Annotated in this window: 50 protein-coding genes and 1 pseudogene; 28 read left to right on the top strand and 23 right to left on the bottom strand. The window is 72.4% G+C overall.

The features are described from left to right. Nucleotides 1-64 precede the first annotated feature (64 nt). A complete protein-coding gene (locus ACFE7W_RS18960) occupies nucleotides 65-349 on the bottom strand; it encodes a hypothetical protein (protein ID WP_375426389.1) in 285 nt (94 codons plus the stop codon). 347 nt (nucleotides 350-696) lie between these two features. Here ACFE7W_RS18960 and ACFE7W_RS18955 point away from each other — a divergent pair, with 347 nt between their 5' ends. The 3 genes from ACFE7W_RS18955 to ACFE7W_RS18945 all read left to right on the top strand — a co-directional run bounded on the left by ACFE7W_RS18955 (nucleotide 697) and on the right by ACFE7W_RS18945 (nucleotide 3,835). Next, nucleotides 697-1,350, top strand: coding sequence for a GntR family transcriptional regulator (locus ACFE7W_RS18955; RefSeq protein ID WP_375426388.1), 654 nt, complete (start codon nucleotides 697-699; stop codon nucleotides 1,348-1,350). A gap of 86 nt (nucleotides 1,351-1,436) precedes the next feature. Then, nucleotides 1,437-2,318 (top strand): dihydrodipicolinate synthase family protein, encoded by an 882-nt coding sequence (locus tag ACFE7W_RS18950; RefSeq protein ID WP_375426387.1) that lies wholly within the window; start codon nucleotides 1,437-1,439, stop codon nucleotides 2,316-2,318. Next, nucleotides 2,315-3,835 (top strand): aldehyde dehydrogenase (NADP(+)), encoded by a 1,521-nt coding sequence (locus tag ACFE7W_RS18945; RefSeq protein ID WP_375426386.1) that lies wholly within the window; start codon nucleotides 2,315-2,317, stop codon nucleotides 3,833-3,835. The genes ACFE7W_RS18950 and ACFE7W_RS18945 overlap by 4 nt, the downstream gene beginning before the upstream one ends. 20 nt (nucleotides 3,836-3,855) lie before the next feature. On the opposite strand, the gene ACFE7W_RS18940 is transcribed toward ACFE7W_RS18945, so the two are convergent. Beyond that, nucleotides 3,856-4,824, bottom strand: coding sequence for a hypothetical protein (locus ACFE7W_RS18940; protein WP_375426385.1), 969 nt, complete (start codon nucleotides 4,822-4,824; stop codon nucleotides 3,856-3,858). A gap of 164 nt (nucleotides 4,825-4,988) precedes the next feature. On the opposite strand from ACFE7W_RS18940, the gene ACFE7W_RS18935 reads away from it, so the two are divergent. Then, entirely contained in the window at nucleotides 4,989-5,510 is a 522-nt protein-coding gene (locus tag ACFE7W_RS18935) for an AAA family ATPase (protein ID WP_375426384.1), read from the top strand. A gap of 67 nt (nucleotides 5,511-5,577) precedes the next feature. Here ACFE7W_RS18935 and ACFE7W_RS18930 read toward each other — a convergent pair whose 3' ends face one another. Next, nucleotides 5,578-6,321: a PadR family transcriptional regulator gene (locus tag ACFE7W_RS18930; protein WP_375426383.1), complete on the bottom strand. Its 744-nt coding sequence runs from the start codon at nucleotides 6,319-6,321 to the stop codon at nucleotides 5,578-5,580. 127 nt (nucleotides 6,322-6,448) lie between these two features. On the opposite strand from ACFE7W_RS18930, the gene ACFE7W_RS18925 reads away from it, so the two are divergent. Next, the gene (locus ACFE7W_RS18925; protein WP_375426382.1) at nucleotides 6,449-6,673 is read left to right on the top strand and encodes a hypothetical protein; all 225 of its coding nucleotides are present in this window, start codon (nucleotides 6,449-6,451) and stop codon (nucleotides 6,671-6,673) included. 28 nt (nucleotides 6,674-6,701) lie between these two features. Here the strand turns inward: ACFE7W_RS18925 and ACFE7W_RS18920 are convergent, their stop codons facing one another. Further along, nucleotides 6,702-7,181: a MarR family winged helix-turn-helix transcriptional regulator gene (locus ACFE7W_RS18920; protein WP_375426381.1), complete on the bottom strand. Its 480-nt coding sequence runs from the start codon at nucleotides 7,179-7,181 to the stop codon at nucleotides 6,702-6,704. Nucleotides 7,182-7,198: 17 nt separating this feature from the next. Between ACFE7W_RS18920 and ACFE7W_RS18915 the strand changes: the two genes are divergently transcribed. Beyond that, the gene (locus ACFE7W_RS18915) at nucleotides 7,199-8,059 is read left to right on the top strand and encodes an NmrA family NAD(P)-binding protein (RefSeq protein WP_375426380.1); all 861 of its coding nucleotides are present in this window, start codon (nucleotides 7,199-7,201) and stop codon (nucleotides 8,057-8,059) included. Further along, nucleotides 8,059-8,685 (top strand): NAD(P)-dependent oxidoreductase, encoded by a 627-nt coding sequence (locus ACFE7W_RS18910; RefSeq protein WP_375426379.1) that lies wholly within the window; start codon nucleotides 8,059-8,061, stop codon nucleotides 8,683-8,685. Before ACFE7W_RS18915 ends, ACFE7W_RS18910 begins: the two co-directional genes overlap by 1 nt. An 11-nt stretch (nucleotides 8,686-8,696) precedes the next feature. Here the strand turns inward: ACFE7W_RS18910 and ACFE7W_RS18905 are convergent, their stop codons facing one another. Further along, nucleotides 8,697-9,407, bottom strand: a complete 711-nt coding sequence (locus tag ACFE7W_RS18905) for a TetR/AcrR family transcriptional regulator (protein WP_375426378.1) — start codon at nucleotides 9,405-9,407, stop codon at nucleotides 8,697-8,699. Nucleotides 9,408-9,508: 101 nt separating this feature from the next. Here ACFE7W_RS18905 and ACFE7W_RS18900 point away from each other — a divergent pair, with 101 nt between their 5' ends. The 3 genes from ACFE7W_RS18900 to ACFE7W_RS18890 all read left to right on the top strand — a co-directional run bounded on the left by ACFE7W_RS18900 (nucleotide 9,509) and on the right by ACFE7W_RS18890 (nucleotide 12,037). Beyond that, nucleotides 9,509-10,453, top strand: coding sequence for a hypothetical protein (locus ACFE7W_RS18900; protein ID WP_375426377.1), 945 nt, complete (start codon nucleotides 9,509-9,511; stop codon nucleotides 10,451-10,453). Beyond that, nucleotides 10,450-10,818: a DUF2834 domain-containing protein gene (locus tag ACFE7W_RS18895; protein ID WP_375426376.1), complete on the top strand. Its 369-nt coding sequence runs from the start codon at nucleotides 10,450-10,452 to the stop codon at nucleotides 10,816-10,818. The genes ACFE7W_RS18900 and ACFE7W_RS18895 overlap by 4 nt, the downstream gene beginning before the upstream one ends. A gap of 172 nt (nucleotides 10,819-10,990) precedes the next feature. Then, complete coding sequence (locus ACFE7W_RS18890) at nucleotides 10,991-12,037, top strand: NAD(P)-dependent alcohol dehydrogenase (RefSeq protein ID WP_375426375.1); 1,047 nt, start codon at nucleotides 10,991-10,993, stop codon at nucleotides 12,035-12,037. An 82-nt stretch (nucleotides 12,038-12,119) separates the two neighbouring features. Here ACFE7W_RS18890 and ACFE7W_RS18885 read toward each other — a convergent pair whose 3' ends face one another. Next, entirely contained in the window at nucleotides 12,120-13,487 is a 1,368-nt protein-coding gene (locus ACFE7W_RS18885) for a GntP family permease (RefSeq protein ID WP_375426374.1), read from the bottom strand. A 263-nt stretch (nucleotides 13,488-13,750) separates the two neighbouring features. Between ACFE7W_RS18885 and ACFE7W_RS18880 the strand changes: the two genes are divergently transcribed. Beyond that, nucleotides 13,751-15,424, top strand: coding sequence for a hypothetical protein (locus tag ACFE7W_RS18880; protein WP_375426373.1), 1,674 nt, complete (start codon nucleotides 13,751-13,753; stop codon nucleotides 15,422-15,424). Nucleotides 15,425-15,479: 55 nt separating this feature from the next. On the opposite strand, the gene ACFE7W_RS18875 is transcribed toward ACFE7W_RS18880, so the two are convergent. The 3 genes and pseudogenes from ACFE7W_RS18875 to ACFE7W_RS18865 all read right to left on the bottom strand — a co-directional run. Beyond that, nucleotides 15,480-16,508 (bottom strand): aldo/keto reductase, encoded by a 1,029-nt coding sequence (locus ACFE7W_RS18875; RefSeq protein ID WP_375426372.1) that lies wholly within the window; start codon nucleotides 16,506-16,508, stop codon nucleotides 15,480-15,482. A 17-nt stretch (nucleotides 16,509-16,525) separates the two neighbouring features. Next, complete coding sequence (locus ACFE7W_RS18870) at nucleotides 16,526-17,128, bottom strand: hypothetical protein (protein WP_375426392.1); 603 nt, start codon at nucleotides 17,126-17,128, stop codon at nucleotides 16,526-16,528. Nucleotides 17,129-17,585: 457 nt separating this feature from the next. After that, nucleotides 17,586-17,987: pseudogene (locus ACFE7W_RS18865) on the bottom strand (DUF58 domain-containing protein); the annotation flags it as partial. Between the two features lie 159 nt (nucleotides 17,988-18,146). Between ACFE7W_RS18865 and ACFE7W_RS18860 the strand changes: the two are divergent. Further along, the gene (locus tag ACFE7W_RS18860) at nucleotides 18,147-18,443 is read left to right on the top strand and encodes a hypothetical protein (protein WP_375426391.1); all 297 of its coding nucleotides are present in this window, start codon (nucleotides 18,147-18,149) and stop codon (nucleotides 18,441-18,443) included. A gap of 22 nt (nucleotides 18,444-18,465) precedes the next feature. On the opposite strand, the gene ACFE7W_RS18855 is transcribed toward ACFE7W_RS18860, so the two are convergent. The 3 genes from ACFE7W_RS18855 to ACFE7W_RS18845 are packed head-to-tail and all read right to left on the bottom strand — an operon-like array spanning nucleotide 18,466 to nucleotide 20,764. Further along, nucleotides 18,466-19,452: an AAA family ATPase gene (locus ACFE7W_RS18855; protein ID WP_375426371.1), complete on the bottom strand. Its 987-nt coding sequence runs from the start codon at nucleotides 19,450-19,452 to the stop codon at nucleotides 18,466-18,468. A gap of 47 nt (nucleotides 19,453-19,499) precedes the next feature. Continuing rightward, nucleotides 19,500-20,000, bottom strand: a complete 501-nt coding sequence (locus tag ACFE7W_RS18850) for a hypothetical protein (protein WP_375426370.1) — start codon at nucleotides 19,998-20,000, stop codon at nucleotides 19,500-19,502. After that, the gene (locus ACFE7W_RS18845; RefSeq protein WP_375426369.1) at nucleotides 19,997-20,764 is read right to left on the bottom strand and encodes a DUF4129 domain-containing protein; all 768 of its coding nucleotides are present in this window, start codon (nucleotides 20,762-20,764) and stop codon (nucleotides 19,997-19,999) included. Before ACFE7W_RS18845 ends, ACFE7W_RS18850 begins: the two co-directional genes overlap by 4 nt. Before the next feature lie 85 nt (nucleotides 20,765-20,849). On the opposite strand from ACFE7W_RS18845, the gene ACFE7W_RS18840 reads away from it, so the two are divergent. Continuing rightward, nucleotides 20,850-21,290, top strand: a complete 441-nt coding sequence (locus ACFE7W_RS18840) for a YdeI/OmpD-associated family protein (protein WP_375426368.1) — start codon at nucleotides 20,850-20,852, stop codon at nucleotides 21,288-21,290. Nucleotides 21,291-21,387: 97 nt separating this feature from the next. Next, nucleotides 21,388-22,680 carry a glycoside hydrolase family 15 protein gene (locus ACFE7W_RS18835; protein ID WP_375426367.1) on the top strand — a complete coding sequence of 431 codons (1,293 nt, stop codon included), beginning with the start codon at nucleotides 21,388-21,390 and terminating at the stop codon, nucleotides 22,678-22,680. Between the two features lie 25 nt (nucleotides 22,681-22,705). Here the strand turns inward: ACFE7W_RS18835 and ACFE7W_RS18830 are convergent, their stop codons facing one another. The 4 genes from ACFE7W_RS18830 to ACFE7W_RS18815 form a co-directional block, all read right to left on the bottom strand. Next, the gene (locus ACFE7W_RS18830; protein WP_375426366.1) at nucleotides 22,706-22,840 is read right to left on the bottom strand and encodes a hypothetical protein; all 135 of its coding nucleotides are present in this window, start codon (nucleotides 22,838-22,840) and stop codon (nucleotides 22,706-22,708) included. A 245-nt stretch (nucleotides 22,841-23,085) separates the two neighbouring features. Then, a complete protein-coding gene (locus ACFE7W_RS18825) occupies nucleotides 23,086-24,366 on the bottom strand; it encodes an ROK family protein (protein WP_375426365.1) in 1,281 nt (426 codons plus the stop codon). A gap of 74 nt (nucleotides 24,367-24,440) precedes the next feature. Continuing rightward, nucleotides 24,441-25,994 carry a hypothetical protein gene (locus ACFE7W_RS18820; protein ID WP_375426364.1) on the bottom strand — a complete coding sequence of 518 codons (1,554 nt, stop codon included), beginning with the start codon at nucleotides 25,992-25,994 and terminating at the stop codon, nucleotides 24,441-24,443. Continuing rightward, nucleotides 25,991-27,544: an FG-GAP repeat protein gene (locus ACFE7W_RS18815; protein ID WP_375426363.1), complete on the bottom strand. Its 1,554-nt coding sequence runs from the start codon at nucleotides 27,542-27,544 to the stop codon at nucleotides 25,991-25,993. The genes ACFE7W_RS18820 and ACFE7W_RS18815 overlap by 4 nt, the downstream gene beginning before the upstream one ends. Before the next feature lie 195 nt (nucleotides 27,545-27,739). Between ACFE7W_RS18815 and ACFE7W_RS18810 the strand changes: the two genes are divergently transcribed. The 5 genes from ACFE7W_RS18810 to ACFE7W_RS18790 all read left to right on the top strand — a co-directional run bounded on the left by ACFE7W_RS18810 (nucleotide 27,740) and on the right by ACFE7W_RS18790 (nucleotide 32,060). Then, nucleotides 27,740-28,771: a hypothetical protein gene (locus ACFE7W_RS18810; RefSeq protein ID WP_375426362.1), complete on the top strand. Its 1,032-nt coding sequence runs from the start codon at nucleotides 27,740-27,742 to the stop codon at nucleotides 28,769-28,771. 218 nt (nucleotides 28,772-28,989) lie between these two features. Continuing rightward, on the top strand, nucleotides 28,990-29,367 hold the full coding sequence (locus ACFE7W_RS18805) for a lycopene cyclase domain-containing protein (protein WP_375426361.1): 378 nt from the start codon (nucleotides 28,990-28,992) through the stop codon (nucleotides 29,365-29,367). Continuing rightward, the gene (locus tag ACFE7W_RS18800; RefSeq protein ID WP_375426360.1) at nucleotides 29,360-29,782 is read left to right on the top strand and encodes a lycopene cyclase domain-containing protein; all 423 of its coding nucleotides are present in this window, start codon (nucleotides 29,360-29,362) and stop codon (nucleotides 29,780-29,782) included. Before ACFE7W_RS18805 ends, ACFE7W_RS18800 begins: the two co-directional genes overlap by 8 nt. After that, nucleotides 29,779-30,516, top strand: a complete 738-nt coding sequence (locus ACFE7W_RS18795; RefSeq protein WP_375426359.1) for a class I SAM-dependent methyltransferase — start codon at nucleotides 29,779-29,781, stop codon at nucleotides 30,514-30,516. Before ACFE7W_RS18800 ends, ACFE7W_RS18795 begins: the two co-directional genes overlap by 4 nt. Continuing rightward, a complete protein-coding gene (locus ACFE7W_RS18790; protein WP_375426358.1) occupies nucleotides 30,513-32,060 on the top strand; it encodes an FAD-dependent oxidoreductase in 1,548 nt (515 codons plus the stop codon). The genes ACFE7W_RS18795 and ACFE7W_RS18790 overlap by 4 nt, the downstream gene beginning before the upstream one ends. 61 nt (nucleotides 32,061-32,121) lie before the next feature. Here ACFE7W_RS18790 and ACFE7W_RS18785 read toward each other — a convergent pair whose 3' ends face one another. The 6 genes from ACFE7W_RS18785 to idi all read right to left on the bottom strand — a co-directional run bounded on the left by ACFE7W_RS18785 (nucleotide 32,122) and on the right by idi (nucleotide 38,304). Continuing rightward, complete coding sequence (locus tag ACFE7W_RS18785) at nucleotides 32,122-32,910, bottom strand: hypothetical protein (RefSeq protein ID WP_375426357.1); 789 nt, start codon at nucleotides 32,908-32,910, stop codon at nucleotides 32,122-32,124. Next, nucleotides 32,894-33,967: a DUF5914 domain-containing protein gene (locus tag ACFE7W_RS18780; protein WP_375426356.1), complete on the bottom strand. Its 1,074-nt coding sequence runs from the start codon at nucleotides 33,965-33,967 to the stop codon at nucleotides 32,894-32,896. Before ACFE7W_RS18780 ends, ACFE7W_RS18785 begins: the two co-directional genes overlap by 17 nt. Continuing rightward, nucleotides 33,945-35,003 carry a phytoene/squalene synthase family protein gene (locus tag ACFE7W_RS18775; protein ID WP_375426355.1) on the bottom strand — a complete coding sequence of 353 codons (1,059 nt, stop codon included), beginning with the start codon at nucleotides 35,001-35,003 and terminating at the stop codon, nucleotides 33,945-33,947. Before ACFE7W_RS18775 ends, ACFE7W_RS18780 begins: the two co-directional genes overlap by 23 nt. Next, complete coding sequence (gene crtI / locus ACFE7W_RS18770) at nucleotides 35,000-36,487, bottom strand: phytoene desaturase family protein (protein WP_375426354.1); 1,488 nt, start codon at nucleotides 36,485-36,487, stop codon at nucleotides 35,000-35,002. Before crtI ends, ACFE7W_RS18775 begins: the two co-directional genes overlap by 4 nt. A gap of 19 nt (nucleotides 36,488-36,506) precedes the next feature. After that, on the bottom strand, nucleotides 36,507-37,667 hold the full coding sequence (locus tag ACFE7W_RS18765) for a polyprenyl synthetase family protein (protein WP_375426353.1): 1,161 nt from the start codon (nucleotides 37,665-37,667) through the stop codon (nucleotides 36,507-36,509). 88 nt (nucleotides 37,668-37,755) lie between these two features. Further along, nucleotides 37,756-38,304, bottom strand: coding sequence for an isopentenyl-diphosphate Delta-isomerase (gene idi / locus ACFE7W_RS18760; protein WP_375426352.1), 549 nt, complete (start codon nucleotides 38,302-38,304; stop codon nucleotides 37,756-37,758). A gap of 354 nt (nucleotides 38,305-38,658) precedes the next feature. On the opposite strand from idi, the gene ACFE7W_RS18755 reads away from it, so the two are divergent. The 7 genes from ACFE7W_RS18755 (at nucleotide 38,659) to ACFE7W_RS18725 (ending at nucleotide 46,191) form a co-directional block, all read left to right on the top strand. Beyond that, on the top strand, nucleotides 38,659-39,492 hold the full coding sequence (locus tag ACFE7W_RS18755) for a CDP-alcohol phosphatidyltransferase family protein (protein WP_375426351.1): 834 nt from the start codon (nucleotides 38,659-38,661) through the stop codon (nucleotides 39,490-39,492). A 23-nt stretch (nucleotides 39,493-39,515) separates the two neighbouring features. Further along, complete coding sequence (locus tag ACFE7W_RS18750) at nucleotides 39,516-40,694, top strand: DUF1972 domain-containing protein (RefSeq protein ID WP_375426350.1); 1,179 nt, start codon at nucleotides 39,516-39,518, stop codon at nucleotides 40,692-40,694. Further along, complete coding sequence (locus ACFE7W_RS18745; protein WP_375426349.1) at nucleotides 40,691-41,899, top strand: glycosyltransferase family 4 protein; 1,209 nt, start codon at nucleotides 40,691-40,693, stop codon at nucleotides 41,897-41,899. The genes ACFE7W_RS18750 and ACFE7W_RS18745 overlap by 4 nt, the downstream gene beginning before the upstream one ends. 121 nt (nucleotides 41,900-42,020) lie before the next feature. Further along, nucleotides 42,021-42,392, top strand: a complete 372-nt coding sequence (locus ACFE7W_RS18740; protein WP_375426348.1) for an adenylyltransferase/cytidyltransferase family protein — start codon at nucleotides 42,021-42,023, stop codon at nucleotides 42,390-42,392. Next, complete coding sequence (locus ACFE7W_RS18735; protein ID WP_375426347.1) at nucleotides 42,389-42,814, top strand: adenylyltransferase/cytidyltransferase family protein; 426 nt, start codon at nucleotides 42,389-42,391, stop codon at nucleotides 42,812-42,814. The genes ACFE7W_RS18740 and ACFE7W_RS18735 overlap by 4 nt, the downstream gene beginning before the upstream one ends. A 237-nt stretch (nucleotides 42,815-43,051) precedes the next feature. Then, nucleotides 43,052-45,601 carry a right-handed parallel beta-helix repeat-containing protein gene (locus tag ACFE7W_RS18730; protein WP_375426346.1) on the top strand — a complete coding sequence of 850 codons (2,550 nt, stop codon included), beginning with the start codon at nucleotides 43,052-43,054 and terminating at the stop codon, nucleotides 45,599-45,601. Nucleotides 45,602-45,897: 296 nt separating this feature from the next. Then, the gene (locus tag ACFE7W_RS18725; protein ID WP_375426345.1) at nucleotides 45,898-46,191 is read left to right on the top strand and encodes a hypothetical protein; all 294 of its coding nucleotides are present in this window, start codon (nucleotides 45,898-45,900) and stop codon (nucleotides 46,189-46,191) included. 25 nt (nucleotides 46,192-46,216) lie between these two features. Here ACFE7W_RS18725 and ACFE7W_RS18720 read toward each other — a convergent pair whose 3' ends face one another. Further along, nucleotides 46,217-47,581, bottom strand: coding sequence for a polysaccharide biosynthesis tyrosine autokinase (locus ACFE7W_RS18720; RefSeq protein WP_375426344.1), 1,365 nt, complete (start codon nucleotides 47,579-47,581; stop codon nucleotides 46,217-46,219). A gap of 180 nt (nucleotides 47,582-47,761) precedes the next feature. Between ACFE7W_RS18720 and ACFE7W_RS18715 the strand changes: the two genes are divergently transcribed. After that, complete coding sequence (locus ACFE7W_RS18715; protein ID WP_375426343.1) at nucleotides 47,762-48,685, top strand: glycosyltransferase family 2 protein; 924 nt, start codon at nucleotides 47,762-47,764, stop codon at nucleotides 48,683-48,685. A 159-nt stretch (nucleotides 48,686-48,844) separates the two neighbouring features. Next, the coding region (locus tag ACFE7W_RS18710; protein ID WP_375426342.1) for a PKD domain-containing protein at nucleotides 48,845-52,541 on the top strand (3,697 nt) is incomplete at its 3' end.

Genomic DNA, 52,541 nt, shown 5'->3' with positions numbered 1-52,541 from the left:
AGTGTCAAGGATCAAGCGGAGTAGGTCCGTCAAGGATCACCCGAAGCTGAACAGCGGCTCAGCGTCAGCGGCGTCGGGTGGCCGCCTTCAGCAGCGTCACGAGACGGACCAGCCGGGGCTGGTGGACGCGCTTCGGCGCGGGCGTCATGAGCTCGTCGCCCAGGGCCTCGACCCTGCTGACCAGGTCGTCGTGTGCGACGTCCCACTCCTCGTAGCGAGGACCGGGCAGCCGGGCCACGTCGAGGCCCGCGCCCAGCGCGATCACCCGGTCGGCGCTCCGCAGGGCCTGCGCGCTGACGCGTCGCTCGTCGGCGGGGTCGAGGCCCATCGCCACCAACATCTCGTCCATCCGGCTGCCGGGGTCGGCCCGGTCGACCCCGCGGTGCGGACGTCGGCCCGGTCGCCGACGAGGCGACGCAGCAGGCTGGCCGCGATCTGGGTAGAACCGTCGTCACCGACGAAGAGAACGCGCGGCGGCCGGTCTGCGGGGCTCGCGGCTGTGTTCACGGAACGTCTCCTGGTGGTTCGGCACGGTCAGGCGACAACGACGGCGCCACGCCGAAGCGCAGCACCTCGAGGGTAGTGGGACCCGGACTCACTGCCGGCACGCAGACGGAGTCGAGGTCCGCGGTGACGGTGGCCGAGCACGACGCTGCCACCCGTAGTGTGTCGAGCACTACCGACGGGAGACCACAGGTGTCGAGTCCGGGCGAACGGGTGATGCGGTCCAGCCTGCGTGACCAGGTGATCGCGGTGCTGCGTCAGCGGCTGGTGTCGGGAGAGCTGGAGCCGGGCGGCATCTACTCCGCGCAGGCGGTGGCGGCCGAGCTCGGGGTTTCCGGGAGTCCCGTGCGCGAGGCGATGCTGACGTTGGTGCAGCAGGGCCGGATGGAGCCGGTCCGCAACCGCGGTTTCCGGGTGGTCGCCCTCGACGACGACGACCTCCGCCAGATCTCACAGCTGCGACGGTGGCTGGAGGTGCCGGCCATGCGGCTGCTCGCGGGAGACCCTCGGGTGGTCGCGGCGCACCACGAGTACGCCGTCATCGCCGGCCACATCGTCGACGCCGCCCACACGGGCAACCTGGTCGAGTACCTGGAGTACGACCGCGAGTTCCACCTCGGGCTCCTGGACATCCTCGGCAACGACAGGCTGCTCGAGGTGGTGGAGAACCTGCGGGACCAGACCCGCCTGTTCGGCTTGGCGGCCCTGGGGGAGAGCGGTCGGCTGGTCCCCTCCGCCGAGGAGCACGCCCAGATCCTCGCCGCGATGGTGGCCGGTGACGCTGACCTCACCGAGCAGCTGATGATCGCGCACCTGGAACACGTCACCGGCGACTGGGCCGGCTGAGGCCGGCAGCTTTGTCCGGGTTGTCACGCGGCTGCAGGGGTAGTACATTACCGACTACTACCTACTGCTGATCGAAGGAGAGGTCCATGAAGCCCTGGCAAGGGATCGTGGTCGCGAACACGCTGCCCCTGAACGACGACCTCTCCATCGACTACGACCAGCTGCAGGCGCACATCGCCTTCCTGGCCGAGCACGGCGTGAACGGTGTCTGCCCGAACGGCTCTCTGGGTGAGTACCAGGTGCTGACGCCGCAGGAACGCTCGCAGGTGGTCAAGGTCGTGGTCGAGGCGGCACCGGACGGCTTCAGCGTGGTCCCGGGGGTCGGTGCGTACGGCTCGGCGGAGTCCCGCCGTTGGGCGGAGGACGCCGCGGCCGCCGGCGCCGACGCGGTGCTCGCGCTGCCGCCGAACGCGTACCGGGCGAACGACCAGGAGGTCGTGGCCCACTACCAGGAGGTCGCGAAAGCCGGCCTGCCGATCGTGGCCTACAACAACCCCTACGACACCCGGATCGACCTGACGCCGGAGCTGCTGGCCGAGCTTGCCCAGATCGAGGAGGTGGTCGGGGTCAAGGAGTTCTCCGGCGACATCCGCCGGGTCACCGCCATCCGACGGACCGCGCCCCGGCTCGACGTGCTCGCCGGCGCGGACGACGTCGTCCTCGAGGCGGTGGCCATGGGGGCCGTCGGCTGGATCGGCGGCTTCTCGAACGCCCTGCCCGCGCACTGCGCGAAGATCTACGCCCTCGCGAAGGAGGGTGACCTCGCCGAGGCTCGCGAGCTGTACGCCTACCTGCAGCCGGCTTTCATGTGGGACACCCGGCACACCTTCGTGCAGGCGATCAAGCTTGCGCAGGAGGTCGCCGGTCGGTGGTCCGGGCCGTGCCGCGCCCCTCGTCAACCGCTCGACGACGCGACCCGGGCCGAGGTCGTCCTCGACGTCGAGCTGGCCATGAGCGCACCCCTGTGACGGCCGTCGTCGGGGTCGACCCATCCACCGGTCAGGAGCTGCCCTCGGTCGTCGAGGAGTCGGACCGCGCGGAGGTGGCGTCGATCGTCGCAGCGGCGTCCGCCGCCTTCAACGCCTACGCCGCGACCTCGCGCGCCGAGCGGGCGGCCTTGGCCGACGCCTGCGCGGACGAGATCGAGGCCAGCGGGGACGAGCTGATCGCCACGGCCTCACGGGAGACCGGCTTCACCACGGCCAAGCTCACCGGCGAGGTGAAGCGGGCCGCTTACCAGTTCCGCTTCTTCGCCAGTGTCCTCCGCGACGGCGGCTACCTCGAGGCGGCCATCGACCACGCCGGGGCGACGCCGATGGGTCCCCAGCCCGATCTGCGGCGGCTGCTCGTCCCGCTGGGTCCGGTGGCGGTGTTCGGCTCGAGCAACTTCCCGTTCGCCTTCTCCGTCCTCGGCGGTGACACCGCGTCGGCGCTGGCGGCCGGGAACCCGGTCGTGGTCAAGGCGCACAGCTCCCACCCCGCAACGTCCAGGCTCTCCTCCGAGGTGCTGGTCCGGGCCGTCCGACGCCAGACCGCGCCGGAGGGGACGGTGGGCATCGTCTACGGCTTCCAGGCCGGGCTCGACCTGGTGCGGGACCCGGCGATCAGGGCCGTGGGGTTCACCGGCTCGCTCCGGGGAGGCCAGGCACTGCTGGCCGCCACCCGCGAGCGGGACGAGCCCATTCCCTTCTACGGCGAGCTCAGCAGCCTCAACCCGGTGGTGGTCACGCCGGCCGCGGCCGCCGAGCGTGCGGCGGACATCGGGACCGGCTTCGCCGCGTCGGTCTCGGTCGGCGCTGGTCAGCTGTGCACCAAACCGGGATTCCTCCTGGTCCCTCAGGGTGCTGAAGGCGACCAGCTGGTGGCCTCGGTCGCCGAGGCCCTGACCGGGACGGCCGACTTCGTCCTGCTGAACGAGGGCATCCACCGCACGTTCGTCCAGACGACCGAGGAGTTCCGCGAGCGGGGCGACGTGAGCACCGTCGTCGGCGCGCCTTCGGCCGGTCCGGGCTTCGCTGCGGCCGCGACCATCTTCGAGGTGGGTCTCGATGACCTCGACGATCACCTGGTGCAGGAGGTCTTCGGTCCGGTGGCGGTGGTGGTCCGCTACCCCGCCGACCAGCTCGTGGACGCAGCGACCCGGGTGCTGCGGACCTTCCCGGCCTCCTTGACCACGACCCTGCACGTGGCCGCCGAGGAGGACCCCGGACCAGTCGCCACCCTGACGGCGACGGCGGTCTCGCAGTCCGGGCGGGTCGTCTTCAACGGTTACCCCACGGGGGTGGCCGTGTCGTGGGCCCAGACGCACGGCGGCCCCTGGCCGTCCACCAACTCGGTTCACACCTCGGTCGGCGCCACCGCCATCCGTCGGTTCCTGCGCCCGGTCACCTTCCAGGACGCGCCCGCCTTCGCGCTCCCGCTCGAGCTGCAGGAGGAGTACCGCGACATCCCGCGTCGGGTGGACGGCGAGCTGGTGCTGCCCTGACCAGCTCAGCCGTCGCCGGGTCAGGGCGACGCGGTGCCCACCGGGGCCGATGTGCCCGACGGGCGAACCAGATCGGCCTGCTGACGAGCCTCCTGGGTCCGCTTGTTGAGGGTGAAGCCGAGGGCGGACGCGCTGGTGAGCGCGAGCAGCACGTCGGGAAGCGGGGAGAGCCGGTGCGTACCGGTCAAGAGCTGGCCGAGGACGAAGGCCATGGCGACGACGTTGAAGATCAGGTACTGGATCTCCGACACCTGGTCGGTCGCCCGGGCGACGTCGTTGCCCTCGGTCAGCTCGTCGCCCGACCTCGTGGTGACCGAGAGGGCCGCCGCGGCCCCGGGAACGCCGAGCAGCAGCAGGTAGCTGACCCATCCCGAGCCGACCACGCAATAGGTGTCCGTCACGTCGGTCCGGTCGACGCACTCCATCGGGTTCGAGCCGGCCAGCGCGAAGACGCTCAACCACGACAGGGCGAAGACCACGGTGATGGTCCAGCAGAACAGCACCGTCGAGCTCATCGAGGTCCGCAGCCCGAGGACCTCGAGCATCTTGGCCTTCGGCCGGCGTCCGGCGCCGAGGTTGAGGGACTTGCCGAGCACCACCCAAGCTGCGCCGAACAGGAAGGCCACCGACAGCAGGGCGAAGGCGTACGCGTGCGGCTCCTGTTCGTCCAGGACGGTCGACATCGGGCGGGAGAGCAATGCGGCGGCGATGAACGCGTACGCGACGAGGATCGACACCAGCAGCACCTGCTGCCGGTTCATCGGGACCCCGCTCTGCTGGCTCCGGCGTCGGGCCAGGATGCCTGCGAGCACGAAGGTGAGGAGGGTCAGGATGGGCAGAAGCGGGTTCGCCAGGTTCCGCCGCGCGGACCTGACCAGTCCGGCGAGGGTGGCATCCGGGTAGACGTGGGTGAGGACGGAGAAGACGGCGAGGACGAGTCCGACCAGCACGAGGATCTCCACGGTGCTGTTCTTGAGCCGCTTCGTCATGGTCGTGCCGCCGAGGAGTCCGTTGTGGACCGGTTGCGGGTCTTGCCCATCTCGTTTCCCCTCCCTCGACGTGCCTCACTCGTCAGAGGGCGTCGCCCGGCGCCAGATACACGGCGATCCCGCGCCGCGGCGACGGACCGCACGCGAGCCGTAGGGTCGGGCGGGTGGACCCCACGTTGATCCTGGTCACCGGCCCGGCCGGCTCGGGCAAGACGACGTTGGCGCACGCGCTGGCGGCGGCGGTCGGCTGCCCGGCGCTGTGCCGGGACGAGATCAAGGAGGGGATGGTCGCGTCGAACCCCGGCTTCGTCGCGTCCGTCGGCGACCCACTGACGATGCGGACCTACAGCCTCTTCTTCGAGGCGATCGAGCTGTTCCTGCGGAACGAGGTGACGCTGGTCGCCGAAGCGGCCTTCCAGCATGCGCTGTGGTGGCGGGGGCTGGAGCCACTGACCGGCCTGGCCGAGCTCCGGACGATCCGCTGCCGAGTGCCCGAGGACATCGCACGGGAGCGGATGCAGACCCGGTTGTCCGAGTCGACCCGGGCGGCCCACACCGACACCGCTCACCTGGAGGCAGCGGCGCCCTTCGACGCGATCCACCTCGACGCGCCCACGCTGGACGTCGAGACCTCGGACGGCTGGCGCCCGGGCGTGGACGAGATCGTCCGCTTCTGCCGCCGGTGAGACGTTGCTGCCTCGTGCCGGGTGGTCCCGGCATTCCGCAGCAACGTCTCCACCGTGCGGGCGAGCATCAGCTCTCCTCGCCCGCCAGCAGCAGGTAGAGCGAGCGGCGGGCCTGCTTGAGCACGTCCGTGGCCTTCTCGATCTGCTCCGCGTTCCCGGTGGCCGCTACCTGACGGGCGGCGGCGTGCAGGGTCTGCAGCGACTCCCGCAGGTCGGGCCCGGAGCTGTTCCCCGCGAGTTCGGCGAACGGGTCGCCCCAGGCGGTGCGCTGCTCCTCGACGAGGGCGGTGCCGGTCTCGGTCAGGGTGACGAGCTTGCGCCCGCCCTCGGCCTCGGTCCGGACCAGGCCCTCATCCTCGAGCTGGGCGATGGTCGGGTAGATGGCACCGGGGCTGGGACGCCAGGTCCCGTTGGTGCGCTCGGCCATCGCCTCCATCAGCTGGTAGCCGTGCATCGGCTGATCGGCCAGCAGCAGGAGGGTGGCGATCCGAACGTCGCCGCGCCGGGCGCGACCGCGGGAGCCGTCAGGCCCTCGCCGACCGCGGCGCTCGGGTCCGCCCGGGAAGCCCGGTCCGCCGGGAAAGCCTGCGAAGTCCGGTCCGCCCGGAAAGCCCGGTCCCCGGCTCGCGCCGCCGCCACGCGGTCCACGACCGTGCTCTGGGCCGCGCTCGCGGCCCTCTCCGCGCGGTCCACGACCGCGCCGGCCCTCAGGGCCGTCATGCCCGAAGGCGTCTTCCGCGAAGGGTCGGCGACCCTCGAAGCGGGGTCCGCGCAGCTGGCGCGGTTCTGGGTGGTGGTTGCTGTGATCCATGATGGTTCCTTTCGTGTAGCAACGTTGCACTCACGATATATCTTTACATGTCGAAACGCAACCCCCGTCAACGGGACGATCGTCTGATCCCCTGCGCCGCATCGGGCGGGAGGGCTACCGTCGACGCATGCAGCACCCCGCCGAGGTCTGGCGCCGCAAGCGGCGGTCCAGCCGCGCGGTGATCGCGGGCGTCGTCGAGATGGTCGTGTCCATGGTGCTGAGTGTGTTGCAGATGGCTCCGCCTCTGGTGACCACGATCGGCTGGCTGATCGGCTTCGTCCTCGTGCTGTACGGCGTCCACGTGGGCTGGCTGATCTTCTACGACCGTGATCCCGATGGTCCGTCCAGCTGAGCCTGGCCTCGGTGGCCGGCTCCCGAGCTCAACGAGCGGCGTCGAACACCTGGTCGGCGAAGCGCTGCAGCAGCAGCCCGAACCGGTCGACGTCCGCCGGGTCCCAGCCCGCCAGCTGCTCGCGCAGCCAGGCCGTGCGCGCGGCCACCGCCCGCTCCCGTAGGGCGGCGCCGGTCTCGGTCAGGGTCAGGGCGGTCCGGCGTCCCGAGTGGTCGGAGGGCCGGCGGACGAGCAGCCCGGCTTGCTCGGCCGCGTCCACCAGGCGGCTGGCGGTGGACGGTGCGACGTCAGCCAGGGCGGCGACGTCGGACACGTTGGCCTCGGCCCCGTCGCCGGCCCGACGAGCGCAAGCCTCGACCACGAGCAGGCTGGAGAGCTCCACCGGGGTGACGCCGTCGTGCACGATCCGGTACCGAGACGCCGCCCAGAGGCGTCGCAGCCGCAGCAGGGCGTCGTCGACCGCCTCGACCCCGACCACCGCACCAGCCGGGGGAACCTCTTCCGTCATATGTGTACTGTACACATATGACACCGTCCCTCCTGGTCACGGGAGCCACCGGCACCGTTGGCCGGTCACTCATCTCCTCCCTGGTCTCGGCGGGCGTCGAGGTCGGCGCCGCCTCCCGCCGCCCGGCCCCACCGGTCAGTCCGCTGGTGACCCCGGTCCGCCTCGACTTCACCGACCCGTCCACGTGGGACGCCTTCACGGGCGTGAGGACCCTGTTCCTGGTCCGACCGCCGGAGCTCGCGCGGCCGCAGCGCGACCTCTTCCCCGCGCTGGCGGCGAGCGTCCGGGCCGGGCTGCGGCACGTCGTCTTCCTGTCCGTGCAGGGCGTGGAGCGACTCCGGGTGGTCCCGCACGCCCGGATCGAGGCGTGGCTGCGCGCCTCCGGGCTGGGCTGGACGTTCCTGCGGGCCTCCTTCTTCGACCAGAACCTGATCACGGTGCACGGCGCGCAGGTCCGCGAGCGTGACGAGCTGATCATGCCGGCCGGCCAGGGCCGGACGGCGTTCGTGGACGCGCACGACCTCGCCGAGGTCGCAGCGCAGGCCATGTTGGACCCGGCCACCGCCGACGGCCAGGCGTGGACGCTCACCGGCTCTGAGGCCCTCACCTACGGCGAGGTGGCCGGCATCATGACCGCCGTCCTCGGCCGTCCCATCCGCTACGCCCAGCCCGGCTTGTTGCGCTACACGCTCCGGGCCCGGCGTGAGCTCGCGATGCCGGCGGGGCTGGTGGCCATGACCTCCGCGGTCTACACGACCGCTCGGCTCGGGCTCGCCGCCGGCCTGACCGACGAGGTGGCCAGGCTGCTCGGCCGGGGACCGACGACCATGACCGAGTTCGTCCGACGCGAGCGCGCCGCCTTCGAGAGGACCGTCTGATGAGCACCGTCACCCTGCTGGGGGCCACGGGCCGGACCGGACGGCTGGTGGCCGCCGAGCTGCGACGCCGGGGGCACGCCGTGGTGGTCGTCGTCCGGGACGCGGACCGGGCGCCGGCCGCCGACCGGGTGGTGGTCGGAGACGTCCGCGACCCCGCGGTGCTCGAGCAGGCGGTGGACGGCGTCGACGCGGTGATCAGCGCCCTGGGTCCGGTCAAGGGCGAGCCGCACCTGCACCGGGACCTCGCTGCTGCCCTGGTTCCGGTGCTCGAGCGGCAGGGTGTGCCGCGCTATGTCGGCGTCAGCGGCGCGGGCGTGACCCTGGCTGAGGATCGCAAGAGCCGCCGCGACCGGGCCATCTCCGCGGTGATGGTCGTCGTCGGGAGGGCGACGGTGGCCGACAAGGCCGCCGAGATCGCCGCCTGGGCTCAGAGCGACGTGGTCTGGACGCTGGTCCGGCCACCGCGGCTGGGCGACGGACCGGCCACCGGTCGCGTCGAGCACCATGCCCACACGTCTCCGCGGTCCACGGCCATCACCCGCGTCGACCTCGCGGCGTTCCTCGTCGACTGCCTCGAGCAGGACCTCTACCCGCGGCAGGCGCCGCTGGTGGCCGACCGCACCTGACGCCGACCGGGTCAGCGCAGGGCGGCGGCGATCACCCGGCGCATGGTGCCCAGGTAGACCTCCTCCTCACCCACCAGCGGCGGTGGGAGGTGGCCGTTCACCTCGAGCGCGATAGCGCCGTGCAGGGCTGCGTAGCAGTCCATGGCGACGGCCAGCGCCACCGGCGGCAGCGGCATGGGCAGCACGCTGCTCCAGCGCTCGAACCCTCGGACCGCCGCGGGCGCGACGCCCGCAGCGAGACGCTCGACGTCCAGGGCTCCGGCGGCGACGAGGTCGACCATCAGGTCCAGCATCACCCCGGTCGAGCGGAGTGAGGCGGCCGTCGTGGCCTCCGTCCCGTGGTAACCGCCCACCGGAGTGCCGAAAACCAGGCGGTAGCGCAGTGGGTCCTGTACCGCCCACCGGCGATAGGCGGCGGCGACCTGAACGAAGACCTCACCCGGGTCGCTGGACGGGGGTGCGCAGCGGGCCTGCTCGTGGGCGCTGGTCAGGGTAGCCGTCAGATCGTCGAAGGCGTCGACGATGAGTGCGGTGAGCAGGTCATCGCGACTGGCGAAGTAGCGGTAGAGCGCTGACGGTGCCATCCCCAGCCGCCGTGCGACCGCCCGCAGGGAACAGTCGAGGGAGTTCGAGTCGCGGATGTCGGCCCAGGCGGCAGCCTTGATCTCGGCCACCGTGGCGAGCCGGCGGTCAGCACGCCGGGTGGCCGTGGCGGTCGACATGTCGCACAGGTTAACAGTGTTCTCGACGCGAACGCTGTTGACAGGGAGCTCCATGAGCGAGAACACTGTTCACATCACGATCACCGTTCAGAGGAGCGCCGATGACCACGTCAACCCTGGGTCTGTCCCGACGGGGCCGGCCCCTGGGGTCGAGCAGCACCCGTGTCCGCGTCCTGGTGCTGGTGGCCGGGCTGAGCACGGTGGCCCTGATGGTGACGGTCGTGGGCCTGGTGTCGGACGACCGCGTCATCACCGGTGCGCCCGCCTGGCTCAAGCCGGCCAAGTTCGCGGTCTCGATCGCCGTCTACTGCGCCACCCTCGCCTGGCTGCTTACCCTCGTCCAGGGCCACCCGCGACTGGTCCGGCTGGTCGCCTGGGTGACCGCGCTGGCTCTTGCTCTGGAGCTCGTGCTGATCCTCGCCCAGGTGGTCCGGGGCACGACGAGCCATTTCAACACCGCCACGCCCCTCGACGCCCGCATCTTCGACGCCATGGGCGGGCTGGTCGCGCTGGTCTTCCTCGGCGCGGTGGTCACGGGCGTGCTGCTCGCCCGGCAGCGGGGTCTGCCGGCGGTGCTCGGATCCGGCATCCGCGGTGGTGTGGCGGTCGCCGTCCTCGGCATGGCCGCGGCGATCCTGATGCTGGTCAACCGGCAGTACGGCGACGGCGGCGCCCACACCGTCGGCGCCCCGGACGGCGGGCCGGGCCTGCCCCTGACCGGCTGGAGCACCGAGCACGGTGACCTCCGCGTCCCGCACTTCGTGGGTCTGCACGCCCTGCAGGCGCTGCCGCTGCTGGCCTTGCTGCTGCAGCGCTACGCGACCCGGCTGACCGAGGGGGCGCAGGTCCGGCTGGTGCGGCTCACCGCGGTGGCCGCCGCGGGTCTGGTGGTGCTGCTGGCCGTCGAGGCCGAGCGAGGCCTGCCGCTGCTGGCCCCCGACGCCACGGTGGTCACCGCCGGGCTTGTCGGTCTCGCGGTGCTCGGCGGCCTCGGCGCCCTGGTCGTGGTGCGGGACGTCCGCGGCCAACGTGGGCTCCGGTCGTGACGGCGTCGACGGTCCGCCAGGTCGGCTACGCCCTCGCTGCCGTGGTGGGCGGAGTCGTGACGTGGTTCTTCAACCTGCGCTATGACGGCTCGGTCGGCTATCTGGCCGCCTGGTTCGCCAACGACGCGTCCTCCTCGGCCGCCGTCGACCTGTTGGTGGTCGCGGCTGTGCTCACCGTCTTCGTGTTCGCCGAGTCCCGCCGGCTCGGGATGCGCCTCGTCGTGCCGGTGCTGTTCCTGGTCACCGGCCTGGTGGTCGCGATGGCCTTCGCCGTCCCGGCGTTCCTGCTCTACCGGGAGCGACGGATCCGACGGGCGGACACGGCTCCGCGGCCGGCGTCGGCTACCGGTAGCTGGCCAACCTGAGCCACCCGTGGGTGCCCGGGCTCGGCCTTCGGGGCCGCGACCTAGGCTGGGGGAAGCGCAACCCGTTCGTTCGGGATGCCCACGCCGACTCCCGGTCGAGCGCGACGCGTGGCGTCGGCCCCGGGCAGCCAGGTCCACGAGCCACGACGGCTCCACTTCCACGAGGAGAACCATGCCCACCACCGTGCACGCCTACGCCGCCCCGAGCGCGAGCGAGCCGCTTGCCCCCACCACCATCGAGCGCCGCGACGTCGGCCCGCGCGAGGTGCTGATCGAGATCAAGTACGCCGGCATCTGCCACTCCGACATCCACACCGCCCGCGGCGAGTGGGGCCAGGTCACCTACCCGATCGTGGTCGGTCACGAGATCGCCGGGATCGTCGCCGAGGTCGGCTCCGAGGTCGACAAGCACGCTCCGGGCGACCGGGTCGGCGTCGGCTGCCTCGTCGACTCCTGCCGCGAGTGCGAGAGCTGCCAGCAGGGCCTGGAGCAGTACTGCCTGAACGGCAACATCGGCACCTACGGCGGCGTCGGCCGCGACGGCCTGCCGACCGCCGGCGGCTACTCCACCCACATCGTGGTCGACCAGGACTTCGTGCTGCGCATCCCCGAGGGCGTCGAGCTCGACGTCGCCGCGCCGCTGCTCTGCGCGGGCATCACCCTCTACTCCCCGCTCAACCACTGGAATGCGGGCCCCGGCAAGAAGGTGGCCGTCATCGGGCTCGGCGGGCTGGGCCACATGGGTGTCAAGATCGCCCACGCCATGGGAGCCGAGGTGACCGTGCTCAGCCAGTCGCTGAAGAAGCAGGAGGACGGGCTGCGCCTGGGTGCTGACGCCTACTACGCCACCAGCGACCCGGACACCTTCGAGGTGCTCAAGGGCAGCTTCGACCTGATCGTCAACACCGTCTCGGCCAACCTCGACCTGGACGCCTACATGGGCCTGCTCAAGGTCGACGGAACCCTGGTCGAGGTCGGCGCCCCCGAGCACCCGATGTCGGTCAAGGCCTTCTCCCTGCTGCCCGGCCGTCGCAGCCTCGCCGGTTCGAGCATCGGTGGTATCCCGGAGACCCAGGAGATGCTCGACTTCTGCGCCGAGCACGGTCTCGGGGCCGAGATCGAGGTCATCCCGGCCGACAAGATCAACGAGGCCTGGGACCGTGTCGTGGGCAGCGACGTCCGCTACCGCTTCGTGATCGACACCGCCACCTTGGGCTGAGCTCAGGCCGCAGGCAGGACAAGGAGTAGTGATCTGCCGCGAGTACGCGGCAGATCGCTACCTGTTCCTGGACGAGTCGGTGCTAGGTGACGATCGCGCTCAGGATGAGCACGAAGACGAGCCCGGCGACGGAGATGATCGTCTCCATCAGTGACCAGCTCAGGATCGTCTGCTTCACCGTCATGCCGAAGTACTGCTTGACCAGCCAGAAGCCGACGTCGTTGACGTGGGAGAAGAACAGCGAGCCGCAGCCCAGGGCCAGCACCAGCAGGGCGATCTCGGTGCTGGACTGCTCCGCGGCGAGTGGCCCGACGATGCCCGCGGAGGTGATCGTCGCGACGGTGGCCGAACCGGTGGCCAGCCGGATGCCGACCGCCACCAGCCAGCCCAGCACGAGGACGTTGAAGTTCACGCCCTTGGCCCAGTCGGCCACCAGGTTGCCCACCCCGGCGTCGACCAGCGTCTGCTTGAACCCGCCGCCCGCGGCGATGATCAACAGCGTCCCGGCCATCGGGGGCAGCGACTTGTCGACGCTCACGGCCAGGCCGCCCCAGCCCATCCCGGTGCGCAGCCCCAGCAGCAGCATGGCCGCCAGGGTGCCGATCAGGAGGGCGACCAGCGGCGTCCCGACCAGGAACAGCGCGTCGTGCACCGGGTTGCCCTTCTTCGACACGATCTCGGCGACCGCGCGGGAGAGCATCAGCACCACGGGCAGCAGCACCACGACCAGCGTCACCAGGAACGACGGCTTGCGGCTGACGGTGGAGGCGCTGCCGTCCGCCGCGACCGGCTCGTCCCCTGCGCTGGACAGCACGCTGTTGTCGGGAGGCGTCTGAGGTCCCCAGCGGGCGCACACCCGGCCCCACACCGGACCGGCCAGCACCACGGTGGGCAGGGCCACGATGATGCCGAACAGCAGGGTGAGACCGAGGTCGGCGTGCAGTAGCCCGATCGCGGTCAGCGGCCCCGGGTGCGGCGGCACCAGGCCGTGCAGCACGGAGAGGCCGGCGAGGGCTGGGATGGCCACGGCCAGCATCGGCAGCTTGCTCCGCCGGGCCACCATCAACACGATCGGGATCAGCAGCACGAGGCCGATCTCGAAGAACATCGGCAGCCCCACCAGCACCGCTGCGCCGGCCATGGCCCAGGGCAGTGCGCGGGTGGAGACCCGCGAGACGATGCGCTCGACGATGGTGCCCGCACCGCCGGAGTCCACCAGCAGCCGGCCCACGATCGCGCCGAGCGCCACCAACACCCCGACGCTGCCGAACGTGTCCCCGACGCCTTTGGAGAAGCTGGTCACACCGTCCTGCGGGTTCATCCCGGACACCGCGACCAGGACCGCCGAGCCGAGGATCAGCGCCACGAAGGGATTCACCTTCAACCAGGCGATCAACACCACCACCACCGCGATGGCCAACAAGGTGGCGACGATCAACAACGCGGTCATGGTGACCCCTTCGCTCGGTCGGACCAGTGGCGGCACTGGTTCGGCCTGACGCTACTGCCCGCGTCGACGGCGGTCCTGGCGGGGTGAGAGGCAGTGTCCCCGGCTTCGCGTTACGTCCTGATTAAACCGACCGGAGCAGCAATGCGGCTGACGGCGGGGCCCGGGTTCGAGGACACGGAGCCGCTGTCCTGCTCGTGTAGGGTTCGGACCTCGCCCCCCGTACCAGACAGACCCTCGGGTCGCGTGCAGAATTCGGATGGTTCATGGTTTTCTTAACTTCTTCTCGTTCGTCGAGCCGCCGACGCCGGCCGGCCGCAGCGGCCGCAGTCCTCGCGCTCACTGCCCTCGGTCTCTCAGCCGGGGTCTCGACCTCGATGGCGGCGGTGCCGAAGGCGACCCCTCCGCTGCTGCAGCGCAACTCCTCGGCCGTGTCCGGGGACGCGCTGCCCACCGCGCAGGTCGACGGCATCGTCTACAAGCAGGTCATCGTCGGCAACACCGTCTTCGCCGCCGGCCGGTTCGCCACGGCCCGCCCCGCCGGGGTGGCCAAGGGCGGAGCGGGCACGGTGGCCCGTTCGGGCCTGATGTCCTACGACATCCGGACCGGCAAGATGACCAAGTTCGCCCCCAAGTTCACCGGGGGCGTCGAGGGTGCGCCGACCGAGCTCGACGCGCTGGCTCTGTCCCCGGACAAGAAGATCCTCTACGTCGGCGGGAACTTCACCGCGGTCAACGGCAAGAAGCGCACGTTCCTCGCGTCGTTCACCGTCTCCACCGGTCACCTCCGGCCCCTCAGCGCGACGATCAAGTCGCAGGTGCGGGCCATCGCCACGGTGGGGAACACCGTCTACCTGGGCGGCTACTTCAAGTCGATCAACGGCACCTCGCGGCTGTACGCCGGGGCGGTCAAGGCCTCGACCGGGGCTCTGCTGGCCTGGAACCCCAAGGCGAACTCCTCCGTCGAAGCGCTGCTGGTCAACCCGGGGAAGGACCGGGTCATCATCGGCGGTCGCTTCTCCACCCTCGGTGGCCACCAGGCCCGCGGCATGGGCGCGGTGACGACCGTGGCCGGATCCGTGCGCACGTGGAAGGCGAACCTCAAGATCCAGGACTACGGTTCCGACTCCGCCATCCTCGACCTCACCGCGGACAAGGACACCATCTACGGCGCCGCCTACGGCTACCAGGCCGGCAACTTCGAGGGCGTCTTCGCCGTCAGCACGAAGGTCGGGTCCATCAAGTGGCTGCAGGACTGCCACGGCGACCAGTACAGCGTCGCCCCGATCGGCAACTACATCTACTCCGTCGGGCACGCACACTTCTGCAAGAACATCGGTGGCTTCTCCGAGATCGCGCCGCAGCGCGCGATGGTGGTGACCAAGGCCGCCCACGGCACCGTCGCGCACAACACCCAGACCGACAGCGACAACTACACCGACTGGGCCGGCTACCAGGCGCCCTCGATCGTGAACTGGTTCCCGGTCCTCAACACCGGCAGCTTCAGCGGCTCCCACCAGGGTGCCTGGAGCGTCCGGGGCACGTCGAAGTACGTCGTCCTCGGCGGTGAGTTCACCACGGTCAACGGCCAGCAGCAGCAGGGGCTGGTCCGGTTCACCACCCCCGGCAACGGGGCTCCGGGCAAGCTCGGCCCGGTGGGCAGCTCGAACGGCATGACCCCGCACGTCGTGACCAACAACAGCACCGGCCGCACGCTGGCCTGGCTGGCCAACTACGACCGGGACGACCGGGACCTCACCTACAAGGTGCTGCGGGACGGCAAGGTCGTGGCCACCCTGGTCCGGGCCTCGAGCTTCTACCACCGGCCGCAGCTCACCTGGAAGGACAAGTCGGCCAAGCTCGGCGTCGGCTACCACTACCAGATCTTCGTGCAGGACCAGAAGAACTCGGTTCGCAGCGTCCAGATCTACAGCACCTGACGGCTGTGCCACCGGACCCGTCTCCCCTCTGTGGGGGAGGCGGGTCCGTGCTGTCTCAGCGGCCGGCCAGAAACCGGCTGCGCTGCTGGACGCCCATCTCGCCGTAGGGGTAGTCCCCGACGTGCGGGTCCGAGGCCTGGTCGAGCAGCGCGACCTCGTCCTCGCCGAGGTGCAGGTCGGCAGCCGCCAGGTTCGTCTCCAGCTGCTCGAGCGTCCGGGCGCCGAGGATCGTCGAGGTGACGCTCGGCCGGTCGGTCACCCAGGCCAGCGCGACCTCGGCCATCGAGACCCCGCGCTGCTCGGCGACCTGCTGCACGGCGTCGATGACGTCCCAGGTCCGCTCGGTGCCCCGCCGCTCCCAGGCCTCCATGCCCCGCTCGGGGTTCTCCCCGAGCCGGGTACCGCCGGTCGGTCGCTGGTCGCGGGAGTACTTGCCGGAGAGCCAGCCGCCGCCCAGCGGGCTCCAGGGCAGCAGGCCCAGGCCCGCGTCGAGTGCGGCGGGCACGATCTCCCACTCGATCTCGCGGACGATCAGGCTGTACTGCGGCTGCAGCGTGACCGGCGGCGCCACGTTCAGCGCGGCCGCCAGCTGGACGGCCTTGGTCAGCTGCCAGCCGGTGAAGTTCGACAGCCCGTAGTAGCCGATCTTGCCGGCCCGGATGAAGCCGTCGAGGGTCCGCAGCGTCTCCTCCAGCGGCGTCCAGGGGTCGAAGGCGTGCACCTGGTAGAGGTCGACGGACTCGACGCCGAGCCGGCGGAGCGAGGCGTCCAGGGCCCTGGTCAGGTGGCGGTTGGTCAGGCCGGAGCCGTTCGGGTGGCCGTCGGTGGGGAAGCGGCCCTTGGTCGCGAGCACGACCGGCTCGGTGACGTCGGCGGGGCGGGCGGCCAGCCAGCGGCCGACGATCTCTTCCGAGACGCCGCCGGAGTAGACGTCGGCCGTGTCGACCAGGGTGCCGCCGGCCTCGACGAAGCGGTCGAGCTGGGCGTGCGAGCCGGCTTCGTCGGTCTCGGCGCCGAAGGTCATCGTGCCCAGGCAGAGGTTGGAGACGGCGCAGCCACTACGCCCGAGAGTTCGGTAGTCCATCCCTCGTGTCTACCCCTTCAGGGTCGGGCGGTGAGCCGGGGGGTGAGGAACAGCACGAGGGCGGCCAGGCCGACGGCCGCCAGGACGGCCAGGCCGGGCAGCTCGAACCGGCCGGTGACCGCGGCTCCCAGCACCGCGACCAGCTGGGCGGTCAGCTGGACGGCAACGAAGCGCGGTGCCGGTACCAGCAGCGCCCGCAGCTCGACCCGGACGGCCCAGCTGCTCCGTCCGAGCAGCGCCCCCAGCTGCACCAGCAGGTGCGCGCCCAGCAGCAGGAGGTTCGACTCCGGCCGCCAGCCGCCGTCGGAGGAGACGGTCAGCACGAACGCGGTGAACGCGAGCACGACGACCGGGCCGACCCCACCGGGCCGGACCAGCACGAGAGCGGCCAGCACCACCCCCAGCACGGTCAGCGTGTCGCCCGCGCCGGCCAGCCGGACGCAGCCCACGGCCAGGGCGACGCAGACCAGCCGCAGCAGCCAGCCCGGCAGCCACGCCCCCGTCTCCACAGTGACCCGCGGCCGGCGGGGGGCCAGCGTCGGTCGTCCGCGCGGGAGCCGGCGCGTCTGCGCGGCCACCAGGCGACGCAGGGACGCGGTGCTCCGCTCGAGAGCCGTCACCGGCGGTGCCGCCGTCGGGCCAGGACCTCGAGCGCGGTCGCCGGGTCGGAGCCGTCCGTCCGGCGGTCCGCCGCCAGCAGCCGCCAGGCCACGGTCTCGACGCCGAGCCGGCTGAGCGCCTCGATCCGGTGTGCCGCTCCATGGCCACCACCCGGTACGCGGTCTGCAGCCGGTCGGTCAGGTCGGCGGTGACCACCGGCGGCAGGATGTCGACGGCCACCACCCGGTGCCCGGACTGGCGCCAGGTGGCCGCGAGGTCGGCCGCGTCGTCGTCCAGAAAGGTCGAGAACAGCACGATCAGCGAACCGGACGGCAGCCGGGGGACGCGTCGTCGTCGGGTGGGCGCACCCTGGGGCGAAGCGACGGCGAGCTGCTGCACCAGGCGCTGCAGCTGCGCCCGACCCCCGGCCGGCGGGCTCGGCCGCTGCAACCGTCCGAGGTCCTCCAGCCCGACCCGGTCGCCGGCCTCGAGATAGGCCCGCGCCAGCGAGGCGGCGGCGAACCGCGCGAGGTCCAGCGAGGTGTGCTCGTCCTCGTCCACCTCGCCGGCGTCGCCCCAGCTGGCCACCCGCGGACCCACGTCGTCGCGGGAGTCGACGACCAGCATCACGGTCGCGTCCGCGGTGGCGAAGGTGCGCCGGACGTACAGCTGGGTGAGCGTCCCCGGATCGCTGCGGGAGAGCCGCGCGGTCACCCGCCAGTCGATCCGTCGCAGCCGGTCGCCCGGCCGGAAGGGCGCCACGTCGTGCAGGTCGCCGCCGTCACCGGCGCGCCGCGAGCTGTGCGGCCCGGTCAGCCCCTGCAGCCGGAACGGCAACGGCAGCGCGCGCAGCGCCCGGCTGGCCGGTAGCACCGTCATCTCGATCGGGTCGAACGCGCTGACCGGGGTGGTCAGCAGCCCAGCGCCATCTGCTCCGGCGGCGTCCAGGCGGAACAGCGGCCGGCGGCCCGTCCGGACCGAGATCATCTCCACCGGCAGCGAACGCTCGCCGCCCACGAGCAGGCAGTCGCGGACGCGGTGTCCCGGGGCGCCGACGCGGACGGCCACCAGCTCACCCGGCTGGGCCTCGAGCAGCAGCTCCGCGGCCAGCGTCCCGGCCGACGCGGTCTGGTCGACCCCCTGCAGCCCGGCGGACGGCCGCTCGCGGGGCCAGCGTCTCCAGCTGAGGGCGACCCCCAGCAGCAGCGGCAGACCGAGCACGGTCACGTCCGGCCGCTGCACCAGCACGCCGAAGAGCAGCACCGCGACCCCGGTGCCCAGCCAGGCGACCGCGGCCGGGGCCAGCCGCCACCGGCCCAGCGGCCTCACCCCTGACATCGCTGCGGTCCTGCCCGGCTCAGCGCGGCGGACGGAGAGCGGCGGTGGCGGCGGGCCCCGGGACCGAGGCCAGCAGGGTTCCCACCACGTCCGCGGCCACGACCCCCGTGGCCCAGGTCTGCGGGTTGAGGGTGATCCGGTGGGCGAGAGCGCTGACGGCCACCTGCTTCACGTCCTCCGGGGTGACGAAGTCGCGTCCGTCCAGGACGGCCAGCGCGCGGGACACCAGCAGCAGGGCGAGGGACCCGCGCGGGGAGGCCCCGACCTCGACGGCCGGGTGGGTCCGTGTCCCCGCGGCCAGGGCCACGCAGTACGCGACGACGTCCGGGTCGACGGCCACCTGCTCGACGCCCGCCTGCATGGCCAGCACGGTCTGGCTGTCGACCAAAGCGCGGACGCTGGTCTCCTCCCGCTGCCGGGCCAGCCGTCGGCCCAGCACGTCGGCCTCGCCCGCCGGACTGGGGTAGCCGACCGAGAGCCGGACGAGGAAGCGGTCCAGCTGGGCCTCCGGCAGCGGGTAGGTGCCCTCGTACTCCACCGGGTTGGAGGTGGCCATCACGTGGAACGGCTGGGGGAGCACGAAGCTGCGTCCCTCGACCGTCACCTGGCGCTCGGCCATCGCCTCGAGCAGGGCCGACTGGGTCTTCGGCGCCGTCCGGTTGATCTCGTCCGCGAGCAGCAGGCCGGTGAAGAGCGGTCCCGGGCGGAACTCGAACTCCGCGGCCGCCGGGTCCCACACGTAGGAGCCGGTGATGTCGGCGGGCAGCAGGTCGGGGGTGCACTGCAGCCGGGTGAAGTCCAGGCCGAGGGCGCCGGCCAGGCTGCGGGCGGCCAGCGTCTTGCCCAGCCCGGGCACGTCCTCGAAGAGCACGTGACCGCCGGCCAGCACGGCGGCCAGCGCGCTGCGCAGCGTCGGCTCCATCCCGACGACCACGGTGCCCACCTCGGCCAGCACCTCGGCACCCAGCCGGGCGACCTCGGCGACGGGAAGCGGCTGGATGCTCACGGGTTCCTCTCGGGGCTGGTCGTGTCGGGGCTCATCGGGTGGGGGGCTCATCGGGTGGGGGCTGATCGTCTGACGTCGGGAGGCCACGCGGCCGGCAGGTGTTCGACGGCGGCCACCGCGCCGGCGAAGGCGTCGTAGCGGGGCAGGGTGGTCAGGTCGCTCGTCAGCGCAGCGTACGGGGCCGTTCCCAGCAGCTGCTCGGCCCGGTCGGCGTCGGCCGGGTCGTCCAGGTCGACGCCGTGCGCACGCAACCGGCGTGCGGCGATGGCGTGCAGCCGGTCGACCGAACGGCGGTCCACCCGCGACTCGAAGCCGTTCAGCCCCCAGGAGAGCCGGGCCACCTCCAGCCGGACGCCCTGGTCGGAGGGGCCGGGTTCGCGCTCGGGCCACTCCCTGTCCTCGGCCTCGGGCAGCCGACGGAGCTGCACCACCACCAACGTCCCGACCGCCAGCAGCAGGCAGTGCACCGAGTCGACGCCGACCACGAAGGTGACGCCGAAGACGACGCCCAGCAGCAGCACCGCCTTGATCCAGGAGGGGCGGCTCACGGTGTGCCCCCACGGGTCGGCTCGGGGGCCGGCGCCGGCGCCGGGGCGGTGACGGAGATCGCCGACCAGCTGCGGGCGAGAGCGTCCAGGCAGCGCCTGGCCTCGAGCACCGCGGCAGGCCCGACGCCGGAGTCGGAGAACCGCGCCCGGTGGTACAGCGCGAGCAGCGTCGTCACCGCGGCGCGGTCGGCCTGTGTCGCGCTCAGCACCTCGACGGTGAACTCGGTCGGCGTGTCTGCGGGCCGCCGCGGGTGGCCGGAGCGGACGGCGGCCTGCTCGAGCGCCACCCAGGCGGCGAGCACGGCGTCGGTGGGATCGTTGACGGTGTCCAGCAGGTGCTGAGCCGCTCCCAGTCCCTGCTGCACCGCCGGTGCCGCCTCCGCCGACGGCTGACCGAGGACGTGCGCGCCGAGGACGGTCGAACCCTTGGTCTTCCGGGCCCGGCGGGGAACCAGCCGCCAGACCACGAACGCCGCCACGACGACCGCCACCAGCAGCAGCACCCAGAGGGCGGGCAGCAGCCAGCCGCCGCTGTCGCGGAGCGGCGCCGGCGTTCCCGGCGCGACGGAGGGCAACGGCGGCTGCGAGGGCGGTGGGTAGCTCGGCTGGGTGCCGAAGAGGTTGAAGCGGTCCGAGATCGACCAGCGGCTGCTCGTGCCGGCCGCCAGCACGGCCACCAGACCCACCCCGAGCACCAGGCCGGCGACGGGGAGGGTGCGCGATGGCCCGTCGGGTCGGCGGTGGCGGGGCGACTGGGCAGGCATCGCAGTCAGGATAGGACGGCGGCAGCAGGCCAACACGAGGCGCGGTAACGCGGGGCCGGGGGCGAGGATCGTCGATACTGCCCAGATGAGATTCCTCAGCACGCTGGAGCTGGGCGGCAAGACCGCGACCGGGCTCGAGGTCCCGGCCGAGGTGGTCGACGGGCTCGCGGCCGGCAAGCGGCCGAAGGTGACCGTGACGATCCTCGGCTACAGCTACCGCAGCAGCATCGCGGTGATGGGCGGCCGTTACCTGCTGCCGGTCAGCGCGGAGGTGCGGACGGCGACCGGGGTGACCGCCGGCGACGAGGTGAGCGTGCAGGTCGAGCTCGACGACGCCCCGCGGGAGGTCGCCGTCCCGGACGACCTGGCTGCGGCCCTGGCCGAGCAGCCCACCGCTGCGGCCGCCTTCGCCAAGCTGTCCTACAGCCAGCAACGGCAGCACGTGCTGGCCGTCGAGGGCGCCAAGGCTGCCGACACCCGCGCGCGTCGGGTTGCGAAGGTGGTTGCGGTCCTGGGCGAGGGGTAAGGCATCCCCGCCCGGGCCGCTGTCGGTGTAGCGCCGCCGGCGGCACCCGGTCCCGGCCCGGCCGTGGACGGTCCGCGGAACGCCTAGCCTTGCCCGCATGAGGGGGCGACCGGTGCGCGCGGGCCTGGCTCTCGCGCTGGCGGCGGTCCTGTGCGGTACGGGACCCTCGGCGTCGGCGGTGCGGACCAGTGTCGTGGCCCTGGAGTCGGAGACCCTCGGCCTCGGGGCACACGGGGTGGTGCAGCAGGTGACCGCGGAGCAGCTGCTGCCCGGCAGCCGGGTGCTGGCGGGGACGCCCGACAGTGCCCGCGAGCTCGCCGCCGAGCAGGCCTGGCTGGCTGCGGGGACGGTGCCACGGGTGGCCGAGCTGGGCGACAGCACGCTGGTCCGGGACGCGTTGCTGGACCTGCGGACGCTCGGCCTGACCACCGGGGTGCCGGTGGCCGGCTGGAACCCGGCGTACCGCTACGTCTGGCCCCGGGATGCCGCGCTCGCCGCCGCGGCGCTGGCCCGGACGGGTCATCTCGCCGACGCGGACGCCGTGCTCGACTTCCTGCAGCGGGTGCAGCCGCCGTCCGGGGTGTTCGCGGCCCGCTACCGGACCGACGGCCGCGTGCCGGACGAGCGGCCCGTCCAGCTGGACGGGATCGGCTGGGCTCTCTGGGCGATGGCCGCCGTGGCGCAGCGGCTGCCGGCCTCGCAGCGGCCGGCCTTCGTGGCCCGCTACCGCTCGCTGCTGGACCGCTCGAGCGCCGCAGCCCTGGCGTCGGTGGACACGGCGGACGGGCTGCCCCGGCCCTCGTCGGACTACTGGGAGCGGCCCGAGCGGCGGCTGAGCCTGGCCACCGCCGCCCTGGTCCGGGCGGGGCTCCAGGCCGCCGGTCCGCTCTACGCGGCAGCGGGCGACCCGGAGGCGCGGACCCGAGCCCGCTCGACCGCCGTGGCGGCGGACCGCCTGGACGCCGGCATCACCGGGTCGTTCGGGGCTGAGGGCTACCCGCGGTACCGCGGCGGGTCGGCCGGATCGACCGACCTGGGAGCGGCGTTCCTGCTGCCGCCCTTCGCTGACGCGACCGACCCGGACGTGCTGGCGGCCTGGCGCCGCGGCGCCACCGCGATGCTCCGGCCGGCCGGCGGCCTCGCGCCCGGCGGGTCCTGGCCGGACGACGGGATCAGCTGGACCACCTCGACCTCGAGCTACGCCCTGGCCGCGGCAGCCTCCGGCGACCGGGCCACGGCCGTGAGCTGGCTGCGCTGGCTCGACGCCCACCGGACCCCGGCCGGCTCCGTGCCCGAGAAAGTGCTGGCGGACGGTCGGCCGGCCTCGGTGGCGCCGCTCGCCTGGCCCGCCGCCGCCGTGGTCCTCGCCGCCGCCGACCTCCAGCCCTGACTGCGCCGTCAGCGGCTCCTGAGGCTCAGGCCGCCGAGAGCCGTTCCGTCACCTGTCCGGTGAGGGAGGCGACCGAGGGCGCCCGGTGGTGACCGCGGTCGGCGAGCAGGCCCTGCACGTCGATCGCCCGGTCCTCGGTCGCCGGGGTCTGGTACTCCATCGGCAATCGTTCAGCTCGGTGACCACGTCCGCGAACCAGCTCAGCTCGGCGAGACTCACCGAACGCGTGGACCCGGCGGCCTCCTGCGCCAGCCTCCGCCGTAGGTGCTCACTGCGCGAGAGGCCCCAGCGAGCTGCGCGCGTCGAGGGCGGACACCACGGGCTCAGGGACGTCGCGGATCAGCACACAGCTCATCTGTCCCCCTGCGATCGGACGGTAGCGCCGCGGCGGCAGGGGGCCGAGAGTCAGCCGGCTTCGTCGGAGAGCACGGAGGTGAGGGTGAGCGGGTCGGCGAGGCAGGCGTCGCGGGCGGCGAGAGCGGCACCGGCGACGACGCGCGGGGTGAGGTCGCCGAGAGCGACCAGCTGGGTCCCCGCGAACGACGACACCGACGTCCGCTGGGCCAGCCGGGCCTGTACGGGCTCCAGCAGGTAGCGCTGCAGGACCCCGAGGTAGCCGCCGAGCAGGACGACGTTGGGGTTGACCGTACCGACGAGGTCGTCGAGGGCCGCGCCGAGGAAGTCACCGGCCTCGGCCAGCACCGCCCGTACCTGCGGGTCGGCCGCGTCGGCAGCGGCCAGCAGAGCACCCAGGGCCGCCTTCGGGTCTGCGGTTACCAGGGCCTCGGCGTCCTCGGCCGGCACCACGCCGCTCCGGGCGAGCAGGGTGGTCAGCCCGACCAGCGACTCCAGGCAGCCGTGCCGGCCGCACGGACAACCAGGGCCGTGCGGGTCGACGTTGGTGTGCCCGATGTCGCCGGCCCCACCCTGGGCGCCGCCGAAGACCGAGCCGTCGACCACCACGGCGCCGCCCACCTCGCGCAGTCCACCGAGGTAGACCGCGACGTGCGGCAGCGGCAGCTCGAGCTCGACCCGGACGGCGTGCAGCCCGGCGAGGTGGCAGTGGTGGGCGACCGCCACCGCGACCGGGCTGACGCCCTCCGCGGCCAGCTCCGCGGTGAGCCGGTCCGCCAGCTCGAGCCGGTCCCAGCCGAGCCCGGCCGACCAGCCGACGGTGCCGGGTTCGGTCGCGACGTAGCCGGGCAGGGCGACCTGCACCGCCACCAGCCGCGAGCCGGCCGGCACCCGACGCAGCTGCTCGGCCAGGGCGTCGCGGAGCAGCGCCCACCCCGCCTCCGGGCTCGAGTGCAGCAGCGGCGCGGGAACCGAGGCCGACCAGAGCTCCCGGCCGCCCACGGTGGTGCCGAGGAACTCGATCCCCAGCAGGTCGACCTCGATGCCGAGGGCACACCACGGCTCGCCGTCGATCGCCACCGGCCGGGCCGGCCTGCCGGCGCCGGAGCGTCGCACCCCACGCAGCTCGTGCACCAGCCGGCGACTGCGGAGCTCTCCGACCAGGTCGGTCATGGTGGACATCGCCAGCCCGCAGCCGGCCGCGATGTCGTTGCGGCTGCTGGGGCCGTGGTCGCGCAGGTGCCGCAGGATCCGCAGCAGGTTGCCGTGCCGCAGGTCGTCGGTGCTCCAGCCGCGCCGCCGGCGCGGCGGCAGTGAACGGCCTCCTGACATGGGGGGATGCTAGCTCCGGCGGCTCGGGGGCGGGCGAGGCCGACGCCGAATCGTTGCCTCGCGGAGACCGGCGCTCAGCTGGACGACAGCGAGACGAGCGCGGAGCCGAAGCGGCCGTCCTGGACGGGAACGCCACCCTGTCCGGGTTTCCACGCCCGGATACCGAACGAGCTGGAGAAGACGATGACTGAACCGCCCCGGCGCCGCGGGACGCCGACCATCACGACGATCTCGTAGGAGCCGTACAGCTGGCCGACCGCTGAGCCGAAGCGGTCGCCGGCGGTGCTGCCGCCCGGCACGCCGGCCGAGTCGAGCGTGCGGGTCACCTTCTCGTCGAAGTCGGAGCCGGAGCCGGAGAAGCGGGTGGCAAAGCTGACGGCCCCCACGTCGGCGTGCCCGCCGACGTCCTCGCCGGGGGCGCCGATCGTGACTCCCCCGTCGTCCGGTCCGAACCCGACGGCCGCACCGAAGCGGTCCCCGGTCTCGGCCCGCCCGAGGCCGGCCGCGCTCTGGTTCAGCGAGGGCCCGCCGACGAAAGCGTCACCGGAGGTGTTGACCACGTTGATCATGCCGCCGTCCCGGGCCCCGCCGACGTCCTCACCCGGCGACCCGACCAGGATCTGGCTCTCGCCGGTGAGAGTGCCCCACGGGCTGACGGCCAGGCTGGTGCCGAAGCCGTCTCCGGTCTCGGGATCGCCGTCGACGCCGGCGAGGGCCTGGGACAGCGTGGCGACGACGACGGTGTCGGGATCGGTGTCGTCGACGACCTCCACCGCACCGGCGCCGGCCGTGTCGCCGACCCGGGTACCGGGTGCCCCGACCAGCAGCAGCGGCGTCGTCCGCTCCCCGTGGGGGGTGGAGGTGAAGGCCAGGCTGGTGCCGAACCGGGCGCCGGCGTCGGAGGCGCCCGGATCGGACGCGTGCTCCGCGAGCTGTCGGCCGCCGGTAGCTGCCCCGTGGCTGTCGAGGGCGAACGAGTTGACCACTCCGGCGTCCGCTGCGCCGTCCACGTCCTCGCCGGGGGCGCCGGCGAAGCCGTGCGCGTTGCCGTCGCCGTCCGGAGCCAGGGCGACGCTGGTCCCGAACCGGTCGCCGCGGCCCAGCTGACCGCCGAGCGCGGCTTGGGTGAGGGTGAAGCCGGAGGTACGGCCCGGGCCGCCCTCAGCGTCGGCGGCGAAGCGGATCACCTGGACGACGCCGGCGTCGACCGCGCCCGGGGCGTCCTCACCCGGTGAGCCGACCACGATGTCGGCGCACCGGTCCCGGTTGGTGTCGCCGAGCGTGACGGACCAGCCGAAGTGGTCGCCGGCCTCGGGCCGCGACCCGCCATCGGCCTGGGTGATCACCCGGCGGACGCCCTCACCGATCCGGCGGTCCGCGTCACCGAACAGCACGGTGACCGCGCCCGCCTCGGCCCGCCCGTCGACCGTCGCGTAGGGGTTGCCCACCACGGTGTCGCCGAAGCCGTCGCCGTTGATGTCGGTCTGGCTCGGGCTGAACACGCAGGGCTCCAGAGCGTCGGGGGTCTGCGGAGCGGCCGCGGCGGGGCCGCCGGTCAGCGCCGCGCCGAGCATGGTCGTCCCGAGGACGAGGGTGCCGGTGAGGACCGCGACCTGTAGTCGTCTCATGCCGTCTCCAGCCCGCGGACCACGGCCCCGAACCGGGTCGTGGCCGGGATGCCGCCCTTGCCCGCCGTCCAGGCCCGGACCGGGATGTCCCGGCTGGAGAAGACGATGACCGAACCACCGCTCTTCCGCGGGACGCCGGCGGCCAGGATGTTCTCCCGGACGCCGGTCTGGCCGCCCACCGAGGCGCCGAACCGGTCCTTGGACCGTGCGTTGCCAGGGATCCCGGCCGAGGAGAGGGTGAGCGTGCGGAAGTGCGTCAGGTCGGTGACGGGGCCGTTGGCGATGCTGATCGCCCCGCCGTCGGCGACGGACCCGAAGTTCTCCCCCGGCACGCCCACCAGCAGGGCGTCGTCGACGGCGCGGATCGCCACGGACGCGCCGAAGTGGTCACCCGCCTCGGCGCGGCCCCAGCCGGGAGCGTCCTGGGTGAGGGAGCCGACGGCGTGCAGGGTGAGGTCGTCGCTGTCGAACAGCGTCACCGAGCCCGCGTCGCGAACGGAACCCACGTCCTCTCCGGGAGCGCCGATGGCGTAGCCGTACGGGCCGGGGGTGGAGGGGTTGCCGATCGCGATGCTGGTCCCGAAGCCGTCACCGTCCTCGGCCTCGTCGGAAACCCCCGGCGCGTCCTGGGTGACCACCTGGGTCGGCACCTCCGGGGTGCTGGAGTTCGGGGCAACGGCGTCCTCCTCGCTGATCACGGTGACCGAACCGGCCCCGGGGTGCCCGTCGACCTCGTCGCCGGGCGCGCCGATGAGGACCCACGGCACGAACGGGTTGCGGGCCAGGTCGGCGATCACCAGCGTCGAGCCGAACCGGTCGCCCGGGCGCGGGACACCAGGCATCGAGCCCGTGCCCTGGGCCATCTCGGAGCGGCCCGGCAGTTCCGGGATCTCGGTGGCGTCGTTGGCCTGGAAGCCGTTGACGACCCCGGCGTCGACGACCCCGTCCACGTCCTCACCGGGTGCTCCGGCGAAGCTGTAGCCGTTGTCGTCGCTGTAGTTGTCGCCCAGCGCCACGCTGTAGCCGAACTGGTCGCCGGCCTCGACCACGCCACGGGCGCCGGCCTGGGTGACGGTCGAGCCGACGACCCGGCCCGGTCCGCCCTCGGCGTCGGGCAGGAACCGGAACACCTGGACGATGCCGGCATCCACCGCACCGGGAGCGTCCTCGTCGGGGGAGCCGACCATGATGGCCAACCGGCCGTCGAGTCCGAGGCTGTTGACCGAGACCGACCAGCCGAAGTGGTCGCCGGTCTCGGGCCGGGAGCCTCCGTCGGCCTGGGTGATGGTCCGCCGGACGCCCTCGCCGATCCGGCCGTCCGCGTCACCGAAGAGCACGGTCACGGTGCCGGCCTGGGCTCGACCGTTCACGCTCGCGTAGGGGTTGCCGATGACGGCGTCGTCGAAGCCGTCACCGTTGAGGTCGGTGCACGCGTGGGTGGCCTGGCAGTTCCGGGCCACCGCAGCGGCGACGTCGGGGTGTGTCGCCGGCGGGACGAGCGTCGCGGCCACGAGGAGCAGGGCAGCAGCGAGTCGTGGCGTGACCGCCATCACGGCCCTCCTTCCGTGTGGCGTGGATCACCCCACTCTAGAGCGGAAGGCTCGTCGGGGTGGCTGGGTCGGACCCGCGGACGATCGGACGACGCGTCCTTCGACGTCTGAGGAGGGGATGTATCGGGGTGGGGCGTATCAGGACGGCCGGCGGCGGCTCCGAGCAGTCACAGCACCCCACCTGACGGAGCAGCCATGTCGGACCCGATCGACGTGCCGGTAGGCACGACCAGCAGCCTCACGACCCGCGACCGCCTCGAGTACGTCCCGGTCGACCCGCGCGGCCTCGGTGGCGCACTCGGCCGCCGCAGCCTGATGCTCGGCGCCGGCGCGGCCGCCGTGGTCGCGGGCGCCGCGCTGACCGCCCGGCCGGCCGAGGCCGCCCCGCGCAGCGCCGCCCACGGCGGCACCAAGGCTCAGGCCTCGCCGGTCACCACCACCCTCGCCTCGGCCCCCATCAGCGGGTACACCTACCACCACGCCAGCTGGCTGGACTTCCAGCTCGAGTCGGGGTCCGGCGGCCGCAGCTGGGGCGGCTACGGCGCCTACGGCACCGCGTCGGCCACGCTGTGGGCGACGCTCGAGATCCCGGCGGGTGCGCTGGTCCGCGACGTCGAGTGGTACGTCCGCAACACCTCAGCCGGCCCGTCGTCCGGCCTGGCTCGGATCTGGGCGGCCGGTACCGGGACGCTCTACTCGACCCTGGTCGACACACCGATCCCCGTCGGGAGCGGAGGCGTCGTGGCGACCCGCTCGGTCGTACGGGCCGACGCGTACGGCCCGCACCCGCTCGGCACGAAGCTCGCCCTCGGCATCAGCACCACCTCCGACGCCGCGATCCAGGTGAACGGGGTGCGGGTCGGCTTCTCCCAGGGCGCCGGCTCGACCGGACTGCTGCCCACCCCGGTCCGGGCCTACGACTCCCGGCTGTCCGAGGGCCGGCTGGACGGCGGGTCGGTACGCACGATCACCCTGCCCGCCAGTGTCGTCCGACCGGGGACGTCCGGCGTGATCGTGAACCTCACCTCGGTCGGCTCCGTGGCCAGCGGCTACCTCAAGGCCTACTCGGCGAGCTCACCCGCGCCGGCGGTGTCCGCGCTGAACTACCAGGCCGGCACCACCGTCGCCAACGCCGCGGTGGTCGGGGTGTCCTCCTCGCGCAGGATCAAGATCTACGCCAGCAAGGCCACCCACGTCATCGTCGACATCGCGGGCACCATCGGCTGAGCGGGCCGATCCCCACACGTGGTCCGGTCGCCGTCCGGGGGGAAGACGGCGGCCGGGCCCCGATCACCACTCATGCGGCCGTGAGGCCGTGGTGCGCCCCGCCCGCCGGGCGCACGGGGGCCGGCGGGGCGTGCGAGGCGACCCCAGCTTGAGGTCGCCGCTGTGCTGGCCGGGTCTAAGGGCTGGGAGCGGTGACCTAAAGTGGGCCGGCGCTCACGGTGACGAAAGGCAGGTGCGAGATCGACCGCTACCAGTACCTGCTGCTGATGGCCGGCTGCCTCGTGGTCACGCTGCCGCTGGAGCTCGTGCTCCGCGCGCGGGTCTACCGCCGGCTGCCCACGCTGCTCTGGGCCCTGGTCCCGGTCGTGCTCGTCTTCTCCGTCTGGGACATCGGCGGCATCCTGCGCCAGCACTGGACCTACAACCCACGCTTCGTCACCGGCATCCACCTGGTACTCGGGATGCCGTTGGAGGAGCTGACGTTCTTCGTCGTGGTGCCGATCTGCGGGCTGCTCAGCTACGAGGCCGTCGGCCGGGTGCTGGTCCTCACCCGGACCCTGGCCGGACGGCGCTCGGAACGGCGGGCCCGTGCTTGACTCGACCCCGTTCCTGGGCATCCCCGAGTACACGCTGCTGACCGTCGTCGCGGTCGTCGCGGTGGTCGTGCTGGAGATCGCCTGGGCCCGGACCGGCATCTTCCGGACGGCCCAGTACTGGATCACCATGGTGATCGTCTTCGCGTTCCAGGTCCCCGTGGACGGGTGGCTGACCAAGCTGAGCGACCCGATCGTCATCTACAACGAGCGCCAGACGAGCGGCCTGCGGCTGCCCTGGGACATCCCGGTGGAGGACTTCGGCTTCGGGTTCGCCATGGTGACCCTGGCGATCCTGCTGTGGCGACGCCGGCTGGACCGGACCGCCGCAGCGGAGCGCTCACGGCAGACTGTGCCGCACGGTGCCGAGGACGTCCCCGGCTCACCGGAGCAGGAAGAAGCGAGGGTCAGACCATGATCACCACCGAGGAGGTCCCGCTGGCCTTCGACGAGGCCGCGCCGAGCTACGACTGGCTGGTGGCCCGCAACCCCGGCTACCACGCGCACCTCGCCTCCGCGGCCGAGGCGCTGCTCACGGCACTCCCCGAGGGCTCGAAGGCCCGCGTGGTCGACCTCGGCTGCGGCTCCGGCGCCTCTACCCGGGCGCTGCTCGACACCGGCGACCGGGCCGGCCGGACCCTCGAGATCACCGGCGTCGACGCCTCCCGCGGGATGCTGGACGAAGCGACGGACAAGGTCTGGCCGCGCGGGGTCCGGTTCGAGCACGGTCTGGCCCAGGAGCTCGGCGCCCGGGCCGAGGAGCTCGGGCTCGCCGGCGGGGTCGACGGCGTGCTGGCGGCCTACCTGTTCCGCAACGTCAGCGAGCGCGACGAGGTGCTCGAGGACGTCCACCGGCTGCTCGTACCCGGCGGGGTGCTGGTGGTGCAGGAATACTCGGTGGCGCACTCGCGGGCCGCCGACCTGGTCTGGTCGCTGGTCTGCTGGCTGGTCGTCATCCCGCTGAGCTGGCTCACCTCCCGTCAGACCCGTCTCTACCGCTACCTGTGGCAGAGCGTCCGCGGCTTCGACTCGGTCCAGGTCTTCGTGGACCGCCTCTACCGCGCGGGCTACGTCGACGTCGAGGTGCGCACGGCACCCGGCTGGCAGCGCGGCATCCTGCACACGTTCCGCGCCGGCAAGCCGGTGCGATGACGGGCACCTTCGGCGACTGGCAGCCGGGTCGTGACCCCCGGGCCGTCCGGCACCCGGCGTCGGCCGGGTCCCGTCGCAGCGACGGCAGCCGGCCGGTGCTGGTGGCGGGCGGCGGCATCGCGGGTCTGGCCGCGGCGACCGGGCTGGCCGAGCGCGGGGTGCCGGTGACCCTGGTCGAGGCGCAGCCCCAGCTCGGCGGCCGGGTCCGCGCGTGGCCCGTTCAGCACGACGAGGTTTCCGGCGTCACCATGAGCCGCGGCTTCCACGCCTTCTTCCGGCAGTACTACAACCTGCGCGCCCTGTTGCGGCGGACCGACCCGGCGCTGGACCGGCTGATGCCGCTGGAGGACTACCCGCTGGTGCTGTCGGGCGGGCACCGCGACTCCTTCGCCACCCTGCCGCGGACGCCACCGCTGTCGGTCGCCGCCTTCGTGGCGCAGAGCCCGTCCTTCACCCTGGCCGACCTGGCCAAGGTCGACATCCCGGCCGCGCTCGAGCTGCTGGACGTCGACTTCCCGGCCACCTTCTCCCGCTACGACGGCGAGAGCGCGGCCGACTTCCTCGACCGGCTGCGCTTCCCCGAGGGGGCCCGGCACCTGGCGCTGGAGGTGTTCGCGCGCAGCTTCTTCGCCCACCCGTCCGAGTTCGCGGCCGGTGAGCTGGTGGCCATGTTCCACACCTACTTCACCGGCTCGGCCGAGGGACTGCTGTTCGACGTCCCGCGCGACGACTACGACACCGCGCTCTGGGCGCCGCTGGGCCGCTACCTGTACGGGCTGGGCGTGCAGGTGCGCACCTCGGAGACGGTCGAGTCCGTGTCCGAGGGCATCGACGGGCGGCTGAGCGTGGCCCTCGGCTCGGGTGAGCAGGGCTCCTACGCCGGGGTGGTCGTGGCCACCGACCCCTGGACGACGCGCCGGCTGGTCGCCGGCTCGGGCCTGGTCGCCGGGCCGGACGCCGACCGTGTCGCCGCCACCCGGAACGCCCCGCCGTTCGCGGTCTGGCGGCTCTGGCTGGACCGGCGGGCGGCGGCTGAGCGGTCGCCGTTCCTGGGCACCAGCGGCTTCGGTCCGCTGGACAACGTGTCGCTGCTCGAACGCTTCGAGGACGGCGCCCGACGCTGGTCCGAGGCCACCGGCGGCTCCGTCGTCGAGCTGCACGCCTACGCGCTCACCGGCGAGGTGGACGTCGCGGGCGTCCAGGCCGAGCTGCTCTACCAGCTGCACGTGCTCTACCCCGAGCTCACCGACGCCGGAATCACCGCTGACGAGTGGCTGCTCACCGAGGACTGCCCGCTGGCCGGGACGGCGCCCTGGCAGCTACGGCCGGAGGTCACCACTGCCGACCCGCGCCTCGTGCTGGCCGGGGACGGCATCCGCTGCGACTATCCCGTCGCCCTGATGGAGCGCGCCGCCACCACCGGTCTGCTGGCCGCCAACGCCCTGCTCGCCCGCGAAGGCGTGGCCGGTCACGACCTGTGGACAGTTCCGATGCGTAGCCGGCACGCCGTCGCCGGTCGCCTCCGCCGGCTGCTCGCCGGCTGAGCGGTTCACCGGAGGGCCGCCTCCGCGTGGGTGCGGGCCTCGGCTCGCCGTCGCGCCGGTCTCAGCTGATCTGGACGGGACGTAGCTGGTTCACCAGCAGGGCGAGGCCGGTGCCGGCGGCCCACAGCGCCAGTCCCAGGACGCAGAGGATCGCGCCGCGGACCTGGATCGTCGGCGGCAGGGCACGCGCGTGCCGCAGGATCAGGCGGGGCAGGGCGGCCACCGGGTCGGCGGCGGTCAGCAGCGCGTAGGGCAGGCCCATGCAGACCAGCCAGCGTCCGGTCGGACGCAGCGCGTGCCGCTCCTCCCAGCGCTCGCGCCAGGGGCGGGTGGCCACCGGCAGCAGCACCGAGAGCAGGTTGCCGACCCCGAGCCAGGTCAGGATCGGGAGCAGCACCCCGGGCAGGGTGAGGGTCAGGCGGTAGTCGGCCTCGTGGGTCACCGTGATGACCGCGGTGGCGATCAGCGTCGGCCCGCCGACCAGCGCGAGCAGGGTGAGGTTCTTGACCACCAGGATCCGGCCCAGCGAGACGTGCTGCGCCAAGCCGGCGCGGACCCGGGCGGCGTCGGCGCCGAGGATGTTCGTGGTCGTGACGTCGGCCAGGATCCAGACGGCGAAGTAGCTGCCGACGATGATCGCCCAGTCCTGGTGGGGCCTGCCCGAGAGTGGCCACACCACCAGCCAGAGCAGGGACAGCACGAGGTTGAACGCAACCCCGTTCAGCCACGGCCACGGAGGCTGGAAGAACCACACCACCTCGTGCCGCACCTGGGTGAGCAGCCCCTGCCCACGGTCCAGCGGTGGCGTTCGCTGGACCACCCCGGCAACCCACTCAGCCAGGGAACTCACCGCGCTGCCGGAGGTCGTAGCGCCGCTCGGCGTAGTCGAGGTCGTCCACCCACAGTTGACGGGCGGTGCGCTTGATCATGGGTTTCAACACCGGGGCCAGCCAGCGCGCGGCGGCGAACCCCGGACGGTCGGAGTAGGCGATCGTCGCCTCCGTGATCATGGTCAGCGGCCGACCCTCGGCGTCGGGGCCCAGCGGGGTCGCGTGGGTCTCGACCACGCTGCCCGTGCCCTCGCCCTCGACGATCCGCATCACGATCGTCCGGGTGTCGGGGCAGCTGAACTCCGCACGCACGGGGACGCCCCAGGTCCGGCTCAGCCGGAAGGTCACGTCGACCACCATCGTGTGCTCGTCGCTCGCGGCGTCGTCGACCACCAGGTGGCTGAACGCGTACGGGTGGAACCACGACCCGTGCCAGGGGTCGAGTCGGTTGGCGATCACGTCCGGCGGCTCGCAGATCCCCGGCTGGGCGATCACCGCGCTGACCGAGCCGAGCTGGGGCGGCCGCGGGGGCAGCGACGGCCGCTCGGTGGGTTCCTCGCCCGCGGTCGGCAGCCGGATCCAGACCAGCACACCGTCGTCGTAGGCGCGATAGGGGCTCCAGCCGGGCTGCGGCGCGTCGTCGAAGGCCAGGCCGTGCCAGCGGCAGTACATCGTGCCCTCGATGACCGGGCAGCGGTCCATCAGCGCGCCGAGGTGCGGGCAGGCGCCCGGCCCGGCCAGGAGCCGCTCCGCCCCGTCACGCCACAGGACGATCTCGCGGCCGGCGATGGTCCGGGCAACCGACTCGCGGCGGCCGACGTCCTCGCTGGCCCCGGCGACGAACCAGCCGCCGGAGTTCTGCGCCTGGGAGACCGCGAGGGCCGCGGCGATCCGGCGGGGCTTCGCCAGCCGCCACGTCGACAGCATCCGGTCCTCGTGCGGCTGGGGCACCCGCGAGATAGGGATTCGGGACCGGACGGCCGCCGGCATCGGCAGGCCGGGGACCAGGGAGTCCTCGGCCGCCTCTTGACCCGTGGCCTGTCGGGCGGTGCGGTCAGCGGGCGTCCGTAGCGACATGCTCGGCGCTCCTCTCGATCTGGGGTCCGGTCGAGGCCGCACCCACCGTCGCGGACGAGCGGGGTGGGCCGGCCACCATGATCCGCGCGGCCGTGACAGCCTTGCGCCAGGTGGGCACCCGCACCCGGGTGGAGAAGACGTCGTAGTCGGCGGCCTCGATCCGGTCGAGGATCCGGGCGTACAGCACCCGGGCGGCACCGACGCAGCGGGCCGACCGCCCGGGCAGCAGGGCGATGCCCGTGTCGGCAAGCCGGTACAGCTCACGGTTGCGCTCGATCTCGAAGGCCAGGCAGTCCTTCCACTCCGGGCCCGCCCGCCGAGCTGCTCTGCCGGCGGGGGGGACGACCCCCCCGGACCCCCCCGCGACAGGCGAGAGGTCGACCCCGAACCGCCGCAGGTCCTCCTGCGGCACGTAGACCCGGCCCCGGTCGAGGTCCTCGTCGACGTCGCGCAGGAAGTTGGTGAGCTGGAAGGCCAGCCCCAGGGCGCGGGCGGGCTCGTAGGCCATCGGGCTGGTGGGCTCCAGGACCGGCAGCATCATCTCCCCGATGACCGCGGCCGAGCCCTCCATGTAGCCGCAGAGGTCGGCCCAGGTCTCATACGTCGTGGTGGTCAGGTCCATGGCCATCGCGCCGAAGAAGCGGTCGAAGCACTCCGGGGCAATCTGGCACTCCACGACGGTCTCGACCACGGCGGCCATCACCGGGTCGTCACCGCCGTAGGCGCCGGCCTGCCGCTCGGTCAGCGCGGTCCGGAACTGGCCGGCGAACGCCTCGAGCGCGGCGGCCGTGGCCGTGGTGTCGCCCCGGTCGATGACGGCCTGGTCGTCCACGATGTCGTCGGCCAGCCGGCACAGGGCATAGACCGCGTACACGTGCTTGCGTCGGGCACGCGGCAGCAGGGCCGCTCCCCAGTAGTAGGTGGTGCCGTACTCCCAGGTGAGCCTGCCGCAGCGCTTGTACCCCTCGCGAAGCAGCTCGGGTCGCCCCTCGGCAGGCTCGGAGATCGGGGTGGGCCGCTTCCGCGCGAGCTTCATCGGCGGTCCGGCAGGTAGGCCGCCACCCGCTGGGCGGCGAGCTTGCCCGAGATCAGCACCATCGGCACTCCCACGCCGGGAACGGTACCGGAGCCGGCGAAGAACATGCCGGGCAGCTTCTTCTCGACGTTCGGCGGCCGGAAGGGGCCGGTCTGCGGGAAGGTGTGAGCCAGCGCGAAGGGGGTGCCGGCGGCCATGCCCTGCCGCTGCCACTCGACCGGGTCCACCAGCTCCTCGGTCACGATCTCGGTCGGGTAGCCCTGCTCACCCAGAAAGGCGTGCAGCCGGTCCCGCATCGCCGGGGCTTCCTGCGTCCAGTCGATCTTGCCGCCGGAGAGGTTCGGCACGGGCTCCAGCACGAAGAGCGACGAGCTCCCCTCCGGTGCGGCGTCGGGGGCGTCGAGCGAGGCGATGGTGACCATCCGGGACGGATCCGGCATCAGCTCGCCGCGGTCCAGCAGGTGCTCGAACGCGGTGTCCCACTCGGACCCGAAGTGGATGTTGTGGTGGGCGACGGGGGCTTCGGGCACGCCCCGGACGCCGACGTGCCAGACGACGCAGGAGGGGGAGTAGTCACCCTTGCCCGGTCGGGCCGCGCGCGGCGGGGCCAGGTCGGGCAGCAGCTGCTCGTAGGCCACCGGCGTGTCCAGCGTGCAGACCACCGCGTCGGCGGCGACCATACCGCCGCCGGCCAGCCGGACGCCGGCGACCCGTCCGGTGGGGGAGCGCAGCACCGACTCGACCGACTCGCCGTACCGGAACTGGACGCCGGCCTTCTCCGCCGCCTGGGCGAGGGCGAGCGGCACGGCGTGCATCCCGGCCTCGGGGAAGAAGACGCCCTCGATGCTGTCCATGTAGGTGATGACGGCGTAGAGGGCGAGGGCCTTCTCCGGGGCCAGTCCCGCGTACATGGCCTGGAAGCTGAAGATCCGGTGCAGTCGTGGGTCGCGGAAGTGCGAGCGGACGGCGGGGCCCAGCCGGCGGAACGCGCCCAGCTGGACCAGCTTGGCGGCGGCCAGCGGGTTCTTGAGCAGCCCCAGCGGGGAGTCGAAGTTGGTGTCGATGAAGTTCGGCATCTCGACGACGTAGAGCTTGCGAAGCCACTCGACGAAGCCCTCGAAGGCGGCGGCCTCGACGCTGCCGCAGGTCTCGGCGATCTCCTGCCGCATCGCCTCGCGGTGGCCACGGACCATGATCGTGCTGCCGTCGGCGTAGACCGCCCGGTACGCCGGATCGAGCCGCTTCAGCGGTCCGAGGGCCGACAGGTCGCTGCCCACCGCCCGCAGCACGTCGGCGATCAGGTCGGGCATGGTCAGCACGCTGGGCCCGGTGTCGAAGGTGAAGCCGTCGCGCTGCAGCAACCCGGAACGACCGCCCGGGATGTCCTCCCGTTCGACCACGGTGACCTCGAAGCCCTGGCCCGCCAGGTGGCAGGCCGTCGAGAGCCCGGCCAGCCCGGCACCGATGACGACGACCTCGTTCACGACCAGCTCCTCGTACTCCTCAACGGTCCCGCCAGGCTATCCGATGGGCCATCTGGGTCAGTCCGGCTGCGCCCTGGGGATCGAGGCCGGCGCCGTCGAGCAGCTCCACCGCGGTGTGCACGTGGCCGCTGATCCGCGACTCCACGGCGTCGACCACCCCACCGGCCTGCAGCGCGTCCTGGAGGAACGTGACGTCGGCCGGGCTCAGCTCCGGCGTCCCCACCCGGTCCAGCACGTCGCGCGCCGGCCCCTGCAGCAGCTCGTGGGCCAGGGCGAGGATCACCGTCGGCTTGCCCGAGAGCAGGTCGTCGCCCGCGGGCTTGCCGGTCCGGGCCGGGTCGCCCCAGACCCCGAGCAGGTCATCGCGGAGGGCGAAGGCCTCGCCCACCTCGCTTCCGTACGCGGCGAGCACCCGGACCGTCGCGTCGTCGGCCTGGGCGGCCACGGCGCCGAGCTGCAACGGACGCCACACGGTGTAGCAGCCGGACTTCATCTGGGCGACCTGCCGGGCGTGCTCGAGGTCTCGGCGGCCCGCCGCGCTGCCGATCACGTCCCGGCTCTGGCCCCGGACCAGCTCGATCACCAGCACCCGCCAGATGCGGCGCAGGTCGGCCGGCAGGGAGGCCACCAGGTGGTCGGCCTCGGCGTGGGCGAGATCGCCGACCAGCACGGCGATGCTCTCACCGAACCGGCTGGCGCTGCCCTGGCCGCCGCTGTGCAGGTGCAGCTGGGCGGCGAGGGTGTGCACCGAGGGCTGACCACGTCGCGAGGTCGACTCGTCCATCACGTCGTCGTGGATCAGAGCGAAGATGTGCAGCAGCTCCAGGGCGGTCGCCACCTGCAGCAGGTCGTCGAAGCCGCGCTCGTCACGCCGGCCGCCCGCCACCACCCAACCCCAGAAGGCCATGCTCGGGCGGATCCGCTTGCCGCCCACCCCGGTCAGGCCACGGACCAGCTCGGGCAGGTCGCGGTCGCTCAGGATGTCGACCGAGGGGTCGCTGCCCGCGGGAGCGACCTCGTCGGACCAGATCCGCTGCAGGTCGGTCACGACCTCGGCGAGCCGGACGTCCACGAGGGCGAGGAACTCCTCGTTCAGCTCCCGGGCCCGGCGGGTCGGCAGGGCGACCACACTCGGACCGCGTCGGCGGGCTCCCCGGCCCACCACGGACGGCTGACTCACCGGGCTGTCCGCTCGAGGAGGGGACCTGACCTCGTCGGGGCCTTCGAACCCTGGACCGGCTCAACAGCGGCCAGGCTCAGGGCGCTGGTCACCGAAGCGCAGCCAGCGCGGTCACCTGCAGGACCGCCCACGGGCTGAAGACGTACGGCGTCGCCGCCACTGAACTCACGATGTCCTGCCATGGCCCCCACTTCCAGTCCATCACTTCAGCGGGATTCGCGAGCGGGTCGGCGTCCGGATGCAGGGTCCGGGCGCTGAACACGGGACAGATCTCGTTCTCCATCACCCCGCTCGCGTCGACGGCGGTGTAGGCGAAGTCCGGCAGCACGCAGGTCAGCTCGGCCAGCTCCATGCCCAGCTCCTGTCCCACCCGGCGGCGGACGGCGTCCTCGGCCTGCTCGCCGGGCTGGGGGTGCCCGCAGCAGGTGTTGGTCCAGACTCCCGGCCAGGTCCGCTTGTCCAGGGCCCGGCGGGTCAGCAGCAGCCGGTCGTCAGCGTCGAAGAGATAGAGGGAGAAGGCCAGGTGGAGCGGCGTGCTGGTGCCGTGCACCTCGGACTTGAGGCTCGTCCCTACCGGCTCGCCGGAGTCGGCCAGCAGCACGACCCGCTCCTCGGCGAACTCCACGGACGTGGTCACCGGCGGGCCGGATCCGGGTGGGAACGGCGAGGGAAACGCATGGCGTCACTGTACTGAGGGGCTGGCCGGGCCTCCGTCGCGACGTGAGGGGACGGACGCCCGGCTCGGCGTCCCCGCCTGAACGGCGGGTCGAAGCGTCGCCCGAGGAGCGGATCGAGCAGCCGGCAGCCGCCGTTCCGGGTGAAAGGTCACATTCAGATTTCGGAATTCAGTCGGGGCGGCGGACATGTCCTAGGATGACGCGAAAGCGTTGCCGGTGCGGGCGGACGCGAATACACCCACATCTGGTACTGCTCGAATGCGTCGCGGGGGCCGCAAGCAGCAAAGGGAGTCAGGTCTCATGTCAGCGCATTCGTGGTCGACGCCTTTGTCGTCGGCTTTCTCCGGCTGCACGGCACCGCGTTGAGCGCGAGCGCCGGCGTGGGACCCGCTCGCGGCTTCGGCCGCTCGCTGAGCCAGCTACGTGACGCGCAGAAGTCGAGCAAGGGCGCCCCGCCGTACTCGCTGTTCATCAACCGGCCGCTCGGTCGGATCCTCGCCGCGGCCGCGCACCAGCTGGGCATGACCCCCAACCAGGTCACCTACGTCAGCGCTGCGTGCACCTTCGGCGGGCTGCTCGTGCTGGGGCTCGGACCGGCGGGCTGGTGGAGCGGCCTCGCCGTCGCCGCCCTCCTGGTCCTGGGGTACGCGTTCGACTCCGCCGACGGTCAGCTCGCCCGGCTGCGGGGCGGCGGCAGCCTGCTCGGTGAGTGGCTCGACCACATGATCGACTCGGCCAAGGTCGTGTCGCTGCACCTGGTGGTGCTGGTCGCCTTCTACCGGCACTTCGATCTCGCCACCGGCTGGCTGCTGGTGCCGCTGGCCTTCTCGGTCGTCTCCGGTGTCCACTTCTTCGGGATGATCCTGGTCGAGCTGCTCGGTCGGGCCCGGCGCGCCGCCGCCGGCCTGCCGGCTCCGCCGAAGGAGTCGGCCGAGCTAAGCAAGACCTTGCTCAAGCTGCCCACCGACTACGGCGTCCTCTGCCTGGTCTTCGTGCTGCTGGGCGCCCACACCCTCTTCCTGGGGGTCTACACCTTCCTGGCCGTCGCGACGGCCGGGTACACGCTGCTGGTGGTCCGCAAGTGGCGGCGTGACGTGGTGGCGCTGGACGAGCTGGCGGTCCCCGTGGCCGTGGCGGCAACCCGATGACCCCCCGCAGGAGGAGCGCGCCCATGAAGATCGCCCTGATCGGCACCCGTGGGGTCCCGGCCCGCTACGGCGGCTTCGAGACCTGCGTCGAGGAGGTCGGGCAGCGGCTGGCCGGCGTCGGCCACGCCGTCACCGTGTACTGCCGCCCGGACGAGAACGACTCTGGCGCCCCGATGACCGACTACCTCGGGATGTCGCTCGTCCAGCTGCCGGTCGTGCGCAAGCGCTCGCTCGAGACGCTGGCGCACACCACGCTCTCGGTGCTGCACCGCTCGATCGCGGGCACCGACGCAGCCATCGTCTTCAACGCCGCCAACGCGCCCCTGCTGCCCGTCGTCAAGGCCCGCCGGGTCCCGGTGGCCACCCACGTCGACGGCCTGGAGTGGCGCCGGGGCAAGTGGGGACCGACCGGCCAGCGCTACTACCGCGCCGCCGAGTCCCTGGCCGTGCGCTGGTCGGACGCGCTGATCGCCGACGCGCAGGGCATCGCGGACTACTACACCGACGAGTTCGGTGCCGATACCGAGCTGATCGCCTACGGGGCGCCCATCCTGCGCAACCCCGGGGTCGACCGGGTCCGCGAGCTGGGCTTCGAGCCCGGGCGCTACCACCTCGTCGTCGCCCGCTTCGAGCCCGAGAACCACGTCCTGGAGATCATCCGGGGCTACGTCGCCAGCACCGCCACGCTGCCGCTGGTCGTCGTCGGTTCGGCGCCCTACGCCGACGAGTACACCGCGAGCCTGCGCGCCGCGGCCGACGGCCGGGTGCACCTGGTCGGCGGCCTCTGGGACACCGACCAGGTCAACCAGCTGTACGCGAACGCGCTCACCTACCTGCACGGCCACTCCGTGGGCGGCACGAACCCCTCGCTGCTGCGGGCGGCGGGCGCCGGCACGTTCACGATCGCCCACGACAACGTCTTCAACCGCGAGGTGCTGGCCGAGGACGCGGAGTACTTCGCCGGTCCGGCCGACGTCGCCCGGCTGGTCGTCGACGCCGAGAGCGACCCCGAGCGCGCTGCCGCTCGCGGCCGGGAGCTGCAGAGCGACATCCAGCGCTACAACTGGGACGACGTCGCCACCCGTTATGAGACCCTGTGCCGTCGGCTCAGCCTGCACGACTTCGGTCCGCGCCCCTCGGGCCGCCGCTCCGGGGTCGGCATCCGGGTGGTCGAGCCGGTTCGGGAGCCCGTCCGCACGTGACGTCGCCGGTCAGTACCCGCGGTCCCGTCCTGGTCGTCCACCCGTCGCCGGACCTCTACGGGGCCGACCTGCAGATGCTGCAGACGGTCGTCGCGCTGGTCGAGCAGGGACGGCGCGTCGTCGTGGCCCTGCCCGCAGACGGCCCCCTGGTCGCCCGGATCCGCGCCGTCGGTGCCGAGGTCCGGTTCGTCGCCTTCCCCGTGCTGAGCAAGGGTCAGGCCAACGCCAAGGGGTTGCCGCTGCTCGCGGTGCGCGCCGTGGCCACCCTGGCGCGCGGGACCCAGCTGCTGCGCGAGCTGCAGCCCGAGGTGCTGCTGGTCAACACCGTGACGCTGCCGTGGTGGCTGCTGGTGGGCCGGCTCGGGCGGGTGCCCACCGTCGGCTACCTGCACGAGGCCGAGACCGACTCCCGCCGGATCGTGCGACGGGCGCTGGTGCTGCCACTCCGGCTCACCCACGCGGTCCTGGTGATCAGCCGGGCCGCGCTGGCCGCGATGACCGACGTCGAGCCCGCGCTGGCCGAGCGCGCCCGGCTGGTCTACAACGGCGTCCCCGGCCCGCCGACCGAGCCCGGTCCACCGCCCCGTGGCACCCCGTACCGCTTCGTGGTCGTCGGCCGGCTCTCGCCCCGGAAGGCTCCGGACGTCGCGCTGGAGGCCGTGGCGCTGGTGCGAGCCCACGGTCACGAGGTCGAGCTCGAGGTCGCCGGCACCACGTTCGAGGGCTACGAGTGGTACGAGGACCAGCTGCGCGCCCGGGCCGCGGAGCCCGACCTCGCAGGCGCCGTGACCTTCTCGGGCTACTGCTCACCGATCTGGCCGGCCCTGGAGCGCAACCACCACGTGCTCGCCCCCTCGTTGCGGGAGCCCTTCGGCAACGCCGTGGTCGAGGCCCAGCTGGCGGGACGGCCGGTGGTCGCTGCCGCGTCGCTCGGCCACCTGGAGAGCGTGACCGACGGCGAGACCGGGCTGCTCGTGCCGGCCGGTGACGCGGCCGCCATGGCCGCGGCGATGGAACGGCTGGTCGCCGACCCCGAGCTGGCGCGCCGGCTGGCCGACCGGGCGCGCAGAGAGGCCGAGCGGCGCTTCTCGGTCGCCCGTTACCGGCGGGAGATCGTGGAGGTCGTCGACGCCGTGGCAGAGGGGCGTCAGGCCGTCGGTTACCGTCCCGCACCGCCGCAGACCACCAGTTCCCCGAGCCTGTGATGTCAGGCTCATTCGCCGCCGATTCGACCCGCCGTCACGACGAGGCCATTAGCATTCGTCGCGTTGACGGGGAATGTGATGAGTCCCCGTCCAATCTCTTCCTCATTTCCGGGAGTTCCTGATGGTGGTCGGCTACCTGCTGGGCACGTTCGACATGCTCAACATCGCTGATCTCGACGTCATCGCCCAGGCCCGCTCGCGGTCCTCGCGCCTCGTGCTCGGGGTGCACACCGACGAGGCGGCGCGGCTGCTGGCCGGCCTGCCGCCCGTGGTCCCGCTCGAGGAGCGCCTGACCCTGCTGCGGCACGTACGGGGCGTCGACGAGGTCGTGGTCCACGAGCAGACCGAGGCCGCCGCCTCGGCTGCCGCCGTCTTCACCGTCCGCGCCGACGACGGCGGGCCGGACGCCGAGCTGCTGACCCCCCGGCGGGTCTCGACGAGCGCGGTGCTGCGACGTGCGCTGGAGCCCGGCGCGGCCGAGGACGTGGCGTGACCGCCGTCGAGCAGGTCGTCGGCTACGTGCCCGGCGCCTGGGACATGTTCCACATCGGGCACCTGAACATCCTGCTGCGGGCCCGCGAGCACTGCGACCGGCTGATCGTGGGCGTGGTCACCGACGAGGCCCTGTACGCCGCGAAGGCCAAGTACCCGGTCATCCCGCTCGACGAGCGGATGGAGGTGGTCGCCGCCCTCGACATCGTCGACGAGGTGACCACGGACTTCTCCAGCAACAAGCTCGAGGTCTGGGAGCGCGTCGGCTTCGACGTGTTGTTCAAGGGCGACGACTGGCGCGGCACGGCCAAGGGCGACAAGCTCGAGGTCGACATGGCCTCGGTGGGCGTCGGCGTGCACTACTTCCCCTACACCGCCCACACCTCCAGCACCCTGCTCCGCTCGCTGCTCTCCGAGCGCTGACGCGGCGGTCCCTGCCCGCCGTCACCGGAGGCCGGACGGTGTTCGACGTCTCGGGGTCAACGTCTCGAGTTCAACGTCTCTAGTTCAACGTCTCAGGGACGACGTCCCGGGGTCGACGTCTCGTTGTGATTCCGATACCCGCTCCGGGGCTCGTTCCCCGGTTTCGCTCACGACTGCCCTGATACCGTTCCTGCCGTGCAGCCCGCTCCTGGGCCGCCAACAGGGGGAGTCGCACGCGTGGCGTCGGTCAGAACGCTCCCCTGGGCCACCCGGATCGGGGTCGCTGCAGGGGTCCTGTTGCTGCTGGTGCTCGTCGGGGTCGTGGTGGCGAACCAGCGGCAGGACCGCAACGCGCCCGCAGACGCGGTGCCGAGCTACGCGGCCGGCCGCGTCGTCGCCTCGGACACCTTCGACCGTGGGGTCGGCACCGGTTGGGGCGAGGCCGACACCGGCGGCCCCTACGACGTGACCGTGCCGGCCGACTTCTCGGTCGAGAACGGCGTCGGGGTGGTGACCCTGCCCCGGCCGGGTGCGGCCCGGCTGGCCACTCTCAGCTCGGTCCGGACCCGGGACCTGATGACGACGTTCGACATCCTCGCGCCGAAGCCGGTGAGCCGGGGCAGCGGGGTCTACGTCGGCCTGCAGCTGCGGACCAACGGCGGCTACTTCTACCGGGTGGTCCTGCGCTTCAGCCCTGACCGGCGCGTCTTCGGCTCGATCGCCCGGTACAACGGCGGCGAGGACCAGCGGGTCGAGCTGTTGGGAGAGCACACGGTCGGACGCGGGGTGAAGCAGGGTCAGCGGATGACGGTCGCGGTCTCGCTGACCGGCACCGACCCGGTGCAGTTCAGCACCGTCATCCGGTCCGGCTCGGCCAAGCCGGTACAGCTCACCGCGACCGACAGCGGCGCGTCACGGCTGGTCGCCGGCGGTCCGCTGGCGTTCTGGACCTACGTCGCCGGCAGCTCCGACGCCAACCGTCAGGTGGGCATCGACAACCTCAACGTCCGTCAGCTCGCGACGGGGGCCGGCGGCGGCGCGACCGACGGCACCGGCTCGATGGGCGAGCCGGCGGCGGTGCCGACGGCCGAGCAGTCCGTCCCCCCGGCGCCGGAGCCCGCAGCCTACGGCGCGCCGCCGCTCGGGACCACGAGCTACCCGGTGCCGATCGGCGCGGTCTTCGCCAGCCCGACCGGCCGCGCGATGGCCACCGGTACCGAGACCGACCCGTTCGACACGATCCAGGCGGCGGTGGACGCGGCGCCCGACGGGGCGACCGTCGTGGCCCGCCGCGGCAGCTACCACGAGAGCGTGCTGCTGCCGATCGCCAAGGTCGTCCACCTGCAGTCCTACCCCGGAGAGAAGGTGTGGCTCGAGGGCGCCGGCGTGGTACGCGGCTGGCGCCAGGTCGGAGACCGGTGGGAGGTCCCCTGGACCCACCACTTCGACGCCAGTCCGACGTACACGAAAGGTGCGAAGGACGGGAAGACGGCAGGCTGGCGCTTCGTCGACCCCCGTCACCCGCTGGCGGCGCATCCCGACCAGGTCTGGGTGGACGGCCGCCGGCTGACCCAGGTGAGCAGCCGCAGCAAGGTCGACGCGGACAGCTTCTTCGTCGACGAGAGCGGCGGCCGGTTGGTCATCGGCACCGATCCCGACGGGGCGGAGGTGCGGGCGAGCACCCTGAGCAAGGGCCTGACCATCGTCGGCGCCGGTGACACGGTCCGCGGCATCGGCGTCCGTCGGTACGCGACGTCGGTCTGGCAGCTGGGCGCCGCGACGGTCAACAACGCAGGGGTGACGGTGGAGGACATGGTCTTCCTCGACAACGCCACCACCGGCCTGTCGGTCTTCGCGGCCGACGTCACGCTGAACCGGCTCACCTCCTCCGGCAACGGCCTGATGGGCTTCCACGCCAACCAGGCCGACGGGCTCGAGGCGACCGACCTCGCCGCCCTCGACAACAACCGCGAGCACTTCAACCGCACTCCCGCCGCCGGGGGCATGAAGCTGACCGCCTCACGCCACGTGAGCATCACCGACAGCGAGTTCTCCGACAACGAGGGCCACGGCCTCTGGTTCGACGTCGCCTGCTACGACGTGGACCTGGCCGGCAGCCGGGCCGAGCGCAACACCGGCAGCGGGATCGTGCTGGAGATCTCGAGCCACGTCCGGGTGGTCGACAACCTCGCCCTCGACAACGGCCTGAACGGACTCTGGGTGATCGACACCGACCAGGTCGAGGTGGCGAACAACACCTTCGCCCGCAACGAGGGCGCCAACCTGGTGCTGGTCACCGACGGCCGGACGACCAGCCGGCCCGGGCTCAGCAGCGGTGACCCGCGCCGTCCGGACGACCCGGAAATGGTCTGGCAGAGCCGTCAGGTCGAGGTGTACGACAACGTGCTGGCCGATGGCGGCAGCTGTGTGGTCTGCGTCGTCGACTACACCGGTCGGCTGAGCGGCGCCGAGCTGCAGCTGCGGTTCGACCACAACTACTACCAGCAGCCGGCCGCCGGGGTCGCCTTCGCGAGCTGGCCCTCGGGCAAGCCGGGTCCGGCGCTCAGCTACGCCGACGCGGCCACCTACCGCGACGCCACCGGACAGGACCAGGCCAGCCGGGTCGCCCCGGTCGCTGCCCGACCCGCGGTCGCCCGCTCGGGTGAGCTGAGCCCGGCCGTGAACGAGGCCGCAGCCGAGGTCGCAGAGGGGCTCAGCGGGACCGCGGCGGCCGCCTCGGACGGCGAGGCGGGCCTGCGTCAGCTCGGCGCCTGGAGCGTCGGCTAGCCAGGAGAGGTTCAGTGTCCCGCTCGCGGTGAGGCAGGCCGACCCGTCGCATCTCGTGCTGGGGCCTCGCGACGCCCAGGCACGCACCTCGCCGCGTTCTCCTCGTCGTGCGACGACCCGAGAGCCTCTCCTCGTCGGCCGTGCAATGCACGCACCTCTGCGCCGCCGGACCATGAGAATCAGCCGCGACAGATTGCTGGTGGAAGGTGGACCGGTCCGGTCACAGCTCGGTCACCTCCTGGGCGGGAACGACCACGAACGCCGTGAGACCGCGGATCTCGGGCTACGGTCTCGGCGTGACCGAACAGCTCTCCCTGCAGCAGCAGCCCGTCAGCCAGCCCGACCACCTTGCGCCCAGCGAGCGGCAGCCGCCTGCGACCGCCCCGGCCGGGCGACCGGCCTACTTCCTGCAGTCCTGGCTCGCGACCGGCGCGCTCGTCGTCCTCGCCGTGGTCGCGCTCGTCTGGACCGTGGAGCTGGTCCGCATCCAACAAGACGTCCACGACACGAGCATCGTGGTGCAGTCGCAGGCCAAGACGCTCGCCGCGGCGCTCAAGACCGCGTTCAGCCAGTTCGGCGCGGGCGGCTGATCGCCGTTCCGCGAGTCGGGCCGCCCTACCGCTTGGCGGCCCGGCGGCCCGGGGTCCGGGGGTAGCTGGTCTTGACCATCTCGTGCGGGGCGACCTCGTTCAGCACGACACCCACGACCTTGAGGCCGGCGGTGCCCGCGGTGTTCAGCCCGTCGGTCAGCTGGTGGCGCCGCACCGTGGTGGCGTCGGCGACCATGAGGGCGCCGTCGACCTGGCTGCGCAGCGCGGTCACGTCGGCGGCGGCCAGCAGGGCCGGGCTGTCGATGACGACGAAGTCGTAGCGCTCGCGCAAACCGGTCACCAGGGTGGCCAGCGCGGGCGAGGAGAGCAGCTCGGTCGGGTTGTCGTGGGTGCCGCCCGTGGTGAGCACGTCGAAGCCGCCGCGCTCCACCCGCTGGATGCTGCTGTCGGTGCTGGCCGGGTCGGCCACGGCGCCCAGCAGTCCGGTGGCCGACGTGGCGCCGGTCAGCTGGGCGACCCGGGAGCTGCGCAGGTCGGCGTCGACGAGGACGCAGGTGTGCCCCGCCTCGGCCAGTGCGGCGGCGAGGTTGGCCGCGATGGTGGAGCGGCCCTCCTTGCGCACCGAGGACGTGACTGCCAGCGCGTAGCTCGGCCGGCCCAGCGCCAGCTGCTCCACGTTGGAGCGGAGGTGGCGCACGTCCTCCGCGCTCGCGCTCTGGCCGTCACTGACGACGACGAGACCACCCTTGCCCAGGTTGCCCGCCTGCCGGACCGTGCCCAGCAGCGGCTCCTCGGTCACCGCGGCCAGCGCGTCGGGGGTCCGGACCCGGCTGTCCAGCCGGCTGCGCAGCAGCACGATGCCGCAGGCCAGCAGCAACCCGATCAGCAGGCCCAGCGCGGTGTCGCGGCGACCGTTGGGCGAGGACTGGACGGTCGGCGGGATCGCGGTCTGGATCGACTGCACGGTCACCAGCGACTTGCCGTTGGGCAGCTTCGGCCCAACCGAGTCGACGGCGTTGCTCAGCTGGCTGCCGATCGCGTTCGCGATCGCGGCGGCTCGGGCCGGGTCCGGGTCGACGGCGTTGATCTGCATCACGACGGTGTTGCGCGGCGTGGTCACCGTGATGGTGCGCGAGAGCTGTTTGACCGTCGTCTGCAGGCCGAGGTCGTCGATCACCGGGTTGAGGACCGATGGCGAGGTGGCGAGCTGGCCGAACGAGGGCATCTGGTCCAGCACGTAGTTCGAACCCTGGGCCAGCTCGGCCGCGGACTGGCCGACGCTGATCGTGAAGTACTCCGAGGTCGTCGCGGTGTACTGCGCCTCACGGGTGCTGGACACGGCGTAGACGCCGGCGCCGACGAGCAGGGTCACCAAGATGATGAACAGCCAGTGCCTCAGCAGCAGCCGGAGGGTGGAGGCCAGGTTCATGACGGGGGAGCACCTCTCGAGCGGAAGGTCCGTTGGGGAGATCCGGGACGGGGCGGCCAGGACCGAGTCCACCCAGGACCCGTCCCCGGTGCCGTCGGCTATGGTAATCGATCTGACCGGCTCGGCTGGCCGCTGAGGCCCGGCCACGCGCAACCATCCGGAGGACCGTTGAACCCCCCCGTGCCTGTCTCGGTCGTCATCGGGGTGCTCACCTACCGCCGGACCCAGCAGCTGCAGAGCCTGCTGCCGCAGCTGGTGGCCCAGGCCGAGGAGCTCGATGCCTCCGGCCGCTACCGGACCGAGGTGGTGGTGGTTGACAACGACCCGGACGCCGGTGCCGCGGCGGTGGTGGCGTCGCTGGCCCCTCGGGTCCGGCACGTCCACGAGGAGGTGCCGGGCATCGCGAACGGGCGCGCTCGCGCGGTCAGCGAGGCGCAGACGGCCGACGTGCTGGTGTTCATCGACGACGACGAGGAGCCGCGACCGGGCTGGCTCACCTCGCTGGTCGGCACCTGGGCCGAGCACGGTCGACCGGCGGGCGTGGTCGGCCGGGTGACCCCGACGTACGCCGGCACCACCGACCCGTGGATAGACGCGGGCGGCTTCTTCCGCCGCCGGCAGCACCCGACAGGGACGCCGGTGGCGGCCGCGTCGTCGGCGAACCTGCTGCTGGACCTGACCGCGCTCCGTGAGATGGGTCTCACCTTCGACCGCGGCCTCGGGCTGCGCGGCGGCGAGGACACCCTGCTCACCGAGTCCCTGACCCGCTCCGGACGCGTCCTGGTGTGGTGCGCGGAGGCCGAGGTCATCGACCACATCCCCCCGGAGCGGATGAACCGGAGGTGGGTGCTGCGCCGCGCGTACAGCCACGGCGCGGTCAGCAGCAGGGTCGCGGTCGGCTTCGCCGAGCGTCCCGGCACGCTCAGGCTGAGGCTCGCCGGGCTCGGGGCGGGCCGGGTGGTGGCTGGGCTCGGGCAGGCGGCGGTGGGTCGGCTCATGGGTCGGCTGGGGTGGCGGGCCCGAGGCTGGCGGCTGGCCTACCGCGGTTCCGGGATGCTCGTCGGAGCCCTCGGCCGTGACGTCACCGAATACCGCCGTCACTAGGAAGTTCGCCTTGTTCCCGATCCGCTGATCGATTTTGGGAACGGTTCGGTAACGGACGTTTGTGGGCCGTAGAAGTGTTCCCTAACCTACTGCTGCGGCGCTTCCACGGGGGTTGAGGAACCGCGTTCCATCAGCCATCTCACTCTCGGGGATCACTTCATGGCGTTCTCGCCTTCGCTCGTCCGGCGTGGCTTCACCAGCCTGCTGTCCACTGCTGTCCTGGCCGCCGGCCTGGTCGTCCTGGCCGACGCTCCGGCGTCCGCGGCCACCGACGCCGGCTACAACGTGGTGGACCGCAACTCCACCACCGGCGTCACCGCGGACGCGCTGCCCACGGCCCAGATCGACGGGGTGGCCTGGGACCAGGCCATCGTCGGCGACACCGTCTACGTGGGCGGCCAGTTCACCAACGTGCGCCCCGCGGGTGCGGCAGCCGGGGTCAGCACCAGCCCCCGCTCCAACCTGCTCTCCTACAACATCAAGACCGGCGTCTTCGACCCCGGCTTCGCCCCGACCGTCAACGGGCGGATCCGTGCGATGGCGGTCTCGCCGGACAAGTCGCGGCTCTACATCGTCGGCTCGTTCACCTCGGTCAACGGCCTCTCCCGCAGCCGGGTGGCGGCGTTCAACACCGCTGACGGCTCGCTGGTCTCCTCCTTCGCCCCGGTCGCCGGCTCCGACGTCTTCTCGATCGCGGTCAGCAACTCCGCCGTCTACCTCGGCGGCTACTTCACCACCATGAACGGCGTCGCCCGCACCCGGCTGGCCGCAGTCAGCCCGACCAACGGCTCGACGCTGGCCTGGGCGCCGACCGCGGACAGCACCGTGCAGGCGATGACGCTGACCCCGGACAAGTCGCGGCTGATCGTCGGCGGCGCCTTCGCCAACCTGAACGGCTCCACCGCGCCCGGCCTCGGCTCGCTCGACGCCTCGAACGCGGTGCTGTACCCGTTCGCCGCGAACACCGTGATCCAGGACTACGGCACGTCGGCCTCCATCTGGAGCCTGAAGGCCGACGACACCAACATCTACGGCACCGGCTACTGGTTCGGCGGCACCGGGAACTTTGAGGGCATGTTCGAGGCCGACCCGCTGAGCGGCGCCATCAAGACGATGGCCGACTGCCACGGCGACAGCTATGACGTCTCGCCGGCGAACGGGGTGATCTACACCGTCAGCCACTCCCACGACTGCACGAACATGAACGGCTTCCCCGACACCAACCCGCGCAACCGCTGGCAGCGGGCCAACGCGTACACGATGGACGCCACCACCACCACCGGGCCGAACAACGCGGGCGGCTACTACAGCTTCCAGGGCCAGCCCTCGTCCTCGATCATCAACTGGTACCCCGAGGTTGCGTCCGGCACCTACACCGGCCAGTCCCAGGGTGGCTGGACCACGGAGGCCACCAGCTCCTACGTCGTGCAGGGCGGTGAGTTCCCGACCGTGAACGGCACCGCCCAGCAGGGTCTGGTGCGGTTCGCCATCCCCTCCCTCGCCACCAACAAGCAGGGCCCGATCGGTAAGACCGCCGAGAGCGCCCCGTCGCTGCGCGGCATCTCCGGCACCTCGGTGCGCGTCTCCTGGCTCGCGAACTACGACCGGGACGACTCCAAGCTGACCTACAAGCTCTACCGCAGCGGGACCACCACCCCGATCGAGACCCGGACGGTCGCCTCGGAGTTCTGGAACCGGCCGACCCAGATCTTCACCGACACCGGTCTGACCAACGGCAAGTCCTACAGCTACTACGTGACCGCCACCGACGCGAGCGGCAACACCGCGAAGAGCGGCACGACCTCGATCACCACCGGCTCGGCCGTGGTGGACAACAGCGCGTACTCCCAGGCCGTCACCAACGACGGCGCCACCCACTACTGGCGTCTCAACGAGGCCGCCGGCCAGACCAAGTCGGTCGACTGGGTCGGGGGCAACGACCTGGTGCTCGGCGCCGGCGTCACCAACGGCGCGGCCGGAGCCATCGCCGGCTCGCCAGACACGGCGGCCACCTTCAGCGGCACCGACACCGGCGTGGCGGGTCAGACCTCCACCGAGACCGGCCCCAACACCTTCTCGGCCGAGGCGTGGTTCTCCACCACCTCGACCAGCGGCGGCAAGATCATCGGCTTCGGCGGCAACCAGACGACCGACAGCGGTAGCTATGACCGCCAGGTCTACCTCGACAACTCCGGCCACCTCACCTTCGGCGTCTACCCGAACGCGGTCCGGACCGTGACCACCAGCGGCACCTACAACGACGGCAAGTACCACCACGTCGTGGCCTCGCTCTCCAGCGCCGGCATGAAGCTCTACGTCGACGGCCTGCTGCAGGGCTCCGACCCGGGCACCACCTCCGCTCAGGCCTACACGGGCTACTGGCGGGTGGGCGGCGACAACCTCAACGGGTGGCCGGGCCAGCTGAGCAGCAACAAGCTCGCCGGCACCATCGACGACGTGGCGATCTACCCGACCGCGCTGACGCTGACCCAGATCCGTGACCACTACACCCGTAGCGGGCGCACCGTCGACCTGCCGCCGGCTCCGACCGACACGTACGGCAAGCAGGTCGTCGGAGACAGCCCGCTGTTCTTCTGGCGGCTGAACGAGACGAACGGCTCGACCGTGGCCGACGCCACCGAGAACAAGGTGGCGGGCAACGTCTACGGCGGCGTCACCCTGGGCACCAGCTCCGACGTCGCTCCCGGCACCTCCGCCGGTTTCGACGGCTCCACCGGCACGCTCGCCTCGGCGACCGCCTTCAACAACCCGACGACGTACTCCGAGGAGGTCTGGTTCAAGACCACGACCACCAACGGGGGCAAGCTGATCGGCTTCGGTGACCAGCAGAGCGGCTACTCGGGCAACTACGACCGGCACGTCTACATGGAGAACTCCGGCCAGCTCACCTACGGGGTCTGGACCGGCCAGGCCAACACGATCACCTCACCGACGGCCTACAACAACGGCACCTGGCACCACCTGGTGGCCACCCAGGACGGCACCGCCGGCATGAAGATGTACGTCGACGGCGTCCTGGTCGGCACGAACCCGCAGACCTCCAACCAGAGCTACAACGGCTACTGGCGGGTCGGCGGCGACACCTCCTGGGGTGGCAACAGCTCCTTCTTCAACGGGAACCTCGACGAGGCCGCGGTCTACGGCTACGCCCTGACCGCGACCCAGGTGAAGGCGCACTACAGCGCCTCTCCGGCGGCCGTCAACGCCGCCCCGGTGGCCTCCTTCACCACCTCGTGCACCGACGCCACCTGCTACGTCGACGGCTCGGCGAGCACCGACGACGGCTCCGTCGCCGGCTACGCCTGGGACTTCGGGGACGGGGGTTCGGCGACCGGGTCGACCGCGACGCACACCTACTCCACCTCGGGCACCTACACCGTGTCCCTGACCGTCACCGACGACAAGGGCGTCAAGACGACGACGACCAAGTCGGTCACCGCCACGGTCCCCGTGCCGAACCAGGCACCGACGGCCGCCTACACCTCCACCTGCACCGAGCTGGTGTGCGCCTTCGACTCCAGCACCAGCGCCGACGCCGACGGCACCATCGCTAGCTACGCCTGGACCTTCGGTGACGGAAACACCTCGGCCGAGCCCTCGCCGAGCCACACCTACGCCGCCAACGGCAGCTATACCGCCGCGCTGACGGTGACCGACAACAAGGGCGCCACCAACACGGTGACCCACACGGTGACCGTGGCCCGGAACAACGTCGCCCCGGTCGCGTCCTTCACCGCCAACCCGACCGGCCTCAAGGTCGCCGTGGACGGGTCGGCCTCAGCCGACTCCGACGGCACCGTGGCCTCCTACGCCTGGTCCTACGGCGACGGCGGCA

It is taken from the genome of uncultured Friedmanniella sp. (assembly GCF_964244285.1).
Taxonomy (GTDB): Bacteria; Actinomycetota; Actinomycetes; order Propionibacteriales; family Propionibacteriaceae; genus Microlunatus.
This window is presented reverse-complemented; position numbering and strand designations above follow the sequence as displayed.

Excerpts from the sequence above, each read along its gene's own strand:
- ACFE7W_RS18775 (WP_375426355.1), bottom strand. The coding sequence starts at position 35,003 with ATGAAGCTCGCGCGGAAGCGGCCCACCCCGATCTCCGAGCCTGCCGAG.
- ACFE7W_RS18890 (WP_375426375.1), top strand. The coding sequence starts at position 10,991 with ATGCCCACCACCGTGCACGCCTACGCCGCCCCGAGCGCGAGCGAGCCG.
- ACFE7W_RS18720 (WP_375426344.1), bottom strand. The coding sequence starts at position 47,581 with ATGAACCTGGCCTCCACCCTCCGGCTGCTGCTGAGGCACTGGCTGTTC.
- ACFE7W_RS18740 (WP_375426348.1), top strand. The coding sequence starts at position 42,021 with ATGGTGGTCGGCTACCTGCTGGGCACGTTCGACATGCTCAACATCGCT.
- ACFE7W_RS18840 (WP_375426368.1), top strand. The coding sequence starts at position 20,850 with ATGAGATTCCTCAGCACGCTGGAGCTGGGCGGCAAGACCGCGACCGGG.
- ACFE7W_RS18845 (WP_375426369.1), bottom strand. The coding sequence starts at position 20,764 with ATGCCTGCCCAGTCGCCCCGCCACCGCCGACCCGACGGGCCATCGCGC.
- ACFE7W_RS18825 (WP_375426365.1), bottom strand. The coding sequence starts at position 24,366 with ATGTCAGGAGGCCGTTCACTGCCGCCGCGCCGGCGGCGCGGCTGGAGC.
- ACFE7W_RS18920 (WP_375426381.1), bottom strand. The coding sequence starts at position 7,181 with ATGACGGAAGAGGTTCCCCCGGCTGGTGCGGTGGTCGGGGTCGAGGCG.
- ACFE7W_RS18960 (WP_375426389.1), bottom strand. The coding sequence starts at position 349 with ATGGACGAGATGTTGGTGGCGATGGGCCTCGACCCCGCCGACGAGCGA.
- ACFE7W_RS18910 (WP_375426379.1), top strand. The coding sequence starts at position 8,059 with ATGAGCACCGTCACCCTGCTGGGGGCCACGGGCCGGACCGGACGGCTG.
- ACFE7W_RS18795 (WP_375426359.1), top strand. The coding sequence starts at position 29,779 with ATGATCACCACCGAGGAGGTCCCGCTGGCCTTCGACGAGGCCGCGCCG.
- ACFE7W_RS18830 (WP_375426366.1), bottom strand. The coding sequence starts at position 22,840 with ATGGAGTACCAGACCCCGGCGACCGAGGACCGGGCGATCGACGTGCAG.
- ACFE7W_RS18900 (WP_375426377.1), top strand. The coding sequence starts at position 9,509 with ATGACCACGTCAACCCTGGGTCTGTCCCGACGGGGCCGGCCCCTGGGG.
- ACFE7W_RS18875 (WP_375426372.1), bottom strand. The coding sequence starts at position 16,508 with ATGGACTACCGAACTCTCGGGCGTAGTGGCTGCGCCGTCTCCAACCTC.
- ACFE7W_RS18880 (WP_375426373.1), top strand. The coding sequence starts at position 13,751 with ATGGTTTTCTTAACTTCTTCTCGTTCGTCGAGCCGCCGACGCCGGCCG.
- ACFE7W_RS18940 (WP_375426385.1), bottom strand. The coding sequence starts at position 4,824 with ATGACGAAGCGGCTCAAGAACAGCACCGTGGAGATCCTCGTGCTGGTC.
- ACFE7W_RS18950 (WP_375426387.1), top strand. The coding sequence starts at position 1,437 with ATGAAGCCCTGGCAAGGGATCGTGGTCGCGAACACGCTGCCCCTGAAC.
- ACFE7W_RS18810 (WP_375426362.1), top strand. The coding sequence starts at position 27,740 with ATGTCGGACCCGATCGACGTGCCGGTAGGCACGACCAGCAGCCTCACG.
- ACFE7W_RS18820 (WP_375426364.1), bottom strand. The coding sequence starts at position 25,994 with ATGAGACGACTACAGGTCGCGGTCCTCACCGGCACCCTCGTCCTCGGG.
- ACFE7W_RS18905 (WP_375426378.1), bottom strand. The coding sequence starts at position 9,407 with ATGTCGACCGCCACGGCCACCCGGCGTGCTGACCGCCGGCTCGCCACG.
- ACFE7W_RS18790 (WP_375426358.1), top strand. The coding sequence starts at position 30,513 with ATGACGGGCACCTTCGGCGACTGGCAGCCGGGTCGTGACCCCCGGGCC.
- ACFE7W_RS18750 (WP_375426350.1), top strand. The coding sequence starts at position 39,516 with ATGAAGATCGCCCTGATCGGCACCCGTGGGGTCCCGGCCCGCTACGGC.
- ACFE7W_RS18815 (WP_375426363.1), bottom strand. The coding sequence starts at position 27,544 with ATGGCGGTCACGCCACGACTCGCTGCTGCCCTGCTCCTCGTGGCCGCG.
- ACFE7W_RS18915 (WP_375426380.1), top strand. The coding sequence starts at position 7,199 with ATGACACCGTCCCTCCTGGTCACGGGAGCCACCGGCACCGTTGGCCGG.
- ACFE7W_RS18835 (WP_375426367.1), top strand. The coding sequence starts at position 21,388 with ATGAGGGGGCGACCGGTGCGCGCGGGCCTGGCTCTCGCGCTGGCGGCG.
- ACFE7W_RS18930 (WP_375426383.1), bottom strand. The coding sequence starts at position 6,321 with ATGGATCACAGCAACCACCACCCAGAACCGCGCCAGCTGCGCGGACCC.
- ACFE7W_RS18780 (WP_375426356.1), bottom strand. The coding sequence starts at position 33,967 with ATGTCGCTACGGACGCCCGCTGACCGCACCGCCCGACAGGCCACGGGT.
- ACFE7W_RS18925 (WP_375426382.1), top strand. The coding sequence starts at position 6,449 with ATGCAGCACCCCGCCGAGGTCTGGCGCCGCAAGCGGCGGTCCAGCCGC.
- ACFE7W_RS18885 (WP_375426374.1), bottom strand. The coding sequence starts at position 13,487 with ATGACCGCGTTGTTGATCGTCGCCACCTTGTTGGCCATCGCGGTGGTG.